At 69.9% G+C, this 54,886-nt stretch carries 57 protein-coding genes and 2 pseudogenes (2 of these 59 running past the window's edge); 21 read left to right on the forward strand and 38 right to left on the reverse strand.

The window, feature by feature from the left end; translation table 11 throughout:
- A protein-coding gene (locus ACFY0D_RS28755) for a hypothetical protein (RefSeq protein WP_390800927.1) crosses the window boundary here: on the forward strand, positions 1-435 show its 3' portion. It extends 69 nt beyond the left edge of the window; the window shows 435 of its 504 coding nt (coding positions 70-504); its start codon lies off the left edge, out of view; its stop codon occupies positions 433-435.
- A 267-nt stretch (positions 436-702) separates the two neighbouring features.
- Positions 703-852, forward strand: a complete 150-nt coding sequence (locus ACFY0D_RS28760) for a hypothetical protein (RefSeq protein WP_390800928.1) — start codon at positions 703-705, stop codon at positions 850-852.
- Between the two features lie 25 nt (positions 853-877).
- Here the strand turns inward: ACFY0D_RS28760 and ACFY0D_RS28765 are convergent, their stop codons facing one another.
- The 4 genes and pseudogenes from ACFY0D_RS28765 to ACFY0D_RS28780 form a co-directional block, all read right to left on the reverse strand.
- Positions 878-1,204, reverse strand: coding sequence for a GYD domain-containing protein (locus tag ACFY0D_RS28765; RefSeq protein ID WP_390800929.1), 327 nt, complete (start codon positions 1,202-1,204; stop codon positions 878-880).
- 617 nt (positions 1,205-1,821) lie between these two features.
- Positions 1,822-2,109, reverse strand: a pseudogene (locus tag ACFY0D_RS28770) (HNH endonuclease); the annotation flags it as partial.
- A 135-nt stretch (positions 2,110-2,244) separates the two neighbouring features.
- A complete protein-coding gene (locus ACFY0D_RS28775) occupies positions 2,245-2,703 on the reverse strand; it encodes a hypothetical protein (protein WP_390800930.1) in 459 nt (152 codons plus the stop codon).
- 815 nt (positions 2,704-3,518) lie between these two features.
- The gene (locus tag ACFY0D_RS28780) at positions 3,519-3,953 is read right to left on the reverse strand and encodes a hypothetical protein (RefSeq protein WP_390800931.1); all 435 of its coding nucleotides are present in this window, start codon (positions 3,951-3,953) and stop codon (positions 3,519-3,521) included.
- Positions 3,954-4,143: 190 nt separating this feature from the next.
- On the opposite strand from ACFY0D_RS28780, the gene ACFY0D_RS28785 reads away from it, so the two are divergent.
- Positions 4,144-4,296, forward strand: a complete 153-nt coding sequence (locus ACFY0D_RS28785) for a hypothetical protein (protein WP_390800932.1) — start codon at positions 4,144-4,146, stop codon at positions 4,294-4,296.
- A 424-nt stretch (positions 4,297-4,720) separates the two neighbouring features.
- On the opposite strand, the gene ACFY0D_RS28790 is transcribed toward ACFY0D_RS28785, so the two are convergent.
- From ACFY0D_RS28790 to ACFY0D_RS28800, 3 genes are all read right to left on the reverse strand, one after another.
- Positions 4,721-5,056 carry a helix-turn-helix domain-containing protein gene (locus ACFY0D_RS28790; RefSeq protein WP_390800933.1) on the reverse strand — a complete coding sequence of 112 codons (336 nt, stop codon included), beginning with the start codon at positions 5,054-5,056 and terminating at the stop codon, positions 4,721-4,723.
- Positions 5,053-5,412, reverse strand: coding sequence for a tyrosine-type recombinase/integrase (locus ACFY0D_RS28795; RefSeq protein WP_390800934.1), 360 nt, complete (start codon positions 5,410-5,412; stop codon positions 5,053-5,055). Before ACFY0D_RS28795 ends, ACFY0D_RS28790 begins: the two co-directional genes overlap by 4 nt.
- A gap of 109 nt (positions 5,413-5,521) precedes the next feature.
- The gene (locus tag ACFY0D_RS28800) at positions 5,522-6,136 is read right to left on the reverse strand and encodes a hypothetical protein (protein ID WP_390800935.1); all 615 of its coding nucleotides are present in this window, start codon (positions 6,134-6,136) and stop codon (positions 5,522-5,524) included.
- A 452-nt stretch (positions 6,137-6,588) separates the two neighbouring features.
- Between ACFY0D_RS28800 and ACFY0D_RS28805 the strand changes: the two genes are divergently transcribed.
- The 4 genes from ACFY0D_RS28805 to ACFY0D_RS28820 all read left to right on the forward strand — a co-directional run bounded on the left by ACFY0D_RS28805 (position 6,589) and on the right by ACFY0D_RS28820 (position 8,476).
- Positions 6,589-7,035, forward strand: coding sequence for a DUF732 domain-containing protein (locus tag ACFY0D_RS28805; RefSeq protein WP_390800936.1), 447 nt, complete (start codon positions 6,589-6,591; stop codon positions 7,033-7,035).
- Positions 7,036-7,125: 90 nt separating this feature from the next.
- The gene (locus ACFY0D_RS28810; RefSeq protein WP_390800937.1) at positions 7,126-7,362 is read left to right on the forward strand and encodes a hypothetical protein; all 237 of its coding nucleotides are present in this window, start codon (positions 7,126-7,128) and stop codon (positions 7,360-7,362) included.
- Positions 7,359-7,808 (forward strand): spore-associated protein, encoded by a 450-nt coding sequence (locus tag ACFY0D_RS28815; RefSeq protein ID WP_189968811.1) that lies wholly within the window; start codon positions 7,359-7,361, stop codon positions 7,806-7,808. Before ACFY0D_RS28810 ends, ACFY0D_RS28815 begins: the two co-directional genes overlap by 4 nt.
- A 203-nt stretch (positions 7,809-8,011) precedes the next feature.
- Complete coding sequence (locus ACFY0D_RS28820) at positions 8,012-8,476, forward strand: GIY-YIG nuclease family protein (RefSeq protein WP_390800938.1); 465 nt, start codon at positions 8,012-8,014, stop codon at positions 8,474-8,476.
- A 192-nt stretch (positions 8,477-8,668) separates the two neighbouring features.
- Here the strand turns inward: ACFY0D_RS28820 and ACFY0D_RS28825 are convergent, their stop codons facing one another.
- Positions 8,669-8,842, reverse strand: coding sequence for a hypothetical protein (locus ACFY0D_RS28825; protein WP_390800939.1), 174 nt, complete (start codon positions 8,840-8,842; stop codon positions 8,669-8,671).
- A gap of 62 nt (positions 8,843-8,904) precedes the next feature.
- On the opposite strand from ACFY0D_RS28825, the gene ACFY0D_RS28830 reads away from it, so the two are divergent.
- On the forward strand, positions 8,905-9,537 hold the full coding sequence (locus tag ACFY0D_RS28830) for a hypothetical protein (protein WP_390800940.1): 633 nt from the start codon (positions 8,905-8,907) through the stop codon (positions 9,535-9,537).
- Between the two features lie 271 nt (positions 9,538-9,808).
- On the opposite strand, the gene ACFY0D_RS28835 is transcribed toward ACFY0D_RS28830, so the two are convergent.
- The 5 genes from ACFY0D_RS28835 to ACFY0D_RS28855 form a co-directional block, all read right to left on the reverse strand.
- Positions 9,809-10,225, reverse strand: a complete 417-nt coding sequence (locus ACFY0D_RS28835) for a VOC family protein (protein ID WP_382510366.1) — start codon at positions 10,223-10,225, stop codon at positions 9,809-9,811.
- A 69-nt stretch (positions 10,226-10,294) separates the two neighbouring features.
- Entirely contained in the window at positions 10,295-10,672 is a 378-nt protein-coding gene (locus ACFY0D_RS28840) for a hypothetical protein (RefSeq protein WP_390800941.1), read from the reverse strand.
- A gap of 237 nt (positions 10,673-10,909) precedes the next feature.
- On the reverse strand, positions 10,910-11,107 hold the full coding sequence (locus tag ACFY0D_RS28845) for a CsbD family protein (protein ID WP_390800942.1): 198 nt from the start codon (positions 11,105-11,107) through the stop codon (positions 10,910-10,912).
- A gap of 36 nt (positions 11,108-11,143) precedes the next feature.
- On the reverse strand, positions 11,144-11,332 hold the full coding sequence (locus ACFY0D_RS28850; RefSeq protein WP_390800943.1) for a hypothetical protein: 189 nt from the start codon (positions 11,330-11,332) through the stop codon (positions 11,144-11,146).
- Between the two features lie 78 nt (positions 11,333-11,410).
- Positions 11,411-12,415 carry a helix-turn-helix transcriptional regulator gene (locus tag ACFY0D_RS28855; RefSeq protein ID WP_390800944.1) on the reverse strand — a complete coding sequence of 335 codons (1,005 nt, stop codon included), beginning with the start codon at positions 12,413-12,415 and terminating at the stop codon, positions 11,411-11,413.
- Between the two features lie 114 nt (positions 12,416-12,529).
- Between ACFY0D_RS28855 and ACFY0D_RS28860 the strand changes: the two genes are divergently transcribed.
- The gene (locus ACFY0D_RS28860) at positions 12,530-13,930 is read left to right on the forward strand and encodes an MFS transporter (RefSeq protein ID WP_390800945.1); all 1,401 of its coding nucleotides are present in this window, start codon (positions 12,530-12,532) and stop codon (positions 13,928-13,930) included.
- A gap of 747 nt (positions 13,931-14,677) precedes the next feature.
- Here ACFY0D_RS28860 and ACFY0D_RS28865 read toward each other — a convergent pair.
- Positions 14,678-15,469 (reverse strand): MBL fold metallo-hydrolase, encoded by a 792-nt coding sequence (locus ACFY0D_RS28865; protein WP_390800946.1) that lies wholly within the window; start codon positions 15,467-15,469, stop codon positions 14,678-14,680.
- A gap of 112 nt (positions 15,470-15,581) precedes the next feature.
- Here ACFY0D_RS28865 and ACFY0D_RS28870 point away from each other — a divergent pair, with 112 nt between their 5' ends.
- Positions 15,582-16,184 (forward strand): CGNR zinc finger domain-containing protein, encoded by a 603-nt coding sequence (locus ACFY0D_RS28870; protein ID WP_390800947.1) that lies wholly within the window; start codon positions 15,582-15,584, stop codon positions 16,182-16,184.
- A gap of 344 nt (positions 16,185-16,528) precedes the next feature.
- Here the strand turns inward: ACFY0D_RS28870 and ACFY0D_RS28875 are convergent, their stop codons facing one another.
- A complete protein-coding gene (locus ACFY0D_RS28875) occupies positions 16,529-16,819 on the reverse strand; it encodes a hypothetical protein (protein ID WP_390800948.1) in 291 nt (96 codons plus the stop codon).
- A 1,274-nt stretch (positions 16,820-18,093) separates the two neighbouring features.
- On the opposite strand from ACFY0D_RS28875, the gene ACFY0D_RS28880 reads away from it, so the two are divergent.
- On the forward strand, positions 18,094-22,644 hold the full coding sequence (locus tag ACFY0D_RS28880) for a ricin-type beta-trefoil lectin domain protein (protein ID WP_390801029.1): 4,551 nt from the start codon (positions 18,094-18,096) through the stop codon (positions 22,642-22,644).
- Positions 22,645-22,715: 71 nt separating this feature from the next.
- Here the strand turns inward: ACFY0D_RS28880 and ACFY0D_RS28885 are convergent, their stop codons facing one another.
- The 3 genes from ACFY0D_RS28885 to ACFY0D_RS28895 are packed head-to-tail and all read right to left on the reverse strand — an operon-like array spanning position 22,716 to position 23,925.
- Positions 22,716-23,321 carry a hypothetical protein gene (locus ACFY0D_RS28885; protein WP_390800949.1) on the reverse strand — a complete coding sequence of 202 codons (606 nt, stop codon included), beginning with the start codon at positions 23,319-23,321 and terminating at the stop codon, positions 22,716-22,718.
- Complete coding sequence (locus ACFY0D_RS28890) at positions 23,249-23,518, reverse strand: hypothetical protein (RefSeq protein WP_390801030.1); 270 nt, start codon at positions 23,516-23,518, stop codon at positions 23,249-23,251. The genes ACFY0D_RS28885 and ACFY0D_RS28890 overlap by 73 nt, the downstream gene beginning before the upstream one ends.
- Positions 23,419-23,925 (reverse strand): hypothetical protein, encoded by a 507-nt coding sequence (locus ACFY0D_RS28895; protein WP_390801033.1) that lies wholly within the window; start codon positions 23,923-23,925, stop codon positions 23,419-23,421. Before ACFY0D_RS28895 ends, ACFY0D_RS28890 begins: the two co-directional genes overlap by 100 nt.
- 144 nt (positions 23,926-24,069) lie before the next feature.
- Between ACFY0D_RS28895 and ACFY0D_RS28900 the strand changes: the two genes are divergently transcribed.
- Positions 24,070-24,795, forward strand: coding sequence for a peptidylprolyl isomerase (locus tag ACFY0D_RS28900; RefSeq protein WP_390800950.1), 726 nt, complete (start codon positions 24,070-24,072; stop codon positions 24,793-24,795).
- Between the two features lie 567 nt (positions 24,796-25,362).
- Here the strand turns inward: ACFY0D_RS28900 and ACFY0D_RS28905 are convergent.
- Complete coding sequence (locus ACFY0D_RS28905; protein WP_390800951.1) at positions 25,363-25,803, reverse strand: hypothetical protein; 441 nt, start codon at positions 25,801-25,803, stop codon at positions 25,363-25,365.
- A 308-nt stretch (positions 25,804-26,111) separates the two neighbouring features.
- On the opposite strand from ACFY0D_RS28905, the gene ACFY0D_RS28910 reads away from it, so the two are divergent.
- Positions 26,112-26,648, forward strand: coding sequence for a hypothetical protein (locus tag ACFY0D_RS28910; RefSeq protein ID WP_390800952.1), 537 nt, complete (start codon positions 26,112-26,114; stop codon positions 26,646-26,648).
- A 25-nt stretch (positions 26,649-26,673) separates the two neighbouring features.
- On the opposite strand, the gene ACFY0D_RS28915 is transcribed toward ACFY0D_RS28910, so the two are convergent.
- The gene (locus ACFY0D_RS28915) at positions 26,674-27,051 is read right to left on the reverse strand and encodes a hypothetical protein (RefSeq protein ID WP_390800953.1); all 378 of its coding nucleotides are present in this window, start codon (positions 27,049-27,051) and stop codon (positions 26,674-26,676) included.
- A gap of 10 nt (positions 27,052-27,061) precedes the next feature.
- On the opposite strand from ACFY0D_RS28915, the gene ACFY0D_RS28920 reads away from it, so the two are divergent.
- Positions 27,062-27,622 carry a hypothetical protein gene (locus ACFY0D_RS28920; protein WP_390800954.1) on the forward strand — a complete coding sequence of 187 codons (561 nt, stop codon included), beginning with the start codon at positions 27,062-27,064 and terminating at the stop codon, positions 27,620-27,622.
- Here the strand turns inward: ACFY0D_RS28920 and ACFY0D_RS28925 are convergent.
- From ACFY0D_RS28925 to ACFY0D_RS28935, 3 genes are all read right to left on the reverse strand, one after another.
- Positions 27,553-28,806 carry a protein-glutamine gamma-glutamyltransferase gene (locus ACFY0D_RS28925; RefSeq protein WP_390800955.1) on the reverse strand — a complete coding sequence of 418 codons (1,254 nt, stop codon included), beginning with the start codon at positions 28,804-28,806 and terminating at the stop codon, positions 27,553-27,555. The two genes, ACFY0D_RS28920 and ACFY0D_RS28925, sit on opposite strands and share 70 nt — an antisense overlap.
- A 1,777-nt stretch (positions 28,807-30,583) precedes the next feature.
- Positions 30,584-31,234, reverse strand: a complete 651-nt coding sequence (locus ACFY0D_RS28930) for a hypothetical protein (protein ID WP_390800956.1) — start codon at positions 31,232-31,234, stop codon at positions 30,584-30,586.
- A gap of 1,220 nt (positions 31,235-32,454) precedes the next feature.
- Positions 32,455-32,862 (reverse strand): hypothetical protein, encoded by a 408-nt coding sequence (locus ACFY0D_RS28935; RefSeq protein ID WP_390800957.1) that lies wholly within the window; start codon positions 32,860-32,862, stop codon positions 32,455-32,457.
- Between the two features lie 345 nt (positions 32,863-33,207).
- Between ACFY0D_RS28935 and ACFY0D_RS28940 the strand changes: the two genes are divergently transcribed.
- Complete coding sequence (locus tag ACFY0D_RS28940) at positions 33,208-34,107, forward strand: hypothetical protein (RefSeq protein ID WP_390800958.1); 900 nt, start codon at positions 33,208-33,210, stop codon at positions 34,105-34,107.
- Between the two features lie 322 nt (positions 34,108-34,429).
- Here ACFY0D_RS28940 and ACFY0D_RS28945 read toward each other — a convergent pair whose 3' ends face one another.
- From ACFY0D_RS28945 to fdxA, 4 genes are all read right to left on the reverse strand, one after another.
- Entirely contained in the window at positions 34,430-34,870 is a 441-nt protein-coding gene (locus ACFY0D_RS28945) for a GNAT family N-acetyltransferase (RefSeq protein ID WP_390800959.1), read from the reverse strand.
- A gap of 149 nt (positions 34,871-35,019) precedes the next feature.
- Positions 35,020-36,645: an ISL3 family transposase gene (locus ACFY0D_RS28950; protein WP_390800960.1), complete on the reverse strand. Its 1,626-nt coding sequence runs from the start codon at positions 36,643-36,645 to the stop codon at positions 35,020-35,022.
- A 558-nt stretch (positions 36,646-37,203) separates the two neighbouring features.
- Entirely contained in the window at positions 37,204-37,662 is a 459-nt protein-coding gene (locus ACFY0D_RS28955) for an RpiB/LacA/LacB family sugar-phosphate isomerase (RefSeq protein WP_390800961.1), read from the reverse strand.
- A gap of 759 nt (positions 37,663-38,421) precedes the next feature.
- The gene (gene fdxA, locus ACFY0D_RS28960; RefSeq protein ID WP_390801031.1) at positions 38,422-38,745 is read right to left on the reverse strand and encodes a ferredoxin; all 324 of its coding nucleotides are present in this window, start codon (positions 38,743-38,745) and stop codon (positions 38,422-38,424) included.
- A gap of 101 nt (positions 38,746-38,846) precedes the next feature.
- On the opposite strand from fdxA, the gene soxR reads away from it, so the two are divergent.
- Positions 38,847-39,311, forward strand: a complete 465-nt coding sequence (gene soxR, locus ACFY0D_RS28965) for a redox-sensitive transcriptional activator SoxR (RefSeq protein WP_390800962.1) — start codon at positions 38,847-38,849, stop codon at positions 39,309-39,311.
- A gap of 394 nt (positions 39,312-39,705) precedes the next feature.
- Here soxR and ACFY0D_RS28970 read toward each other — a convergent pair whose 3' ends face one another.
- The 3 genes and pseudogenes from ACFY0D_RS28970 to ACFY0D_RS28980 all read right to left on the reverse strand — a co-directional run bounded on the left by ACFY0D_RS28970 (position 39,706) and on the right by ACFY0D_RS28980 (position 43,030).
- Positions 39,706-40,173 (reverse strand): hypothetical protein, encoded by a 468-nt coding sequence (locus ACFY0D_RS28970; RefSeq protein ID WP_390801034.1) that lies wholly within the window; start codon positions 40,171-40,173, stop codon positions 39,706-39,708.
- Between the two features lie 641 nt (positions 40,174-40,814).
- Positions 40,815-41,697: pseudogene (locus ACFY0D_RS28975) on the reverse strand (transposase); the annotation flags it as partial.
- Between the two features lie 133 nt (positions 41,698-41,830).
- Complete coding sequence (locus ACFY0D_RS28980; RefSeq protein WP_390800963.1) at positions 41,831-43,030, reverse strand: hypothetical protein; 1,200 nt, start codon at positions 43,028-43,030, stop codon at positions 41,831-41,833.
- A gap of 299 nt (positions 43,031-43,329) precedes the next feature.
- On the opposite strand from ACFY0D_RS28980, the gene ACFY0D_RS28985 reads away from it, so the two are divergent.
- Positions 43,330-43,854, forward strand: a complete 525-nt coding sequence (locus ACFY0D_RS28985) for a hypothetical protein (protein WP_390800964.1) — start codon at positions 43,330-43,332, stop codon at positions 43,852-43,854.
- A gap of 439 nt (positions 43,855-44,293) precedes the next feature.
- Here the strand turns inward: ACFY0D_RS28985 and ACFY0D_RS28990 are convergent, their stop codons facing one another.
- Entirely contained in the window at positions 44,294-44,533 is a 240-nt protein-coding gene (locus ACFY0D_RS28990; RefSeq protein WP_390800965.1) for a hypothetical protein, read from the reverse strand.
- Between the two features lie 328 nt (positions 44,534-44,861).
- Here ACFY0D_RS28990 and ACFY0D_RS28995 point away from each other — a divergent pair, with 328 nt between their 5' ends.
- Positions 44,862-45,551, forward strand: a complete 690-nt coding sequence (locus ACFY0D_RS28995; protein WP_390800966.1) for a hypothetical protein — start codon at positions 44,862-44,864, stop codon at positions 45,549-45,551.
- Between the two features lie 7 nt (positions 45,552-45,558).
- Here ACFY0D_RS28995 and ACFY0D_RS29000 read toward each other — a convergent pair whose 3' ends face one another.
- Together ACFY0D_RS29000 and ACFY0D_RS29005 are read right to left on the reverse strand one after the other, a co-directional pair.
- The gene (locus tag ACFY0D_RS29000; protein WP_390800967.1) at positions 45,559-46,878 is read right to left on the reverse strand and encodes a flavin monoamine oxidase family protein; all 1,320 of its coding nucleotides are present in this window, start codon (positions 46,876-46,878) and stop codon (positions 45,559-45,561) included.
- A gap of 160 nt (positions 46,879-47,038) precedes the next feature.
- Positions 47,039-47,377: a cupin domain-containing protein gene (locus ACFY0D_RS29005; protein WP_390800968.1), complete on the reverse strand. Its 339-nt coding sequence runs from the start codon at positions 47,375-47,377 to the stop codon at positions 47,039-47,041.
- Positions 47,378-47,687: 310 nt separating this feature from the next.
- Here ACFY0D_RS29005 and ACFY0D_RS29010 point away from each other — a divergent pair, with 310 nt between their 5' ends.
- Positions 47,688-48,401, forward strand: coding sequence for an alpha/beta fold hydrolase (locus ACFY0D_RS29010; protein ID WP_390800969.1), 714 nt, complete (start codon positions 47,688-47,690; stop codon positions 48,399-48,401).
- A 51-nt stretch (positions 48,402-48,452) separates the two neighbouring features.
- Here ACFY0D_RS29010 and ACFY0D_RS29015 read toward each other — a convergent pair.
- Positions 48,453-49,329 (reverse strand): IS5 family transposase gene (locus tag ACFY0D_RS29015; protein ID WP_390800970.1). Its coding sequence is split into 2 segments (ribosomal slippage): positions 48,453-48,686 and positions 48,688-49,329, totalling 876 coding nucleotides; the frame shifts between segments, so codons are not numbered across the junction.
- A gap of 621 nt (positions 49,330-49,950) precedes the next feature.
- On the opposite strand from ACFY0D_RS29015, the gene ACFY0D_RS29020 reads away from it, so the two are divergent.
- Positions 49,951-50,073: a hypothetical protein gene (locus ACFY0D_RS29020; protein ID WP_390800971.1), complete on the forward strand. Its 123-nt coding sequence runs from the start codon at positions 49,951-49,953 to the stop codon at positions 50,071-50,073.
- 67 nt (positions 50,074-50,140) lie between these two features.
- Here ACFY0D_RS29020 and ACFY0D_RS29025 read toward each other — a convergent pair whose 3' ends face one another.
- From ACFY0D_RS29025 to ACFY0D_RS29035, 3 genes are all read right to left on the reverse strand, one after another.
- On the reverse strand, positions 50,141-50,953 hold the full coding sequence (locus ACFY0D_RS29025; protein WP_390800972.1) for an alpha/beta fold hydrolase: 813 nt from the start codon (positions 50,951-50,953) through the stop codon (positions 50,141-50,143).
- A 310-nt stretch (positions 50,954-51,263) separates the two neighbouring features.
- Entirely contained in the window at positions 51,264-52,169 is a 906-nt protein-coding gene (locus ACFY0D_RS29030) for an NADP-dependent oxidoreductase (RefSeq protein ID WP_390800973.1), read from the reverse strand.
- Positions 52,170-52,209: 40 nt separating this feature from the next.
- Positions 52,210-53,286, reverse strand: a complete 1,077-nt coding sequence (locus ACFY0D_RS29035) for an alkene reductase (protein WP_390800974.1) — start codon at positions 53,284-53,286, stop codon at positions 52,210-52,212.
- 241 nt (positions 53,287-53,527) lie between these two features.
- Between ACFY0D_RS29035 and ACFY0D_RS29040 the strand changes: the two genes are divergently transcribed.
- A complete protein-coding gene (locus ACFY0D_RS29040; protein WP_390800975.1) occupies positions 53,528-54,070 on the forward strand; it encodes a MarR family winged helix-turn-helix transcriptional regulator in 543 nt (180 codons plus the stop codon).
- Between the two features lie 288 nt (positions 54,071-54,358).
- Here the strand turns inward: ACFY0D_RS29040 and ACFY0D_RS29045 are convergent, their stop codons facing one another.
- Positions 54,359-54,886, reverse strand: partial view of a hypothetical protein gene (locus ACFY0D_RS29045; RefSeq protein WP_390800976.1) — the 3' portion only. Its footprint extends 18 nt past the window's final position; the window shows 528 of its 546 coding nt (coding positions 19-546); its start codon lies off the right edge, out of view; the stop codon is at positions 54,359-54,361.

Here is a 54,886-nt window from a genome sequence, read left to right on the forward strand (position 1 = left end):
GCGACCTCGGCGGCCTTCCTCTCCGGGGCCATCGTGCTGCCGGCCTCCGCGGCGACCATGCCCTCGGTCCGGCCCGCGACCGGGAGCATCCTCGCCGGCGCCGCCACCGTTACGTACGGCGACGACAGCAGCGGCGACGCCACCGGCCCCCCCGTCGGCGACGAGACCGTTACGTACGGCGGTGACAGCTCCACCTACTACGGGCCGGGCACCTTTGCGCACTTCGGTGACGAAAGCGTCACCCCCGTCGGCCTCGTGGGCGCCTCGGGCGGCAAGGGCCCTACCAACTACGACCCCAGCAACCCCCACCGCACTGGTTCTGGCGGTGCTTACGGGTCGGAGACGTGCGAACACGGTTATGTCTGGCGTGGGAGCTATGACGGCGACAGCTTGTGCGTCACGCCGACAGAGCGCGACATGGCCCAGAACCAGTAGGGCCGGCTGATCGACAGCGGAAACGCGAAGGCCCCGGTCCGGGATGATGTCCCGGGCCGGGGCCTTCGCGTGCGTCGAGCCGGGGCGGGCGGGCTCAGCCGCCGCACTAGGAGAGGGCGCCGGACTAGCAGCCGCAGCCCGGGGATGAGAGCAGGACACCCCAGCCCCGCCCCGATGTGCTCGTTCGCCGGTCTCCTTCGTCCCCGCAGGTGGAGGCGGCCACATGCAGGCCCACTCCTTCCCGTCAAGCCGACCGCCGGGGGCGGGGTGGAGCCGGCCGAGTACAGCACGCGGATCACCACCGAGCAGCTGCGCCCGCTGCTCGGCCCCCTCCCCGGCCGGGACGAGGTGTGCGGCGAACCCCCGGCGCCGGCGCTCAGACCGCCGCCCTCGGGCAACCGGGCGCTGTCCCGCTGAGGCAGCAGGTTCTGCTCGCGGGAGGTTACCCGCCAGGAGCCCGGTACTGGATTTGCTGGGTCCTGCGCAGGGCATCCAGCGTTTCGTCGACGCTCAGGAGAACGGTCGTCTCGAACGAGCTGAGCGCGCCACCTCCGCTGATCGCCAGAGCAACCGCGGCCATGGACACGTTGTCCGGAGCTTCCCAGAGGTTGTAGCCGTCGTGCGTGCCGAAGGCGTACCAGAAGCCGTGGAGCTTTCCACCGACGGATTCGATGTACCTCTGAGCGGCCTTCGCGCGATCCTCCGGGTGGACGGTCAGCCTCGCCCAAGTCTCCGGTGTGTAACTGAACCTCGATAGATAGAGCGGCATCGTGTGTCTCCCTTTCGTCCTGCCCATGGATGCCCGCGCCGGGTGGGAGAAGGGACGGGTTGGAACGCGGTTCGCCCGAACAGTCGGGGACGATGACCGTCAAGGCCCAGGGCGAATGGGTGAGCAGGCTGCCTGCCCAACCGCTACGAGGGCTGCAAGCACTGGCACCTGTCGTACTGCGCCGGGTCGCGGGGCAGCGCCGTAACGCCTCGGACGGCAGTCGGCCTGCATGCGGATCCCACACGACGAGCCGTCGAGGACCGGGTCCCCATGCAGTCGCGGCGCCACCAGTTGCCCTCCAGCCGGGGCGAACCGGCACGCGCGGCTTGCCCGCCGGGGTCCGTGACGGTCGGCGGGCCAAGCGTGACCAATGCGTCTCCTGCGATCGGTCCAACAGCCCTGTGTCCTTCCGAGGTCGGACCCACGGTGGCCCGTCCTCACCCCTTCGCCGCTCTCACCGCCGGAAGGACAGCACCAACCCGGCAAGTCGTCGGAATCCCGTGGCCGACGCGGGACGTTCGGCTGCTCACCCGGCCGCGCGGCGGACGGCCCCGAACCGCGACATCGCTAAGGGCCGCCACCCCGACGAGGTGGCGGCCCTCGGCCGCGGGCAGGGCCTACGGTGCAGGGGTGAACTCCACGTCGGTACCGCCGCAGCCGGCCGCGATGTCCAGCAGGCGGTCGCGTTCCAGCTCGTCCGCTGCGAGGCCCCAGCGGAGCTTGGTCGCGGTCCACTCGGCACCGTTCCGGCACAGCGCATCCGGCGCCGGCGGCAGCCACTCGGCCGGGTCCTGGTCGGCCTTGCTCCGGTTCGAGCGGGCTGTCACCGCGACCAGGGAGGCCGGCTGGCCCTGGTCGTTCGCGTACGCCTCCCGACGCGCCGCTGTCCAGGCAGAGGCGCCAGCCGGCGGGGAGCGTCATTCGAATCGCGCGGTATCCCTGTCTGGTCCCGGTGGTTGAGGGGTTCGGGCCGGCCTGCCTGTTGGTGCGGTTGTGGTTGTGGCCCTGCAGGAACGCGAGTGCCCCGGTTTCGATGGGTGTCAGGAGCGAGTGCCGGCCTCGCTCCGCTTCATGTAGCCGTCAGGAGGACACCCCGCGTCCGGGTCCTCTGTAGGGCACATGCTGGGATCCTCTGTATCTCCGAAGTCCCCGTAGAGGTAGACCCAAACCGTGCACGTCGGATCCTCGGTGAAGGACAGCCGAAGATCATTGCCGTGTGTGGCGGTCTCGTCGGGGATGTTGAGGCCGTCGCCTTTGGGGCCGGCGTAGAAGGCCCATCGGCCGTTGGACAGCTTCTCGGGGTCGGCGCAGTCAGCCATCGCTTTGACCTTGTCGAATCCCGTTCCAGTGAAGGTGTGTTCCTTCGAGAAGGTCAGGGACGTCCCTGCTGGGCTGGTCCACGTCCCTACCAGCTGCTCCTGCGGAATGTCCGCCGCGTGGATGGCCGCGCCGTACCCGCAAGACGCTGTGAGAACTACCCCGGTTACCGCAAGAACCATCGCCCGCCATCCACGCATGTCCGCAGACCTCTCCCCAGAGATTGGATGTCCGGCCTGTGGCCGCACCTCAGCATATTTGAACATGCTCAAAAATGCGGCTTCCCCCGGGGTAGCCGCAAGCGACACCTCCCAAACCGGCCGTATGGCGCGGCTTCGACCGGTGGTCAGCGCGGCGGGGCGGTCAGACGGGCTTCGAGGTAGGCGGTCCAGTCGGTGGAGGCGCGTCGTCGCCAGTGGGCGGCGGTGACGGGGTGGAGGCCGAGCATCGGCCCGAGGACCGCTGGGGGCAGGTCCTGGGCCAGGGCGACGAGGGCGGTGGCGCGGGCGGGCCGACTGGGGATGTGGTAGGCGGCCAGACGGCGGCCGATGACGGTGGCGGAGAGATGCTGCCCGGGACGGTCTCCGGGGAACAGCCAGTCCTGGGAGGAGTTCGCCGCCCAGTTGGTGTCGGCGCCGGCATGTCCCTAAGGTCGGCCAACAGGCTGGCCAAGGACGCGGGCAGGGGGATGGGGGGTGAGATCGAGGGTCAGGAAGGCGTCCTCGCCGACGGTGCTTACGGCGTGGGTGGTCAGGGCGGCGATCCGGGTCAGGTGCTGGCCAAATAGCAGGAGCACGGCCCCGGCTCCGCGTACGTCGAGGGGCAGGTCGGTGTCGGTAGGGCACTGGTGGAGAAGTTCCCAGTGGGAGTCCTCGTCCAGGCTGACCGGGTCCCTTTGGGGCCAGTGGGCGACGTCGAGGGTGCGGGCGTGGCCGCGGCGGGTCGCCCAGACGATGAAGTCCCGAACCGTGAAGCGTGTGCCCGGGTTGATCGCGAGTCAGGTGTCGACATCCTGCTGGGTCACCTCCCGCAGGAGCCGCCCGTGCGCGGCCATCGCGGTCAGGAACTCGGCGGCCCGGTTGATCCGGGAGTACGCCGCGCGGACCCGGCCGAGGAACCCGCCGCCGCGCAGCCGCTCGTGGCGTCGGGCGCGCGGCAGCAGTGACCAGCGCACGTAGGAGCGGAGCAGTAGGGCGTGCTCGGGGTACCGGGCGGCCCGGCCGTCTCCCGCCGTGGCGTCAAGGTCGAGGTGGGTGAGCGGCCGGCCCGTGGCTACGAGGTCGGCGAGCAGACGCGCGGAGTGGGAGTTGCGTAGCCAGTTCAGGACGGTGCCGGGTTCAGGGCACTCGATCAGAGCTGCCCGCATGTGCGCGTACGCACCGCATCCGTCGTCCGGGACGGTGGAGAACAGCGTGCCAAGACGGTCGCGCACCGCGCATCGGTCGCAGACCCGTTTTACCTGGTAGGAGCGAGGCTCGGCGCAGCGCGGGCAGGCGTGTGGGTCCGCGTGCCCGTCGCATGGCCCGCAGACTCTGCGGCTGTCGGTGCGAGCGATCAGCACGCGGCGCTGGCCACAGGCCGGGCACAAGCCGGGCCGGCGCCGGGCCTCGCGGTAGCAGGGCTTGCAGACTGGCCCGAGCGGCCACCGGGCACACACCGGTGCGCTGATCCTGCACAGCGCGCACGGCACCGTCGGCCGTGGCCGGCAGTTCGCGCACGGATCCATGAACGAGCGATTCCCGCAGGAGGAGCAGGCCCGGCCCGCCGACAGCTGATCCCGGCGGCATGGTCCGCAGGTCTTGTGACTCGGGCGGGGACGGGCTTCTCCACAGGTGGCGCAGGGGCCGACGTCGGACTGTGCGGCCAGGATGCCCTCGCAGCCGAGGCAGACTCTGCCGCCGGGCACCGCCCGGCGCAACGGCCGGACGCGACCACACCGCAGGCAGGATGGCGCCTGGACCCCAGCGACACCGAGTTCGGTGAGGAGGGTGATGAGTGCCTGGACCGATCGCGGAGCCAGGGACGCCCCGCTGACCAGGGCGTCGGGGTGAACTGCGAGGTGGGCCCGGATCCGGCCCCGAGCCGCCGGGGTCAGCCCGACCACAACCCGAGCCGCCTCGTCGGGCGCGAGGTCGGGCAGGAACCGGGTGACCCGCTCCGCGAGTTCCTCCCACGAGGCCGGAACGGGCACTGGGCCGCTCACCGCTCACCCGGGCGCAGGACGCGAACGCGGCGGGCGGGAGGAGCCTTCGCCACGCTCGTGTTCTCGCCGGTCGCAGTCGGCTTCGCGACCTGCACATGGGTCTCGGCGACCTCGATCAGGTCCGCCGGGGTAACGCCGAGGATGCCGCATAGGGCGGCGAGGGTGTCCATCGACAGCCGCTGTGGGGGCTGGGTGACCAGCCGGAACACCTGCTCCCGTGAGAGATGCACCCCGTACTCGGCCAGCAGGGGCACCAGGTCGGTGGTCTGGTACATGTCCCGCTCCGCCATAAGGCGGCGCAGGTTCCACGTGAACCCCATCCTCTTCATCACCGCGGCAACACCCTTCCTTCAGCGGGTTCCAGGCGTTTGTGGAGCGCGGCCTCGATCAGCCGGTTGCGGTACTCGTCCGACACCCACGTGTACAGAGCGGTCGTCGCCGCGTAGGAGTGGCCGACCTGCTCCTGGACGAATCGCTCCGGATATCCGAACTCGATCAGGTGCGTGATGTAGGTGTGCCGCAGGCAGTGCAGGTCCAGCTCCGCGGGCAGACCGGCATGCTCGCGGATGTTGGAGAAGATCTCGTCGAGGCGCCGGCCTCCCAGCCGGCTCCGGCGCTCGGAGATCCACAGCGCCGGGTGACGGCCCGGGGAGAACCCGCCCCGCACTTCCTCGACCCACTCCTGCACGACCGGAACGATCCAGTCCAGCTAGTTGGCGGGGGGCGTCATTCGAAGCGTGCGGTATTCCCCCGATTGCGGTACCGCTCCCCTGGGCGGCGGAGTCTGGCTTGCCTGCTCAGGCAGTCGCTTCACCTCTGATGCTGACGATACGGTCGGGCCGGCCGAGCCCGCTGGTCTGGATCCAACCCCGACCGTGTACGTGACGAGCATCGATCAGGCCCTTTGCTTGCCCCGACGGGGCCAGCGTCTGGTTGTAGCTCTGGACCAGCCCGTCCTCGGTGTCCGCGAACAAGTAGCGGGTCGCGTAGACCTGTCCGCTGTGTTCCCACTCGTGGCGGACAATCGGCTTCCGCAAGAGGGTCTCGAACCATGTGGCGGTGCGTTCAGCTAGTTCCTGCGGTGACCCGACCGCCTCCATCGCCAGGCTCGTCGGCTGGTCCGGGAGGAAGTAGAGCTGATTGTGGAGGCGGTCGCCGCGGACGTTGGAACCGACCAGGTGCACACCGATATCGATCAGCGACACCCTGCGGTGCTCGTCGCTCAGCCCCACGAAGGCCAGGAGCGATGAATCGTCCTCGGGGCGACCGACCCAGCTGTGGGCATAGGGGACATCCCATGAGCTGGCCTGCTCGCGGAGAGCTGTCGCGAAGGCGAGCTCGGCAGCATCGAAGCCGAACTCATCGTCAGGATCATCTATCTCGAACCACGGATTTCCAAGCACGGTGATCACACTAGGACAGGCGGTCGACGGCATACACCCGGCACTGGGAAACGATCACACGAGAAACGGGAAGCGATCTACGGACGGCCTCTGTCGGCACTGATCAGAGCTACTCGTGAACAGCCCGAGGTTGGCGTCCGGGAGACCAGGCAGCGCACCTCACGAAGCCAGGCATCAAGTTGTGGATCTCTCGGGAAGCCGTTGGGGTCCGAAGTCGACTCGAAGCTCCGGGGACGGTTCAATGCCTGGGTGGTGAACTGGGCACAGATGTACGACTGTCGCTTTGACGTAGATCGCGTCCCTGATCTTCTCGCTCGGGTGGAGCGTGAGTACGACTCCGAAGCGTGGACGGAGCTGGGATACCGGCTGATCTTTGAGCCCCGCCAACGTGCGGGGCATTCGCGCGTCACAGATCAGCCACAGCCCACCCACACCGGTCCCGGCGCCGACACCATGACGCGATGCGCACACACCACACCATCACCCTCCTCGCCGCCGCCGGCCTCCTCGCCCTCACCGGCTGCTCCGGGGCCGTCACCAGCGAGCCCAAGCCCGACGACAAGATCGCCGCCTCGCCGTCCGCATCGCAGTCGAGCATCGCCCCCGAGGCGCTCAGCTCCGCAGCCGCAGCCGCCGGCATCCCGCCCAGCCCCGCCCCCGAGCAGCGCGCCATCTACCTCGCCGCGCTCAACAAGATCGACCCCGAGATCGTCGACGGCAAGGACGACAAGGCCGTCAGCCGCGGGCTGAGTCAGTGTCAGTCCATGAAGGACGAGAAGGACCCGACCAAGCGTGTCGAGTCCACGAACCGGCGCTTCATCAGCCCCAACCATCCGGACGGCTTCGGCCCCACCAAGGCCGCCTTCATCCTCGCCGCCGTACAGACCAACCTCTGCCCCACGTACTGACGGAGCCACAGACCACCACGGTGCGGGTGGGTGCGGGTACGGCCGCCCGGGACGGGGCCCCGGGCGGCACCCCGCAGACGGGGAGGCGGCATGGCCAAGCGGACCGACCTCACCACCTACGCCTACCGCAAGCAGCGCGCCCGCCTCCTCGCCGAGTCCGACCACCCCCACTCCTCGACGCCGCGTGCGGCCGTCCGTCGGCCCGCGGGCGGGGTGGTAAGGCGGCGCGGTCACATCCTTTGCGAACGATGCGCAACCGATCCGCCGTCCTTCATGTCCCACCATGCAGGAGCGACCAACTCCGATGACGACCAGGGGGAAACATGAAATTCACCCGTTCCGTCCTTACCACCACCGCATTCGCCGCCCTGGCCCTGGGGGCCACGACCGCGCTGGCGGCGCCCGCCACCGCCGCGCCCAACACCACGCCGCAGAAGGTCTGCGGAAGCGCCTACAAGACCGTGAACTCGGCCGCCATCGGCTCGCTGGGCACCGTCTACCTGACGTACAACGCCTCGAACGGCAAGAACTGCGTCGCGACCATCCGCAACAACCCGGGTGCGGCCGTGGACATGGCCCTCTGGATCGAAGTCCCCGAAACCTGGGAGCGGGGCGAGGACTACGGCCGGTACACGTCGTACGCGGGCCCGGCCTACGTGTACGGCAAGGGCCACTGCGTCGACTGGGGCGGGGGCATCAGCAACGTGCACGTGCAGGTGTACAACTCCAACTGTGGCGCGCGCAAGGAGCACCGGGTCACCGAGGTCCGCTGACCCGAGCTCCTCCTGACCGTGACGTTCCGTGCCGTCGTGCGGTCGTCGGGGGGCAGGACCTGCGACCCGACGACCGCACGGAAACCGCCGCGGTCCGGCTCGCCCCGGCAGACTCGCCGAGTTCTGCCGGGGCGAGGGTCCCTGGTAGAGCAGCTCCAAGCGGGGCGCAGCTGCTTGTCAGTGCCGGCTGACACGCTCACCCGGTGACCGAGACCCCCACAGCCGTGTACCGGCTCTACGATGCGGCCGGCTACCTGCTCTACGTCGGCTCGTCCGGTGATCCCACCCGCCGCTGGCGCGAGCACCGCAAGGAGATGTTCTGGTGGCGAGAGGTCGCCCGTCACGAGCGCCAGTGGTACGCCTCGGAACGGCTGGCCCGCGCCGCGGAGGGCGAGGCGATCTGCTGGGAGCAGGCCCGCTACAACAAGGGCGAGCCCGGCCCCGTGCTGCCCTCCGGAGTGCCCCGGCAGCCGCACGGTGCCCGGATCGCCTACCAGTGCCGGGAGCTCCGACCCGCCTTCCGCCGAGAGTGGTTCATGTGGAGACTCCACCTGCAGGACGGCATCGAGACGGAACGCGAGATGCTCCACCGGATCGTCCTACTCCTGCTGAGGGCTCGCTTGGCGAACCTGCGCCGCGGGGAGCCGCTTCCCAATCAGCGCCCGTAGCTCCAGGCCCGCGCGCCGCACCCGCTCGTCCGCTCCGTCGAGCCGGCCCGGGAGCAGGACCAGGGCCTCGACCTCGCCGCGGGTGAGGAGCGGCAGCCGTGCGCCGGGCGCGTCCATCCGCTCGTAGAAGACGACACTGGCGCACGGTGCGCTCGACCCCCGCCGGACAGCTACCGGCGAGACGGCCAGGGCTCACTCCTTCTGCGCACGCTGCTCAGCGGCAGTGTCGAGCCTCTGTTGCCGAAGGAGGAGTTCCTGGTCGAGCTTGTGCGCGGCGTCTTTGGCGAGCCCCACGTCGGTCATCTGCCAGAAGTGCGGTTCGTAGCGCTGGCGGACGCGCATTGACTGAGAGAAAACGATCTTCATTACCGGGTCGGTGTTCTCGCGTTCGGCCGCGTCATCGGCGCCCCGGTCTGCGGGTGGTCCGGATGCGGCTGACGTTCCTCTTCGAGAAGGAAGCGGCGAGCGAGCAGGGCAGGATCTTCGCCGGGCCGTTCCTGCCGTGGCGGCTGATCCGGCAGGGCCTGCTGCCCGCGCTGCCCGCCGTATGCGGCCTGCGCTTCCAGGCCCTGCACACCGACGCCGCGGCCGAGGCCTACCGGGCGGCCGTCGTACGGCCCGTCCGCGGACCGTTCAACCTGGTGGCCGACCCTGTACTGGACACGGCCACCGTGGCCGGCCTGCTGCACGCCCGTACGCTGCCGCTCCCGGCGGGCGCGGCCCGTGCAGCGCTCGCGGCGGCCTGGCGCGTACGCCTCGTACCGGCCGATCCCGGCTGCTGGACGCCGTACCGCGGCTCCCCCTGCTCGACGCCGGCCGGGCCTGCGAGGAGCTGGGCTGGACGCCGTCGGCCACCGCCACGGAGGCCGTCGCGGCTTTCCTTGAAGGCCTCCACCGGGGAACAGGACTCGACACCCCGCCCCCGCCCCCGGCGCCCGCGGCCGCCGGGGGCGAACGCGACGATCTCCTGGCCCGAGGCGAGCAAGCAGGAGTACGGCAAGGCAGCAGGACTACGGACCCGGGCAGCCGCCAGGCGGAGGGCCGGGGCCAGATCTCCCTGAGGTCGCCGTAGCGCAGCACAAGCACAACGGGCGCGACCGGGACCGCTGGGGAGACGTCCGTGGGTGCCAGGACGAAGCCCACGTGGTCTCCTCCGTCGACTCGCGTCTTGATGCGGCCGACGAACCAGGCGCGCGTCGGCCAGCTCGGTCCCTCGATCTGCGCCAGTCGCGCCGATCAGGCGCCCACTTCCGGTCATCGGCGTCGAAGCCCGAAGCCATGAGCGACGTGTGCGGTCCGGTCCTCGGCGGGAGCCGTCGCCCGGCGGCGCTACTAGCTCGCGGCGGTGAGGTCCTCGTCGACGACGGCCAGGGTGAACGCATGGCCGGCCGGGTCGGCGTAGCGCCGCAGGGTGGTCCGGCTGCCCGGCAGGCTGCCGTCGTCCTCCGCGGCCACCGGGCGCGCCCCCAGGGCCACGGCCTCGCGCTCGGCCTCGTCGAGGCTCCGCTGCTCCACGAGGATGCACACGTGGGCCTGTTGGGAGCCCTCCGGGAGCGGCCAGCTCGGCGGTATGTGGTCGGGGTCCCGGCGGACTCCGAGGACTACTCCGGTGCCGCCGGTGATGAGGAGGAGCTCCCCGTCGCCCGGTGCCGGTCCTGCCGAGGCACCGAGCAGTTCGGCGTAGAACTGCGCCAGCAGCTCGGGCTCGGCGCTGTCGAGGACGAGAACGGCTGTCTTGGGTACGGTCATACACCCCGCGTGCCCGGTGTCGGCGCCCGTACACGGGGCGTGCGTGGCCGGACGGCCGCGCTCGATCCCTCAGGAGCGGATGCGGAGTGCGACCTCTCGCTCCTGGTCGCCCGACACGGCTCCCATGTCCTCGACCGTGAAGTTGCCGACGAGCGCGGCCTGTACCCGTTGCACCGCACGGGGGCCTCCCTGGAGGGTGACGCTGACCGCGTCCTTCACCCGTACGGGTGCCGCCTGGCCCTCGGCCGGTTCGGCCGGCTTCGCCGCGTCGAGGATCGCGCTCCACACGGTCGCGGCCCGGCCGCCTTGCGCCGCTCCGCCCGCCCCAGGCTCCGCGGGAAAGGAACGTTCGAGCAGGTCGAGAACGGCGCGCGCGTCCTCCTCGGAGCAGTCGCCGACCGCCACGACCACTTCGGCCACCGGGATGTCCTTGTCGTGTCCGTCCATCAGGGGGGGACCTCTCTCGTGCGTGCGGCATCGGTGCGGAGAACGTGAAAGGGGAATCCGGAACCTCCCCGCTCCGAACGTGCCACAGGGGGTGGGGGCCCGCATCATTTGCCTCTGCCTGTGGGAGGGGGCGATGGCGCGGGGCCGCGCCGGGGACATGACGCGGCCCCGCGACGCCGGAGCGCCGGGGGCCGCATCGTGGTCACCCGCGAGCCGCGAGGGACTCGCCGGGCGGCTTCAGGTCCTGTCGCGCTTGTCGCGCAGGGAGTCCTGGATGCCGCGGGCGCGCTCCTCGGTCTCGCTCAGGGCTTCCTTCGCCTTGCCCTTGGCCTGGTCCGTCTTTCCCTCAGCCTTCATCCGGTCGCTGCCGGTGATCTTGCCTGCGGCTTCCTTGGCCTTGCCCTTGGCCTGGTCCATCTTTCCCTTGTCAGCCATGTGAACTCCTTGGTGGGGTGTCTAACTCGGCCCAAACTAGACGAAACCGGACTCTTGCGCGCGGCGGCGTCGCTGGTTGCCGCGGCGTCGACGACGTGGCGGCTCGGTGACACCGTCGAGGAGCACCTCCAGCATCTCGTCCATGCCCGGAACAACGCGGTGCAGGCAGGGAGGCAGGAGCGTCACGAGCCAGCAACGCTCGGCTCCTGGTTCCACAGGGCTCATGCAGTTCGGCGCGGCTCCTTCTTCGAGGCGGCATTCTTGGCAGTCGCGGTGAGGAAGCCTCGACACATCCCAATGAACTCACTCAGCACACCTGAGTCCTTCGTCGATGCGGGTGCGCAGGGAACGCAGCGCCCGCCTGAGCTCTGCCGGTTCGATGTCTGTGACGTCAGCGTCGAAAGTCAGGAGCAGTCCTGCCAGCCCTGCCCATGACCAGGCACCGAGCGTGAGTCGGCAGCTGGAGTCGGTGTCGTGTTCGACCGTCGACCCGCCGGGGGCGAACCGGGCGACAATGGGCGCGGGTAGTGCGACGAGCGCCGACCCGCAGCATGGCCATTCCGCCAGGGTGTCGCCGCGGTCGGGCGTGCTCATGACGAATGCGACCGGATCGCCGTGCGGGACGTCGCGGCGGTCGAAGGTCCTCCCCGTGGGCATGCGTGGTTCGAGGCGGTCGACGCGCATCGCGCGCCATCGGTCCGCGTCCGGTTCGAACGCGACGAGGTACCAACGTGCCGCCCACACGACGAGGCCGTGCGGTTCCAGCGTGAGCGTCGCGGTCCCCGGTTCGTCCTCGCCGGTGTAGTCCACGCAAACGACGTGTTGTCGGTTGATCGCGCCGCCGATGACGCGGATGATCTCGGCATCGATGGGTGCAGCGGGGAATTCCCAGTAGTTGCGCGCTGCGGAGACGCTGAACGACTCGGTGCGGATGCGGCTGCGGGCGGGCATCGCCTGCTGCAGCGTGGCGAGGGCGCGTGCCGAGTTCTCACGGATGCCGGAGAGGATAGTGGGGACGGTCTGGAGCGCGACGGCCGCGGCAACTGCTTGGTCCTCGTCGAAGACGATCGGCGGCAAGCGGGTGGCGCGGCCGAGCCGGTAGCCTCCGCCCACCCCGCGCACGGCCTCGATCTCGTACCCGAGATCTCTGAGCGTGTCGATGTCGCGTCGCACGGTCCGGAGGGAGACTCCGAGCCTTTCGGCGAGCTCCTCGGCGGTCAGGGTGGCGCCGATACCGAGGATCGACAGCAGCCTGAGCGTCCGCGCGGAGGTCACAGCCATGATCCCGCCCCCCGGGAAAGCGGTCATTCGATGGCAACTATAGCTGTGACCCTGGCCTGCATGACCGCTCCGCAGACATCCCGAGAGGGCACACGCGCCCCCGACGCTCCCCCAGCACCCATCTCCGGCGCAGGCGCGAAAGTGGCGCTCCTGGTCGTGCTGTTCAGCTCCTTCATGGACCTCGTCGACGCGACGATCGTCGTCGTCGCGGCCCCTGCGATTGCCCTTGACATGGGAGCCGGCAACGCTCAGATCCAATGGACGATCGCCGCCTACACCCTCGCCCTGGGCGCGGGGCTGATCACTGGCGGACGGCTCGGTGACCAGTTCGGCCGCAAGCGCCTGTTCATGATCGGGCTGGCCGGGTTCATGGTCACCTCCGCGCTCTGCGCGCTCGCCGTCACTCCGGAAATGCTCATCGGCATGCGCGCCGCGCAAGGACTGACCGCGGGGATCATGGTCCCGCAGGTGTTCGGCGTAATCCGAGCATCGTTCGCCCCGGCAGAGCGCGCCAAGGCATTCGGCGCCTACGGTGCCGTCCAGGGGCTCGCCTCGGTCGCAGGCCCACTGCTGGGCGGACTCCTCGTCGAGGCCGACCTGTTCGATCTGGGGTGGCGCACCATCTTCTGGATCAACGTCCCGATCTCGATCCTCGCCCTCGTCGTAGGGGCGAGCGTCTTGCCGGAGTCCCGTTCCGCCTCTACTGCGCGACTGGACCTCGTGGGTGCCCTACTGGCGGCCTCGGGCATCCTGCTCCTTCTGCTGCCGGTCATCCAGACCGGGACATGGGGATGGACCGCGGCCAGCTACGCCCTCCTGGCGGCCGGAATCGTCCTGCTCACGATCTTCCTCGCATACGAGCGCAGCCTCGCCGGCCGTGGGGGCGAACCCGTCTTCAACCCGGCCCTGCTCAGAATCCGCGCTTTCGCCATCGGCCTGAGCGCATCCGTGCTCTTCTTCGGCGGTATCGGATCGTTCTTCCTCACCCTGTCGGTCTACCTTCAGCTCGGCACCGGCCGGACCGCGTGGGAGACCGGCTTGGTGATCCTGCCCTATGCGCTCGGCTCGATCATCACCTCAGGACTCGGCGTCGCTCTCGCCGCCAAGGCCGGCAGAGCCCTGCTGATCACCGGCTCGCTCACCATCGCGGCATCTCAGCTCGTGCTCTTGGCCGTCATCAGGGACGGCAGCGACCCCGGATTCTGGCTCCTCGCGCTCGGCCTGTTCATCGGCGGCCTCGGACTCGGCCTCGCCGCACCCATTCTCGTCAACGTCGTGCTCGCCGGTATCCCCGGACGCAATGCGGGCGCGGCGGGCGGCGTCCTCTCCACCGTCAACCAGATCGGCGGATCCATCGGCATCGCCGTTCTCGGAACGATCTTCTTCGCCGCCGTCACCGGATCGACGGCCGATGCGCCAGGACCGGCCGACTACAGTCACGCGCTCAGCGTCGTCCTCGTCGTCACCGCGGTGCTCTACCTCGTGGCGGGACTCGTGATGCTCGCGCTCCCGAAGGCCGCGGTCGAGCACGTCGACCAGTGAACCCATGCGGGAGGAAGGCACACCGCTTGTCCGGTGACCTCCGCCGGCCCCGACGCCGACCGGTGGACGTGGACGCCGAGGATCCCAGGCGACCCGCCCCTCAAGGGCACCCCGGATCTCCTCGCACAACCCGTCGATGCCCGCATGCGGGCCCTCGGGCGCGATACCGGCGCTCTCATCTCCCCATGGTCACCGCCGCCACCGACAACACCCCTCGGCAGGGGCTCGGCGGACACAGGAACGGAACACGCGAAAGGGCCGTCACCCCTTGGCGAGGTGACGGCCCTCGGCCCGTCTGACGCATCTCCCTCGATCGAGGATGCGGTTCGGTCCCCTGCAGCAAAAGGGCCCCGGCCTCCGTGAGGAGGCCGGGGCCTTGACCGAGCGCTGGGCAGGCCTTGCACCTGCATTCCCCCACGGGAAGTGGGATGTCTTTCCTTGGACCACCAACGCCAGGCTCCACAACCGTCATCCACGGCCGCGAGCTCAAGATCCAATATACCGCAGGAACCGTCCGGCCCTCCCCCGGTCAGCCGGCCGGACGCCCCCGCCCGGTCGGCTGCCGCGAAGAGGGGCCGTCTGGGGACAGCGGGAGGACCGCCGCCCCGGGATCAGGCGTGCGTACGGGCTGTTTCCGCAGCCTGGATACAGGCGATCGCCACCCCATTGGTGTCGGTGCAGCACCTCGTCCTCGCCCCCGCGTCGCCTCTGGCGCATGGAAGGCGCAGCCTCCGGCCGGGGGGTTGGTCAGTCGGTGTCGCCCAGGTCCAGGCGGTCGCCGAGGCCGGCTGCGGTGAAGGCCGCGATCAGCCGGTCACGGCCTTCGGTGAAGTGGGCCCAGCTGTCGTAGTGGACGGGGACGACCCGGCGGGCACCGAGGATCTCGGCGGCTTCGGCGGCCTGGGCGCTGTCCAGGACGAGCGGTTCGCCGTTGAAGAGGACGGGGAAGCGGGGAGCGCCGGCGAACAGGATGGCGGTGTCTATGGGGGCGTAGCGTGCGGCGATCTCCTTGACCAGGTCGAGGGAGGCGTTGTCGCCGCTGACGTAGACGGTGGGCAGTCCTTCGCCGGTCAGGACGAAGCCGACGACCTGCCCGGCGATCGGCTCGATCTCCTCGCGCGGTCCGGGGCCGTGGATGGCGGGCACGCCGGTGACGGTGACGGTGCCGCCTTCGGGGCGGTCGAGCTCGATGGACTCCCAGTCGGCCAGGCCCCTCGCGTTGGCTCCCAGGCGCTGTCCGCCGCCGGGGGTGGTGAGGGTGAGGGGGACGTCGGCGAGCAGGGCCCGGCCGGAGGTGTCGAGGTTGTCGGCGTGCTCGTCGTGGGAGAGCAGGACCGCGTCGATGCGGCCCAGGTCATCGGGGGTGGCGGTGGAGGGTGCGGTCTTGACCAGGAGCGGGGCGCCCGGCCTCGGGTAGTCGCCGGGAGCGTCGAAGGTCGGGTCGGTCAGGAACCGCAGACCGCCGTACTCGAGAAGGGCGGTAGGGCCGCCGAAGACTCGGACGGAGAACTGCTCGGGGGTGGTGCTGGTGGCAGTCACGAAACATATGCCTCACGGATAGGAAGTAGTTCATCCGTGAGTCACGGTAGGCGATTCTCACGGATAAACGCAAGTTCTAACGTGAGCATCATGGAAAAGGTGGGGTTGTACCATGAGCGTTATGGACGAGATCGCGACCGCCGAGCCGCCCCCCGCGCCGGGCGCCGAGCAGCACCCCGCCCTCGACCTCGCCAACAGCGCCGTCACCCTGCCCGGCGGACACTCCGTCGACCTCCTCGCCACCCCCGCCGCCGCCGAACGGTGGCTCGTCGACCGGGGTCTCGCCCCTGCCGACACCGGGCTGATCGAGACATGCGCCGGCCGGCTGCGCTCCCTGCGCGAACAGATCCGCGCCCTGCTCGGCGCCCATGCCGCCGGGCTGCCCGCCCCGGCCGCCGCGCTGACCACCGTCAACGACGCCCTCACCCGAGCCCCCGCCGCCTCCCTCCTCCACTGGGACCCGGACCGCGGCCTGCACCGCGAGGCGGCCCACCCCGTCACCCAGATCGTCGAGCATGCCCTCGCCGTCCTCGCGGCCGACGCCGCCGACCTGCTCACCGGACCCGACGCCGAGCGCCTCACCGCCTGCCGCTCCACCCCCTGCAACCGCTTCCTCCTGCGCCACGGCCGCCGTCACTGGTGTTCCACCCGCTGCGGCGACCGAGCCCGCGCGTCCCGCGCCTACGCCCGCCGCACCCAGACCAAAACAGGCTGACCCGCGCCGGCGACCACACCCGCGGCATCCGTGGCACGTCACGCCCTGCCACGGATCGTCATCCGCCAACCACACACCCGACGCCAGCTACCCCTGGTGTGGCCTGCGTTCCACCGCGCCCCGGCGACACCGCATGCCGGCCGCCGAGATCCCAGAAGCGTGCCAGCGAGGGCGGCCGCACGAACCGGGCCCCGGCTGGTGCCGGGTGCACGCACGAGCAAGCGGACTCCGACGGCAGGTGCGGTGACCAGTGCAGGACGAGCCGAGGTCGAGGCGGTGACGCGGCCTTTGATGGGGTGGGCCCGCCTCTCGCCCGGGGCCCATCCCGTCAAAGGGCGCCGATGTCAGCTGATCTTCACGACGAAGCCGTCCTCAACGCCGTTGACTCGGTTGGCATTCAAGAAGCCGCGCAGCAGGTTCCCGGCGGCGCCGTTCTCCGGTCCGGGAACCGGCGTGACCGAAGAGTTGTTCTTCTCGACGTGCGGGTCGTACTCCTCGACCGCGGAACCCTGGCAGCTGGAAGCGAAGCGGAACCCTTCGCATTCCTTGCCGCCATCGGTGCAGTTCGCACCCCGGTAGCGCCTTGCACACATGACCTTGAGCAGAGCTTCCGTGGCGCCAAGTTCGCGCGTCACCCAACGCGGCACTATGGGCAAGGGAGAGGTGAGCGCCATCAGCAGGGCGAATGCGTGACCCATCAGGTCGGTCGCGCCAGGAGGCGCCGTTCAAATGACGTGCGATCTCTGCACGGAGTTGCGGCAGCGCTGCGGGCACTCGCTGACGGCCGGAGAGCACCGGCGCGTTCACAGGCGACTTCGCAGGTCGTCGCCGAGGGCGTGCGCGAGCAGGTCCGCGGAAGGGTGGCTGATTCGATCGGGCCAGACGCCCGGGTGGTGGTGGCGCACTCGTGGGGTCGGTGGTGGCGTACGAGGCATTGTGCGCGCTGCCCGGGCACGGGGTGCGGGCGCTGGTGACGGTCGGCTCGCCGCTGGGGATCCGCCACCTGGTCTTCGACCGGCTCCGGCCCGCCCCTGCCGGAACGGGTAAGCAGCTGCTCGGGTCGTGGCCGGGTGGCAGCGATCCGACATGGACGAACTTGGCTGCTCAAGGGAATGGAGTGGCTCTCGTGAAGGACCTGCGTCCCCTGTTCGGTGACCACCTGCGCTCGGGGGTGCTTGAGGCCGAGGCGGTGGAGCGGACCATCCCTGCGGGCGCGGGGTCGACTCGTCGTGGCCGAACCCGAACACCACGTATGCGCCGAACTTCAGGTCTCGCTCCCCGGCCGTGGTCACGGCGTATTTCACGCTGTCGGGTTCGGTTCCGCCGAGGCGTGTGCAGTGCTGCATGCCGTCGACCTCCCCACGCGCCGGTACCGCTCCAGCGCGGGACGGCCACCGCATCATCCATCCGAGGACAGCCATGCGCCGCCGGGTACCTGCCTCCACCCCCCTCCGCACCGTCACCGCGCTGTGCCACCAGACCTACGGAAGACAGCGCGGTTCGATGCGGCCGCCCTCCGCCGGATGCCCCGCCTTGAGCCTGTACGTTCCAATGAGCCGGACCAGCCGGTTGAACCGTTCGTCTTCCATCTCTCGCCACCACGCGGCCGCATTCGCGTCCGAATAGGTATGGCTGATTTAAGTTAACCGCGGGTAAGGTGATCACCGCGTCGATGGCAGCCCTGACCCGGCTGTACATGGCGCGCGTCATAGGCGGCCGGGGGAACGGTGCCGCTTCGGGGGATGAAAACTCGCTTCGCCGCGACACCGGCCGCACCAGATTGTCCGGTGCTGTCTGGTGTGCCTTCGGGTCCGCAAACTGACCGGGGTGCTGCGTCCTCAGGCTCGATCCGCTCCTCGGTTGCCTTCATCTGCCGTGAAGGACAGCATTCGTGCGCTCAAGACCAGGCATGCTCTCCCGGAGATCGCTCAGATCCCGGCTTCTCTCTCCCGCCGTCGCATCCATAGGCACGCTGGCCGTTCTGGCCGGTCTGGCCGTCCACCCCGCAGTGCTCGACCGCTCCAACGCACTACGCGCTGCCGCGGCCGGCAGCTCCGAAGACTGGCTCAACGACACCGCCGCCGAGCAGTGGCGGCAGGACCAGTGCCTGATGGCCGACGTCCTGCGCCTGGGCGGGCCGGCCATGGCGCAGGTCGCCCAGGACGGCCTCAGCCAGCCGCAGGACAAGCTCCATGTCCTGGCCGACCGCAAGCGCTGGGAGCAGACCCCGCTCGCGGCCGCGTACCAGAAGGACAAGGACGCGGCGAGCAGCGCCATGACGGCGATCAGTTCCCTCCGGGACACGTGGAAGAAGCCCCTGGAGGGGCTGACCACTCCGGGCGGCATCAACAACGCCGACTTCCACTGGCCCCCGGGCTCGCCCGGTGACGGCAAGCAGGACTTCTACGCCCAGACCGGGCTGGGCAAGTGGACCGCCGACCGGTTCTGGACCTCCGAGAGCGACTTCTACAAGGACCCCACGCCCCAGGCCTCGTCAGCCGCCGTCACGGCCGTCAAGAACCTCGGCGCGCCCCTCTACGGCAAGGACCCCGACCCCCAGCAGGTCACGGGCGACGCCTGGATCCGCGCGATCGCGGAGCGCGACGCGTACAAGGCCCTCACCGACTGGTCGCCGGAGCCGACGGGTGCCGACAACGCCCGTATGTTCCTCGCTTCCGGAGGGTTCGCCCGTACGGCACCCACGGCGGGGACGGCGGAGTACCGCATCGCGGTAGAGGACCTGAAGACCCGCTTCGCCTCCTGTGCCTGGCGTGACCCGATGGACCCGGCCAAGGTGTTGGGCGGGATCACCGAGACGGCCGCCGCCGAGTGGCAGCAGGAGGTCGCCTCCCAGCAGGCGCAGCGGAACCAGATCCTGGCAGCGAACAAGAACGCGACCCAGTCCCTGACCGCGGGTGCCAAGGCCCTGGGCGAGCTGCTGGGCCACTCGTGGGTGGCCGACCACGCCGCCCGCTTCCAGGACTACTGGTCTCCCGGCGGCGTCGGAGCCGTCGGCGAGAGCCCGGCGACGATCCAGGTGCACGCCGCGAGCGGCAAGTGCCTCGACGTGCAGGGCGGCGGTACGGCCGACGGCACGCCCGTGCAGGTGTACACGTGCACGGGCTCCGGGGCCCAGTCGTGGCAGCTCTTCGGCGACGATCACGGACTGCACCTGCGGAACACCAAGTCCTTCAAGTGCCTCGAAGTGGCGTCGAACAAGAACGCCAACGGCACCAAGATCCAGATCGCGACGTGCAACAGCTCGCCGGCACAGACCTGGGACTTCAACCTGCGCGCCACCACCGGCCTGAAGAGCGTCGGCACCGGCAAGTGCATGGACTTGCCGGCGTACGACAACAGCGTCGACGCGCGGCTGTGGGACTGCAACACGTCGGGCTCGCAGCAGTTCGACGTGAAGCCGTCCGCCAACACCGGCTCCGTTCCGCCCAAGGCGGAGTTCGACAAGGCGAAGAAGGCCGTCACGGACGCCCAGACGGGCGCCAAGAAGCAGCTCGAAGTCCTGAAGGCCCAGGCCGCGGCCGCGAAGAAGGCCGCAGCCACCAGCGACACCGCCGAGCAGGCCGCCTACGCGGTCGCGGACTCCGCTGGTGCGCCGCGAGGGCGTGGTCTGCTGGTCGGTCAGCAGAAGGCCCAGGTCACCAAGGGCGCGGTGGCTGCGCTCGACGCGATGGTGAAGGCGGGGGAGACCGCCGAGGCCGCCACCCGTGCCTCCGGCGCGGACAGCGACACCATCGCGCAGCGCGCTCTGGCCCAGGCCGCACAGTCGAAGGCGGAGTTCCGCAGGGGGGCCGCGCAGACGGCCGAGCTGCAGGCGAAGGCCGCCGCGGATTCGGCCAAGTCGCACCGGGACAACGCCAAGAAGGAAGCGGAGACCGCGAAGGCGAAGCTCGGCGAGGCGCTGAAGGCGGAGGCCGACGCGAAGGCGGCGGCCGCCAACGCCCACGCCAAGCGGCTCGCCGCCGAGGCGGAAGAGGCCACGGCGAAGAAGGAGAAGGTGGCCGCGGCCGCCAAGCAGGCCGAGGCCGCGCAGCACAAGAAGAACGCCGAAGCGGAGGCGACCAAGGCCAAGAACGCAAAGGAGCAGGCCGAAGCCTCCGAGGCCACCGCGGTCGAGCGTAAGAACGGCGCCGTCAAGGCCCGCGACAATGCCAAGGCCAAGCGCGACGACGCCTGGCAAGCGGAACAGAAGGCCGACGCCGCGCGCGCCAAGGCCGACGCCCAGGCCGCCTACGCCGCTTCGCTCCACGCGGGCCCGGAGGCCACCGCCGCACGCGCGGCCTCCGACCAGGCGGACAAGCACGCGACCGAGGCGGAGACGGCAGCTGGCAGGGCCCGCGGCGAGGCCGACGCGGCGACGAAGGCGGCCTCCGAGGCCGACGCAGCCGCGACCCGCGCCGAGGCTGCGGCCAAGCGCTCGCGCGCGGACGCCGACGCCGCCCAGGCCGCGAAGCTGAAGGCGGACGCCGCGGTGCGGACGGCGACCAGCGCGGCCGCCGACGCGATCGGCGCTTCCGAGCGCGCCGCGTTCGACGCGCGAGCGGCCGTCTCCCAGGCCAACGAGGCGGACGCGCAGGCCAAGACCGCCAAGACCAACGCGGGCAAGGCGAACGTGGAGGCCGGCAAGGCTCGGGCCGCGGCCGCCAAGGCGGCGGGATTCGCCTACGTGACCGCCCAGGCTGCGGTCGACGCGGGCAAGGCGGCCTCACAGGTCGCCCAGCCCGCGAATGACGCCGTCCAGCTCGGCTCGCCGTACGTCACCACCGACTCGGCGGCCGGCCTGGTCGTGCTGACCGGGCAGGCGTCGAAGAGCATCGCGGAACAGCAGAAGGCCGTCGCCGACGCGCACGCCAAGAACGCGCAGGAGGAGGCCGCCTCGGCCAAGGCCATCGCCGATCAGGCGCAGGGCGACGCGAAGGCCGCGTACGAGCACGCGTCGAACGCGACCAAGTACGCCTCGGACGCCCGTACCTACGCCAAGGAGGCCCTCGGCTACTCGGCCGACGCCGCGAAGTCGGCGTCCCTGGCCTCCGCTTCACTGGTCCGCAGTACCGAATTCGCCGGGCAGGCTGCGGCGGACGCCGTGGCCGCGGACCAGGCCGCAGGACGCTCCGAGGGCCACGCCAAGGCGGCCCGCGACTCCGCCGACCAGGCGGCCCTCGACGCGGCCGCGGCCCGCGCGGCGGCGACCCGGGCCGAACAGGACGCGAAGATCGCCCGGGAGGCCGCCGACCGCGCCGCGATCGCCGCGACCGAGGCCGAACAGGCCGCGAAGGACGCCGACAGGTACGCCAAGGAAGCCCAGGAAGCCGCTGACAGGGCCGAGAAGGCGGCCAAGGCGAAGCAGATCAACACCGGAACCGTGCCCGACGGGTCCGGCGGGTCGATCGGCAGCATGTTCTACGTCATCGACCACACCGAAAACATCGGCAAGCCCGAAACCCTGAAGAAGACGGCCGGCTGCGACGGCATCCTCGACTCGCTCTTCTACAAGGGCGACTGCACGATGACGGTGAAGATCCGGTACAAGGCGTTCCTTGACGTGTACCTGTGCAACACGCTGGTCATGGACCCGTCGAAGTCCACGTGTCCTTCGGGCGAGACAAAGTACATGGGGCAGTACCCGACGGAAGAGCTCTCGCAGGAAGTCACGCACACCATCACGATCGCCGAGTACCAGGCGGGGGTCGATCCGGTGGACATCCTCTTCGGGCACTGGATCAAGTGCGGCGAGAAGTTCTCCTCCGGCTTTGAGCGCGGGAGCTGGGGCGGCTGCGCATGGGCGGCCCTGGACGTCGGGCTCCTCTTCGCGGGGAAGATCCTCAAGCCCATCGCGGACGCCGTCCGGGCTGCCGACGCCGCCGTCATGACCGGTATCGGATTCGCCGATGCCTACAAGGCCCTGCGAACTCTCGGCGTATCCGAAACGGCCATCTCAGGTATCACCAGCAAGGCCTTCCAGAAGCTGCGCGAAGCCTGCACGAAGAGCAAGATCCCTGCTGGAAAGAGCGCGTTCCGGGCCACTGCGGCGTCCAGCCAGACCAACGCATCCCCTTGCCTTGAATGGGGGGATGACTACGGCAGCGGAAGCCATGGGATAGCGGGCTCCATCGACAAGGAAGGAGTCCTGCATCTCGTCGTTCTCGCCGAGGAGGGAAAGACTCCAGTCGGCAGTGTAATGATCGACGACGTGATGGGACACATAGGCGGAAACGCGAAGGGAATGGCGGGAACCTGGCTCAGCGGCGGTGAGATGAGGGACAACCTGGACAGCTTCAACGCCGGTATACAGAGCCTCATGTTGAGCGAGGAGGAGGCGGCGCGGCTGACATTCACCGGTAAGATGGCCACGAAGTACGGCTTTACCGGTCGGGTTGAATTCTTGAAGCGGGAAGGAAATCCGGGTAACTACACCAAGGTTGAGGTCATATTTTGGAGATGAAGAATCCAAAGCTGATCGGCTCCGGCATTCGCGAGCGCGCGATCCGCGGTGACGACGCGGTGGACATTGCGCTATGGGTGAAAGGAGAGCTGGGAAGCGAAGCGACCTTCTTCGCTTTCATTTACTGCTTCTACCATGGATTGGGAGTTCCGGTCCACGCGATCAGGCACTTGGAGGGGTGGAATGGCGTAGGAGGCAATCGAGAAGTTTCGGATTCGGATCTGAGGGCGAGCCTGGATCCCTATATCGCGCCGCTGAGGCACCAGACGTAACTTCAAGCAGCGGCAACTGACCATCTGACAGGCGGACGGCCGACCGGGGAACTCGCCCCGGCCGGACGTCCGCCTTTGGCGGTCTCGGGGGGAGGCACTGTCCGACGGCATGCGAAGAGGAGTGCCCCCGCGAGAAGTACGAGCACCTCGTCGGCGCGCTCGGCACCTCGATGTCGTTGTCGAGGGCGCTGGTAAAGCGGATGTCAGGCTTGGCCAGGGTGGCGAAGATGAGTTGCGCGGTCGGCGTGCGGTGCCGCAGCCGTGCTCGACGAGCTGGAAGCGGGGGTAGCCGTCTTCCTCTCCGTGCTGGCTCAGCTGGGCGCCCGCAGAGGTCAGGGGCCGGTTGGCAAGCTCGACGAAGCGGCGCTGCGCCGGCTCGTCGGGCAGGACAGCGGGGGATGCCAAGCCCCCGAGGAGGTGGCCGAAGCAGGGGTTCGGTACTTCGACGGCGCACCGAGCTGCTCGAATAACTGCTCGGTCGTCCAGTCGTCCGGGAACCGGATCACGTGGCGCTCGATCTGGCTGCGCAGGCTGTTTGTCGGGGTGGTCCATCCACCGAGTGGATCATTGTCCAGGTGCCACATTCGCCCCAGCAGAGCCATGAAGCGGTCCGCGTAGCCGAGGTGGTCGGACAGATCGAAGTCTCTGCAAGCCCGCGCCTGGTCCGGCTCGGGATCTGCACGTGGTGACTGCCGAGCCACGGAACGTCCTGCAGCGCCGTACATTCTGCCTGGTCCAGCTTCTCCTGGTTGGGAACGGCGTCGGCGACGCCCGGCAGGCGGTCGTCGGGGCAGGCGTTCAGGCTGGACACCAGGCGCTCGTGCTTGCTGCTGCCCGCACTGGGCGGGGGATGGCCGAGGCGCTCGCACAGCGCCGGCAGTTCCTTCTCGGTACAGCGCCTGTACAACGCGAGGAGCACGCCGTCGATCAGCCTCCGCATCAGCGCCATGTACGTCTGTCCCCCATCGACGAGGACGGTGCGATGAATCTGCTCTACCTCGTGCAGCACCGGCTCCCCCTGCCCAGCCGTCGAGTCCGCAGGACTTCGGGGTCGGCCGCGCCGGCCTCCCGTCGTTGGCCATTCCCGCCGACCGCACCACGCCCTAGACTGCGACCGCTCCAAAACCTGGCGATCATCAGGAGGGCGCGCAAGATGAACCGAGCACTGATCAGCGCATTTGCGGCCGTGACGTTAGTCGTGTCCGGGGGAAGTGCCGCCACCGCTTCCGACGGCGCTCCGCCGCGCACCACGCACGGCCCTTGCCAGTACACGCAGACCCCGGACGAGCCGCCCGCGCGTCATGTTCCGCTGCCGCCCGACCCGCGGCGCACCCCTAGCCGTGGCACGGTTGGCATGGCGGTTCCGACCAGCCAGGGTCCGCTCCCGCTGCGTCTGGACCAGGCCAAGGCGCCGTGCACGGTCCAGAGTTTCCTGCACCTGGCACGGCATGGGTTCTACGACCGAACGGTGTGCCACCGTCTGACGGCGTATCCGACGCTGAAGGTCCTGCAGTGCGGCGACCCGACCGGTACCGGTGAGGGAGGGCCCGGGTACAAGTACAAGGACGAGCTACCGGTGGATTTGCCACCCGCACCGAGCGATCCGACCGGCGCGCGCCGCCTGTACGGGCGCGGCCTGCTGGCGATGGCCAACGCCGGTCCGGACACGAACGGCTCACAGTTCTTCGTCGTCTACGGCGACTCCGCACTGCGCCCGAACTACACGGTGTTCGGCACGGTCGGCCCCGACGGCCTGGCAACACTCGACAAGACCGCCGCCGGAGGAATCGAGCCGACCGCGGAGGACCCGGCACCGGTCGACGGCACACCCGTGCTGCGGACCGAGCTGCTCCGCGTCCGGCCGTCCTGCCGGCATTGACTCCCCGCGGCCCGCGGCCCGCGCCGAAGCCGCGGCCGCTGCGGTGGCGTCTGTCCAAGGGGTGGAGCGGGGGCGGGCCGCCATCGGGGAGACCCACAGCCGGGAAACGGACGCGGGCGACGCCAGAGCCGTGCCGGTGGCCTGCTGCCAGGAGGTGTCGGCCGTCGGGCGGTTCACGTGCCGGGCCACGACGTGTGTGCCGTCGCTCTCGCCGATCTGCTGCATGCGGGCGGCCAGCAGCGGCCGCCGGCGCGAGCCGACCAGGAGGCTCGCTGCCCGCTCCGGCAGGACGTCCCTGACCAGCGACACCATCTGCGAGTGCGCGGCCGGGTACACCTTCAGCTGCTCCAGGGCCCGGGCCCGGTCACCGAGGTCGGGATCGCGGGGGACGTTCAAGCCTTCGGTCACAGGTCCCCGGAGCGCTTCGCGTCCGTACTCGCGGGCACAGCCCACGGACCGGCGGCCGGCCTCCCGCACTGGCGGCGCGGCAGGCGCGGCGGGCACGGCGGGCACGGCGGCGGTCAGATGACCGCCATCTCGACGCGAGTGTGTGTGGGTGATCCCCGGTCAGCGGCGGCCGGCGGCCAGGATGACGAGGAACTGGCCGCCGCCCGCCTGGATGTCGGCGGTCACCGGCATCCCCGGTACCAGTCGGGAGAACCGGTCCACCAGCCAGTCCGCCGCCTCTTGGGCGTCCTTCCTGGTCGGACAACGGCCCACCATCTCGCGGCCACCCTTGCGCTCCAGCCTGTCGGCGACGGCGATCAGCGGTGCGGGTTCGACTACGTACAGGCGCTCCGGCCAGGCGATGACCACCTTGACCGCACCCTTGCGGGTGTTGCACCCGCGGTGCGCGAGCCGCTCGGCCACCTTGGCCTTCCGGTCGGCGGTCCGGCTGTCGACACTGGGCCCCCGCGGGTCGTTCACCGACTCGTCGGGGTCGACCGGTTCGTCACACACCCAGCACTGCCAGCCGTCGCGCTCGGCCACATCATCAAGGAGACTCATCCGAGCAAACTAGCCTGCCCGGCCGCCACCCGCTCACCAGGGCCCTGGCAAGGTCCCCACACCGGCCGGCCCCCGCCGACCGCTCACCCGGCAGCCGCAGCCGGCCCGGCCCCTCCTTGTACGGAAACGGGGGGCGGGCGGCTACCAGCTCTCTGCCACGTCGGGGCGGGGCAGCGGGGTGCAGACCTGCCCGGAGTGCGGCCGGATCACGTTCGCGCCGCCCGCAGCAACCTCCGCTTCCAGGACCGCCGCGTCGCCGACCTCGAAGCCCGGATCGCGGCTCCGGCGGGCTGATTCGACCGTGACCGGTGGCCGCCGCACCCCTGGTGGAGCGGCCACCGGCGGTCGTGCACACTTGGCCGATGCTGTTGACGTTCATCGCAGAGGTCGCGGACGAGCCCCTGGTCCTGGACCCGGGCAACCAGGCGGCCGAGTCGCAGACCAACACCTGGCATCTCGGCGCCGACGCCGAGGAGCGGGCGACGCTGGTCGTGGAGGAGGTGGCTGCCGCCTTCGAGAGCACCGCGAGGGCGCTGCGTGACCGCATCCGGCCCCTCGGTCCGCACGGGACCGCCACGTTCTACGTCTGGCACGACGAGCAAGCCGGACAACTACGCTGTTCAACATCCTCCCAGCCCCCGGAATCGCTCCCGTTCGGTGGTGACTACGTACTGACCGAAACGCTCGAACCGATCATCACCGGCTTCGTCGACGACAGTGTTCCCGGCCTGGTGCCGTGGACCGAACTCACGTCATTCGAGTCCCTCGGTCAGGACCGGGCGGAGGTCGATCCCGTGCCGACGCCGTTCCCGGTCTGGACCTGCCGAATCGGGCGCGCTATCTGAACAGCCCGCTCGGTCCGGGCCCGGATCACGTCCCCTGCAGCGTCGACGGCAGCCACGGGGCATAGGCGCTGGCGAGTTCATCGCGCACCGCGACGCTCCCGACGAAGACGTCCACGCCGCCGTCACAGGGGTGGACAGCCCATGCGCAGGCGGGTTCGGTCAGGATGACGCTGTCGGTCATGTCGTCGGCCACGCAGAGCAGGAGCCGGTCCAGCGCGGGATCGCGCAGGTCGGTCGCGGAGACGAAGTGGTGCTGCCACGCGTGGAAGCCCGGCTCGGTGGCCAGGTCGTCGCTTCGCCAGTGCGCGGCCCTGGGAGTGGTGGCAGCGACCGTAGTGTCTGGTTCAAAGCCGATATCCGAGCTCCTGCGGTCGGCAAGGCGAAGTGGCAGCACAGGCCCCATGACGCCTTGCGTGACCCGCTCACTACCGCGGCGAACCTTCTCCCCGAACGAGAAGTACGCCGCGCTGGTCGAGAGGGCCGGCTACCTCCCGCTGCCGCTGACGGCCGAGGACTACCTGGAACTGCTGGCTGCCCGTGGGCAGGCCGTCAACTCCTACGGCATCAAGATCAAAAACAGGATCTGCGACTGCGAGGGCCTGGACGGGCTGCGGCGGGGGAAGTCCGGGATCACCGAACGCAAGGGCCTGTGGGAGGTCCGCCATGACCCCTACGACATCCGGCTCGTCTGGCTCCGCAACAATCGCGACGGCGGGCCCTTCCGGTTTCCGATGAGATACGGAGCCGTGATCCTGTCGACTCGTCAGGGCCGCACCGCCGGATCCCGGCCGACCGGCAGGCCCCGAGGCCGACGTCGAGGACTCCTACCGGACGTGGCCGAGGAGCGGCCCCCGCACCGTTCAGCGGTGGTTGCGCAACATCGCGCTCGTGAGGGGGCGAGTTGTTACGGCCAGCCCTGCTTCACTTTGGCGGGCGCGGTGTTCCAGCTCTTGGGTATGAAGGTGATGACGTAGGTTCCGCGGTCGAAGTCCGTGTATCCGGAGGACCAGTTGCGGAACTTGCTCTCGTATACCTGCATGGGACCCATACCGCCTTCCGGCGAGTGGTAGTGGTTGGCGTGGGTCCATATGGAGTTGTCAGGGTTTGTTTCTTTTTGGTCCCCGAACCAGCCGTAGTCGAAGTTGACATAGCTTTCGCCGGGCTTGGCGGGGCTGCGTGAGGTGTTCCTGTCCTTCGACATGTCGACGAGGCCTGTGTTCCGGTTGGGGCGGAAGGCGTCGGGGTCCCCGTACTTCCGCTTGTCGGAGGGGCTCCGGGGGTCCTGCCCGCTCCAGAAGTGCTTCGAGTAGATGACCGCCTTCATCTTGGACGGGTCGAGGTTGCCCCCGTTCCTGTCCTTGAAGGACGGGGTGTTCCTCAGGGCCGAGTAGAAGTTCGAACGGCTGTCTTCGGCGGCGAGAGCGTCGTCGTTCTTTGTGAGCTCTGCCTTGAGGCTGCTCAGATAGGCACTCTCGTCATGGGCGCTTTCCAGGGCCTTGTTCATGACGGATGCCACATCCCGGGCCCGGTTGAATCCCTTTGTCTCGTCAAAGCTTTGCTTGGCGATGCGCCCCTCGAACTCCGCCCGCGTCTCGCCCGGCCGGGGGCTGGTGTTCTCCAGAGCGTTCCGGTGCTTCTCCTCGTCGAAGGACGCAAAGGCCAGTTTGTTCGTCGGATAGGGACCTGAATTGACCCAGGTGACGCCGACGCACCCGTAGGACAGCTGCTCCCGCTGCTGTTCGGTCATCTGCTGCACTCGTCCGTCGCGGTGGCTGTAGACCTGCTGCCACTTGCGTATGTAGTTGCCGATGCCGGTAGTGGCCCTGTCTCCATGGGCCCGGTATGCGTCGGGCATGCGCTCCAGCGGCTCGGCAGGCGGCGTCACCCTGTCGTCGGCCGCGGCGGAGGCCCTGCGGGACTCGGTGGCGCTCGGCAGGTCCCCGCCGGGGGTCTTGCCCGGCCGCCCCAGGTCCAGTGCCTCTTCGTTCAGCGCGTTGATGAGCCTGATGTCATCCGCTGTCAGGCCGTTGCTGTCGGCATAGGAACCCTTCCCGTCGCCGGTACCGCCGACTGCCTGACTGACGGAAGGCGTGAGACCAGCGGTGCACAGCACGATGCCCACTGTGGTGAGGGCGAGTAACCCTGAACGTTTGTACATGAAAGCCTGGAATTCCTTTCATTGAAAAGTGACATGGCAGAGCGCGAAGCGTCTGCGCGGCGGCAGGAAAGAGCTGCCGAAGCCGGCATGCTCCTGGCTCCCGCTTTTGCCGCGATCAAGTCTGGGAGCGGCAAGAAACCGGTTCCGGCCGGGATTTCGCTGCTCCTGCTCCGGTTCCCAAATGGATAGTCAGGTCGTGCGAGTAGCGATCATGTCCCGGCGCCGATTCCTCGACAACACTGCGGCTCCACATTCGGCCAGCAGTCCAATGGGGTGGTATTCGGTCATGCGGACCGGGCCTGCCCTGCGCCGGTACATGCAGCGGCAGCGTTCTCCTGACCCCTGCTGCACGATCCGTGGCGCGACCGGAGCCGGCCGCCCCGAAAGCCCCGCGGAATGGCCTGTGGCGGCACTGTCAGCCGCGCCGGGGAATGTCAGGCGCCGGCGGCGATACGGGCGCGGGAGCTCCGGCCGACGCGTGCGGAACTCCGGAATGACGCGGCTCTGCCCGCCGGGAGGACCGCAAGGTCTTCGCCACTCTCCCTTGCGAACCTCGGCCAGCTCACTGCCGACCCACCTCTGTCATGAGCCGTCGTCTTCCGTAGAACGGCTGGTAAAGCCCTCTCCGTGCGGAGTTCTCGGCGAGGCCGCCGGCGGCGGCAGCGTGCGCGGTTTCCCGGGAAGACGGTGTGAGCTTCTGCGTGAGGAGTCAGCCGATGCGGACGGTGATCTCGGGCAGCCCTGGCGCTCCAGGTCCGCGCAGACCGCGTCCATCTCCGACTGCGCGGCACTCTTCTCGCGGACGGCCATCCAGCCCGTCCTCTTCGAGTCGGCGCCGGCCGCGACGGTCGGGCGGCCCTGCGCCGGGTCAAGGCCCGCCGCGCCGACCGCGGTCCGGATCACCTCGTCCACGGCGTCCCGTGTGAGGGGCGGTGACGTGGACTCCGGTGCGGGCGCCGCCGTGGACGGGGACGGGGACGGGGACGGCGTCGGCGCGGGCGCGCCCCGGTGGATGCGCCCGTCGTCGTCTATCTGAACGTGGTCCGGCGCGACCACGGCGGCCAGACTCACGATCAAGGTCGCGGCCAGCCCGATCCACATCGTCTTCAACAGCGCGTTCAACGCGAAACTCCCCCGACACCCCCTCGCGGCTCGCGGCTCGCGAAGGAGGGCGAGTCCCTGGCGGTGGTGCACGACCCGCAGGGCAAGGGCTCGCCGAGGGCTGCCGGGGACGTCCACGGCTGGGGTCCGCGCACCGCGGCCGTTCCGCCACACCCGCCCACGGCTCCTTTGACCTCGCCGTACGTGGTGGGAACGAGCGGGGCCGGCTCACGGTCGGGGGGTGGTGACGGAAGCGAACCCTGAGCCCTGGGGGGACGTGTGACGAGACGTGAGCGGGATCGACCCGTGACTCCCGCACCCGGGTGCACCCTACGGTCAGGCCTCGGTCCGGCGGCGCAGCCGCTCGGTGGCGGCGTTGTCGATGCTCCGCTCCGGGCGGCGGTCGCGAGTGGGTACAGCACCTCGTACCCCGACCAGGCGCCGGACGGCGACGGGTCGGCGCCGGGACGGTAACCGGGACAGGGCCACGGCCGGAAAGCGCGCTGCTGCGTCGTCTGCAGGCGGGGCCGAGCCCGCCGTCCGCGCGCGGACGTTCCCGCGGCGGGCTGAGCGCAAAGGGTCCGCTTCCGAAGGACGCCTCCTCACCCGTCATGAGAACGCGCAGGAAGGCGGACTCGTGTTCGCGCCCGTCCCTGGATTCCTGCCCCGAGCGTGCTCACTGGGAGGGGACGGCATCCTTCGGGGAGGTGTGCCAGTTGGTGACGATCGGCTTGTCGACGGTGATGGTGCCGACGGACAGGGAGACCGGGTCGGGGTCGTCGTTTCCGATGGCGACGATGATGCTGTCCAGTTCCTTGCCGCCGTTCGCGCTGGTGGTCTTCGGGTTCACTCCTGCGTAGGCGGTGGTGTTCCCGGACAGCGTGATCTGCTTGCCGGTGGACTGCTCGGCGGGGCCGGCTTCCGTGCCGTCGGATCCGAACGCAACGGTCGGATGAACGGCGGGCAGGGTACAGGTGATGCCCGGCTTCGCCTTCGCGACGACCAGAATGTATCCGCCGGCCTGGGTCTCGGACTTGGTGCTCCAGGAGATGTCGTTGGCGCCGCAGACCTGCCCGACCTGCTTCTGCCCGCCGCCGGCGCCGCCGTTCTTGTTGTCCTTGCCCGTGCCTCCGGAGGCCTCGGCGGTGGCCGCGGGTGAGGCGGACGGCGTGGCCGCGCCCGCGGCCGCAGTGGCGGAGGCCGAGGCAGAGGCCTGGGGGGCGCCGGCGTCCGCGCCCGCGTCCGTGTCCTGGCATGCCGTCAGCAGCATTGCTCCGCCCACGAGAACCGTGGTGACGAGGGAGGCCTTACGGCGGTTGCCAGACATGAGATGAATCCCCTTTTGCGGTCGTTGGTCGCGGCCGGGGCGGTCCGGCCCGGCGCTGCATGATGACTATGCGGGGACCGCGGGCCGGCTCAACGCGATGTACTCGTTCCCGGACAACGCTGTCGCAGACCGGTGACATGATCGCGACGAACGCTGCCAGAGCGAGAAGCTGTTCGCCGTCTCGGCCCGGGTAGCAGCGCTGGCGCATGGACGGGGGCCGGCGCCGTCCCGGACAGTCGTCGGCATCGCCGCAAGGGTTGAGGCTGTCTCTCGGGCGCGCTCTGCCGACGACTCGCCGAGACGAATACTTCGGCCTGCTGGGCCCGTACGAGGTGGACGGAGGTTGGTGGTCGTCCGCCGCGCCGGTTGTCGAGCGGGTGTCGCCGGAGCTGGGGGCCCGTGGTGGTGCTCCGGGTCGCCTACGCGCCGAGCAACGGCAGCAGCGGGCACGGCGGCCACGGCGGCCACGGCACGCGCGGCGGGCACGTGGTCTACCACGTCGAGGCGGAGGCGGGCGTTGGCGTTGCGCCGCCGCAGGTAGGCAGGCAGGCAGGCAGGCAGGCAGGGCCCGGGTCTGGACCATGTGGTTCGGGTGATGCGAAGCGGCGATGGTGAACTGCCTCAGCGGTCCGAAGTGGGCTTCGATCGGGTTGGCCCGGGAGGCGTAGGTCGAAGCACAACTCGACCTTGCACTTCCCGCCCAGCCGCGGATCTCGCTGCCCTTGTGGGCGGACCGGTTGTCCATGAACACGTAGATCGGTGCTCCGTCGGGCCGGGAGGCGCGGATCGGCTTCAGTCCGGCCGGCGCGTTCACGGGCCGACACCCCCAGGAGCAGCACGTGAGCGACACCGTTACCACCGCCGACTTCCCGCCGCTGGTGTGGACGCCGTCCACCGGCGAAGCCCTGACCGGTGAGGCGGACAGCCTGAGCCGCACCGCCACCGAGCAGCGGGCCGCCGTACAGCGGCGGGCGGAGCACCTCGGCGCCGACGTGGACACCCACACCGACGCGGACGTCGTCCTTCACCAGTACGCCGGGTGGAAGGCCGGCCCGGACGAGTTTCCACAGGATGCCGTTCGGGACCTGGCGCCGGTCCGACCCCGGACGGCCCATCCGGGGCGGGGCCGACAGCGGCTCGATCACTTCCCAGGCCTGATCGGTCAGTTCATGACGTCGCGCCACGAACGGAGTAACGGCCGACCGGCCGGCGGACACCCCCTAGCCGTTGTACGTCTTGAAGCTGATGACGGCGTCCGCTTCACCCCGCCATGTGACCGAGACCTCCACGGTGTCGATCCGTCCGGCCGAGGGCGGCACGAAGGAGAAGGTCTGGGGGGCGGATTCCCCGCTCAGGACGGGGGGTCCATCCCGGCGGGACGGCAGGCCGGTGAGCCAGTCGCGGACATCGGCGCGAGGCATGTGGAACGTTCCGCTCCAGGCGGTTGCGAAGATGCTGCTCTCGATTTCCGTGCAGGCCTCCTCGTCCAGGCGTGCCGGAGGCTTCCAGCCGATGCTCTTCAGGGCCTTCGCACATGCGGCCGGACGTCTTTCGATCTCCTCGGGCTGTCCGAGCACATAAAGCACCCACAGCGGCAATCCGATCGCCGCGACAGCGGTCAGGGCCATCAGGAACTTCCGCCATCGCGGCCACGGCGGGGCCGGTGGCGGCGGCCGCCAGGGTTGCAGCTTCGGCGCCCCGACGTAATTGCTGAAGTCCACCACGTCCGTCTACCCCATGATCGATTTGAATGCGTTCAAGTTGAATGTGTTCAAGATTCTTGCACAGGTGACGGCCAAACAGATGATCAAGGAGGTGACCAACTCGTCCTGGCGGGACCTGCCCGACGAGCCCCGGCCCCTTCCGGACCGCCCACGAACGGCTGATCAGGTACGCGGTAGAACGATCGAGGCGATCGCCTGGCTGCTCGGGGCGGGGGCCGAGTGCATTCCGCCCAGGCGCGACGGACAACCGTGTCGCCGCCGTCCACGAACACCCCGGAGACCGTCGTCTCCGACCCGCCTGACCTGCCACCACCACGACCAGGACTCGCAGATGACCGACACCGCACCACCGCGGCCGCCGAGCGCGCGGGCAGGTGGAAGGCCGACCACGGCCGCCTGGACGGCTGCGACTCGCACCACGACGACCCGCACGACACCCCGGCCGCCCGGCCGCCCGACCGCCCGGCCGAAGTCGAGGCCATGGTGCGCGACCACGTCGCCGGGCACGACCTGGTCGACGTCCTCGCCTCCTTCACCGCCGCACGGGACGCCGATCCGACTCCGCCGCCAGCAGGCCGCCCAGCGCGGCGAGGCCCCCCGCACCGTCGACGGCAAGCTCCAGACCCCGCGTCCATCGAGCTCCGCGACTTCGCCGCGTCTCCGAAGTCACCGCCGCCGCAGAAGAAGCCGGTGGAGCCGCGGCGGCCGCAGCCGGCGACCGAGCCGAAATCGCTCACCGGGATGCCGCCCCGGCTGGTCGTCACCAGCCGGCGGACGAGGGTGCCGGCCTTCCGCGCGGACCAGTGGGCGGCCAAGAAGGCCGCCGGACAAGCCGCGCTCGCCATCGCCGAATGGAACTACCCGCAGCCGGACGAGCACGACTTCCTCAAGACAGTCCACGGCCTGGTCGACACGGCCGTGGCAGGCGGCGGGAAACGCGTCAGCGTCCACCTCGCCGACCAGGACGCCAAGATCCTCATCATGGTCCTCAGCCACCAGACCAACGACCAGGAAAGTGCAGGGCAAGTGCCGACGGATGTGGCGCTGCTGCGCGCCGTCGATGCCTGCGGCACGCACACCGACCACGACGGCCACACCTGGTGGGCACTCCTCGACGCCCGACCCCGACCGAAGAAGCACCTGGCGTAGGAGAGAGCGGCGGTCAGGGCAGGCATGCCGAAGCAACCGTCCCGCCCGGCATCGCCGGTGGCCAAGCCCCGGCACAGCTCCGCCACCGTCCTCTCCGCCCAGGCCCAGCGACCGCGAACGGCGGGAGCCGCCCGGCCGGTGCCTGGCAAGCCTTCGAGCGGTCCGAACGGGCCGGGACAGCCACCAGGGTGTCGGCGTACGCCTGAGCGTGGCTCTGGCAAGATTTTCGTAGTCGGAGATCATCCCGGTGCAGCGGTCGGTCGGTGGGTGCGGCTCATTCGAGGAGCTGTTGCGCAGGCGGTGAGGGCGCGGTCTGTCCCGGTCAGGAGAGCCGCAAGTCGATCCAGGGGATGGTGTCTCCAGGCAGCAGGTATCGCTCCGTCTCGACGAAGCCTTGCTTGAGCGCGAACCGCAGTCCGTCCTCGTTGGAGGACAGGACGACGGTCTCGATCACCTCGGCCCCCAGTTGACGGGCCCGGTTGAGCCCGCGCGCATAGAGTTCCTCTCCGAACCCCCGCCTGCGGTGAGCGGCGAGCACGCGGGCGATGACTGTGGCCGCCGGTGTTTCGTCCGTCGGCGGGCGCACCGTGCTGCAGCCCACGAGATCGTCATCGACATACGCGATCTCCAGGTGGTGGCGCCCGGCACGTTCCCGTACCTCGTCCAGAGAGAGGGAGTGGGTAGGAATGATCACGTTGTGGGCGTACTGCCAGTCTTTGAGCGTGGCGTCGCCGTCCGGCTGCTGGATGCGAAGATCAGACATTGCAGCAGGACACCCGAGGACACCTCGGACGTCAACTCTGTTGGGCGTGTCTATGTCTTCAGGTAAGTCCCTGATCAAGCCGTGAGGTCGTAGCCATGCTGCTCGGGGTTTCGGCGTACTGGTGGGTGTGGCTCTGCCGTAGCCGGAGATCATTCCGGGGTGAGGGTTGGCTGGTCCGCGTAGTGGCGGCGTAGGTGGGCGACCAGTACGACTCGCTGGCGGAGGAGTGGAACGCCGGCGCGGCCTGCCATGATGCGTTTCTGGAGCTTCACGTCGGTGATGCGGCCCTCGTTGACTCCGGAGTTGTAGGGGCTGGTGATCCCCTGGGCGACCGCGTGCCGGTCTTCGCGCAGGGCGGTGGCGATGCCGGCGAGGGGCGGAAGTCCGCTGTTGGCGAGGTGATCGAGCCAGGTCGGCAGCGATGTGGCGTCGCCGGTATCGAGCATGGTGGCGAACTGACGGACCAGTTCGTGGGTGCGGTGAAGTTCCGGGCAGTGGTTGAGCAGCCGCCGCAGACGCTCCGTCGTCTGCAGGCCGTGCCGGAGTGGATTGGTGATGATCCAGCGTGCGGCTTCGCGTGGAGAGGGCGGTCGTTCGCGGGGCTCGTCCAGGGGCAGGCCGCGTCGCAGCGGCGCAAGGGCCGTTTTCACGCGCTGGTAGTGGCCCAGGTAGCCCTTGCCAACGAGTTCTTGGTGGAGGATTTTGGCGCTGTGCTCGCCCTCGTCCCAGCGTTGCTGCAGGTAGTCGAGATAGGGATCCAAGGTTGACGGGCGGCGCGGAGGGCGGCGCATCATCTCGTGCCAGCTGCGGGCTCTGGCGTATTTACGGACGGTGCGGCGGTCCAGCCCGAGTTCGCGGGCCGTGGCACTGTAGGGGCGGCCGGCATCGGTCGGCACGTGCACGGCCTCGAAAAGCCGTTGGGAGGGCCGGCTGGCGGGCGTGTCCTGTCCAGGTTCTGTTGTCGTCGAAGGAGGCTCGGGTCCGGCCGTTTCGGGGGCAGGGAGAGCGGCGGGCAGGCAGCCGCCGGTGGGCGGCGGCGACTTCCTGAACGCGGACAGGCCCTGCCACAGGTGAAAGCGGTCGCTGACCTGAACGGCGTCGGGGGCGCCGTCGGCTATGCCCTGCCGGCAGGTGAGGGAGCCGTCACGGCAGGCGATCTCGACTCCGGGATGCGCGCGGAGCCATCGGCTGAGCTGTTCGGCGTCCCGGCCCTCCCAGAGCGTGAGCGGGAGGCGGGTGGTGGCATCAACCAGGAGGGTGCCGTAGGTGTCGCCGTAGAGCGCGAAGTCGTCCGCTCCCAGCACCTGGGGTGTGACCAGCGGCGGCAGCGGCACCCGCATCAGCTGGGCGAGCACGGTGCACCGCGAGAGGCTGACGTTCAGGACCCGCAGCATCCGGGCCCCGCCCCGGCCCGCCAGCAGAACACCGACCGACTCGACCAGGTGGTGCAGCAGCGGCGTTCGTCGTTGGTAGCGGACGGTCAGCCCAGGCACCTGTTCGGCGAAGGTCACCTTCGGGCAGAACGGGTTCTCGCAGTACAAACGGCGCACGGACAAGTCAATCCGGACCGGCCGGCCGCCGAGCGCCGCATCGGCGAGGTGCCGGACATAGCGGCTGTGGGTCCAGGCGCTCAGGACACCGCACCCGCTGCATCCCGCTGGGACACGGGAGTGGGTACGAGCCTCAATCACCACGCCAGGACCGGAAGTAACAGCCGAGAACACCAGTAACCCAGCCAAGTGCGGTAACAGCTTTGACAGTTCAACAGAACACACTCAAAGGCTGCCCACCCCGCAAACCGGCCGACTGCCCGCATCAGGATGATGCTACGAAAATCTTGCCAGAGCCGCTTTTCTCAGTACGCCGACACCAGGGAGGAGGGCTGGCGCCTCATCGCCGTCACCGTCTTCGGGCATGACGACGCCGCGGGTGGCCCCCTTCAGACCGCCTGCCGGACGCCGCAGTGCGGGCCGTCGCCCGGCCGGGGCGACGGCCCGTGCTCGCCTACCGGTCAGCGGCTGGCTGCCGCATGGTCCAGCTACAGGTGGCTCAGATCAAGCAGGCTCCGGAGTGTGATGCCTGGCCTGCACCGTCAGCCTCAAAGACAGGTAGTTGACGGCCCACCGCCTGGCTTTGTTCACGAGAACGCCGGCAGCAGAGGTTCAGGACTTTGGGTTCTGACTCACTTTCCGTGGTGCGGTCACGCCGAGTATCCGGTGGGGGCTAGGAGCCCTGGACGGCTGCGGCTGGCCGACTGCACTCCCCCGAGGGGGCATGAGCGGCCTCGACCGCGGTGCCGGGAGCAACCGTCCCACCCGCCGGCGTCACTGCCTTCATTCAGGTGTGGTTCTCGTGTTGTTGAGCCGATTGACGCGCGCTACGTTCTCTCGGTCCTCGGCGTCCGCGCTCGCCTCGGCGGCGAACCAGGCGTCGAGGATCTCCTTGAGGAGCGGTTCCGAGGTCAGGCGCAGGCTGAGCGCGAGCACATTGGCGTCATTCCAGCGACGCGCACCGTCCGCCGTGTAGGCGTCCGTGCACAGGGCTGCGCGTACGCCGGGAACTTTGTTCGCTGCGATCGACGCGCCCGTACCGGTCCAGCAGCACACGACCGCCTGGTCGGCGTTCCCGGCGGCGACCTCGCGGGCCGCCTCCTCCGAGCAGGCTGCCCACTGCGGATCATCGCCGGGGCTGAGCGCCCCGTACGTCACCACGTCGTGTCCGCGGTCGCGCAATTGCCCGAGGAGTGCGCGAGCCACGGGTTCGTCCATGTCCGAGGAAACGGCGATCCGCATGCCCCGAGACTAACCAGCCGTGGGAGGGAAGGTCGCCGCAAGTCGAGGAATGAGCACCTCGGCGTTGCGGCGGTTGACAGGCCGGCGCGGAGCCCGGGCCGTGGCCGCTGAGACGCGCGCCACCCGTCTGGAGCGAGCGTGCGTTCTAACAGCAGTTCGGGAGCCACCCTGGCCGTCGGCGCCGAGCCGTTGTTCATGACGTCCGACGGCACCGCCCAGCGCCGGGACGTAGCACCGACAGTCTGGGCGTCCTTGGGAGCCGGGTCGCCGGGGACAAACGCGCTGGCTACGGAGCCAGATGACCGGTGGCGTGGCTCCGACGCCATGTCGCGGCCCGCTGAGGCGTACTGCCTCCGGTTCTCGTGAACATCTGCCTCCCGCCTCGGCCGGCGCCTCCCGAAGCCGTGACGGAACGGGCCTCACAACCCGTGAACAAAGCCACCCCAACCACAGGACTCAGCCCAGCGCATCTCCGTCGAGAACACGGCCCCTCAAGGAACGCCTACGCCAGCTGGCCCAGGACAGCGGACCCTCGGAGACCGCCTCCAAGCCGCCCGCTCCAACACACGCTTCCTAGATCGGCGAATCTCTCAGCTCGAAGCCCAGGTTCTGGAACGTGACCAGCCTGAAGCGGCAGCCACGTCACCCGATGGACTGCCGGGGCAGTTCTGGCCAGCGCCACTTCGGCCGAGCTGTTCAAGGAAGCCTCGCCATCTTCGAACGTGACGGTCGGAGGGGCTGAGGTGACGGCTCTCGGGCTCAATCGGCTTCCTGAGGCGGCAGCGCCGCCACTATCGGATGGTCCCTGCCGATCGGACCGAGCTTGGCGCTGCTGCGGGGGGAGCCGAGGTCGGAGAAGAACTCGGCGTTCACGGTATTGAAGTGCTGCCATTCCTGCGGGGTGTCGTCCTCGAAGAGGATCGCTTCAACCGGGCACACCGGCTCACATGCGCCGCAGTCGATGCACTCGTCCGGGTGGATGTAGAACATCCGCTCACCCTCATAGATGCAGTCGACAGGGCACTCATCGATGCATGCCTTGTCCTTGACATCCACACAGGGCAAAGCGATCACAAACGTCATCGAACTGCCATCCTCTCCCGATCGTTCCTGCTTGCCGTTCTGGCGCAACGCAGCCGACCGTAGGGCCTCAAGTAGACTTGAGGTCAAGAGGAGGCCCCTGTATGACGAGCGACCGTTCCGGCGCCGAACGGGCTACGCCGGACGACTGGCTGAGCATCGGTGAGGTGAGCGCGCGGACCGGAGCGGCGGTCTCTGCACTGCGGTTCTACGAAGAGCTCGGCCTGATCGCATCCGAACGCGACGATCGCAACCAGCGCCGCTACCCGCGGCACATGCTGCGCCGGATCGCGTTGATCTCGGTGGCGAAACGGATCGGCATCCCGCTGCAGGACCTCCGGGAGGCGTTCGCCGATGTGCCGCTCGACCGTCCGCCGAGTCACCAGGAGTGGCAGCTCGCCTCGCGTGGCTGGAAGCGTCGACTGGAGGAGCGCCGGCAGACCATCGAGCGGCTGGAGGCCGAGCTCACCGGATGCATCGGCTGTGGATGCCTCTCGATGAAGGCCTGCGCTCTGCTGAACCCGGGCGACGCGCTCGCCGAGGACGGAGTCGGGCCCCGAAGGCTGTGAGGGACGGCGCACGGTTTCGGCGCTTGAGAGTGAAGCCTCGCCATCTTCAAAGCGCGAGACCTGCGCGGCGCGCCCCCTGATACTGCCCGGCCGGCTCTCCTGCATCGCTGTGGCCGTGCCCGCCACCGAACGGCGGCGACTCAACCAGGCCACTGCGGCCATCAGAAACCGCTCGACTGCCATGGCACTGTCCCTCAGGTTCGCTCTCGACCCCAGCATCCGATTCCCGCACCACGCTCACCAGCCCGACACCGGCCCCGCATACTCGGCATGACCCCAGGCCGGCCGGCCCCCCAGTACACAGGCCCCGCAGCAAGGACCCGCCGTGCCCGCGGACCGGAATCCGCTCCGGCGAAACCGAAAGCCGACAGGGCCGATGTCGTGACGCGCGGTGTCACCTGTCCTGCGCGGCCAGGAGCATGAACAGGGCCTTGGAGTAGGTCGTCCCGAGCCCGGTGGCCACCGCTTCGGCAGACAAGCCGTCGTCACACAGCACTCCGGCGGCCTCCCGCCCGACCCGGGCCGCTACCCGCTCCAGCACACCCGCGGCGCGCAGCGCGGCCAACGGCGCGCCCGCGGCTGCGGCGTTCAGCTGCTCGGCCATCTCCACCAGGAGCGCGGCCAAGGGCTCGGGCAGCGGCACGGCCGCCTCCCGGACCACGGACAGGTGCGCCGTCCAGTCGGCGAGCGGTGCCGAAAGGTCGATGTCCGCTTCGTACAGGGGCCGGTCGCCGACCGTCGCCCAGTCCAGGGGGTACTCGGCGGCGCCGCGCCATCCGCACGCGCACACCGCCCGCAAGACCTCCGCACGCGGGCGGCGGTACCGGCCGTCGTACGCCGACCAGTGCCTGGTCGACGGCACCTCCGGACCACTCCCCACATCGAAATACACCGGACCCGGCTCAACACCACCGACCAGCACACCGACCGCACCCGCGTGCGCGTCCCCGAAATCCACCGTCCACCAGTCCCACTCCACCAGCCACACCGCCCTCTCCCACATCCCCGCCGACAGACCAGCCGGATCACGCCACCGACTCTGCCCCGCCCACGAACCCGCCCACACCCCCACGACTCCAACAACCGGTGCAGTTGGGCTGGTACGCGACGGCGCCAGACAAGGAGTGGACTGCCGCCCCGCCCGCACCTCCCGCTCACCAGGAGTACGAGGACACCGCAGCTCGCCCGGCCGCCCGGTCGCATCGCACGGCTTCCGCACGGCCCAGGGCGGGAGCGCTGCCGACTGTCGCGCTCATCGCCGATCTCCTCGGCTCCCGCCTCGTCGTGAACTGAGACGCCGGCCCGCGAGCTCGCCGACGCGGCACGGAAACGGTGGCGGCCCGGAGGACGGGACATGTGGGCCAACGGCCCGTCCGGCACCGTTCGGCGCCGGGGGACGGCCACTGCCCAAGGAGCGGAAAGGGCCCCGACCGGCCCGGGGGGGTGGGCCTGGTCGGGGCCGCGCCCCGACCGACGGGGGGGTGCCGGGCGAGCGGTCAAGTCGTGGGGGCGGGAAGGGTGGTCGCCTCGCCGGTCCCAGGACTGCGCGGTCGCCGTCCCGTACCGGTCGGTGTTGGTGACGGTCACCGCGGTGACCTCGCCCCAGGTATCAGGCCGGCCGAAGACGAACTCGCCGCCGTGCTCGGGCGGGCGCCCGCCCTGAGTCGGGCAGATCCACGGCGCCGGAACGGGCTTGCGTATGACCCGGTCCGAACGGAGGCGACCCAGCACCTCGACAGGCAGGTCGGCGAGGAGGTGGGCAATGCGGGGTGCGTCGTAACCTGCGTCGAGCACGACCCGGACATCCTGGTCACGCTCGCGCCACTGGCCGGCTGGCATGAGGCGTTCGACGGCGTCGCGGACCTGATCGGCGGTGACTGCGGCCACGTCAGCGCCGGGCTCCAGCCGGATCGCATCCAGCAGGGCCGTCCATGAGGTCCGGCCCGTCTCCAGAGCGGCGACGATTGAGTAGGGCCAGCCGGGGACCATCTGGTTGCTTGCCCAGGCCGCGGCCGAAGGTGCGGCAGAAGGGCCGGTCTGAGCTGGTGTCTGCGTCCGGCCGAAGCCACGGGGAGACGTCCACGGCCAACACCAGGCGACCGTCGCTCGCCCGGGGTAGCGGCATGCCCGCCAGAGCGCGACGGAGGCGGGCGGCGTCGATCCGGCCCTGGTCGATCCCGGCGTACAAGGCGCCGTGCCCACGTCGGTGTTCCGGCGCGAGCGTCAGCTCCACGAGCGTGCGGACCGGTCCGTCGGTGCACAGCAGCGCGTCACACAAGTCGAACAGTGCATCCGCCCGCGACGTCAGGCACGCGTACAGCCCAGACCGGAACTCCGACAACTTCGTCAACGCGTCTCGTTGGACGCTGTGCTCGACCAGTCCCACGATCCCGGCCTCCGTGCTGATCACCTGAGCGCAGGATCGAGGCCCGGCCTCTCGCACCTCCGGTGAACTGGGGAAACGGCGGACACCCGGCGCGCCGGCCGGACGGGCAAGCGGGCGATCGCCGGCCGAGGGCTCACCAGTAGGCGCGGTGGTCCCAGGGCCGGAAGTCCGCGAACTCGACAGGGTCGTCGTCCTCGTCCAGGGCGGCGAACCCATGCGTCACCAGCGTGCCGCGTTGCCAGGCGAGGAGAGTGTCGGTCAGGCCGCCTCCGAGTGGCGGTCCCTGGTGCGCGTGGCGGGGCCAGACGATCAGCGGCCAGGTGTCGGGATCCCCGCCCTCGGTGAGCCAGCCGAGGTAGTCGCCGTCGATGGAGTTGGCGAAGGGGAGGAAGCCGCCGGGATCGGGCCAGATGGCCAGCGGGTACCAGGTGTCGTCGCCCTCCTTGAGCTGACGGTAGGCGTCCGCTGTGTCCTCGACGTGCGTGAGGAAACGCCGCTCGCCGGTCCGGAGCGGGGTGTGGAAACGCAGCCACCCGCTCCAGATGCCGGCGCCGTACCCGTCCATCAGCCGCACGTACTCCCCGGGCAGCCGTGTGCCCAGCTCGGCGAACAGCCCCTCCCAGGAGCCGTTGCCGAGGTACGGCCGCTCGGGTGGCGGCGACAGCAGCCGCAGTGCGTCCAGCCCGGTGCCGGTCTCCAGCGCGATTCGGCACTCGGCCTCGTTGAGCCGAGGCGGGACCGGCGCGGGCGGGGTCCACGCCTCGGCGTCGGGAAGGAAGGCGGTCCGCGCGACGGTACCCGGCAGCGGGCCCAGCAGCGGGCCGGGAGGAGAAGGGAGCTCCCAGGTGTCGCGGACGGTGTGCCGCAGATAGTCGGTGAGCGTCAGGTCGTACCGGTGCCACCGGAGCAGGCCACTGCCCGGCACCGCCCCCGAGTGCCGTACCACCACGGTCCACTTGTCGGGATCGACGGAGGCCGAGGTGTCCCAGAACAGTACGTCGCTGCCCCGCGTGCAGCCCCAGGCCAACAGGCCGCCGGGCTCGGGGTGGAACACGGGCCGCTCGGCCTCGGGCAGCTCCCGCGCCTCGATCCGCGCCTGCCGGTGCGTCGCACGCAGCCACTCGCCGTAGTCGAAGCGGTCCCGCTGGACGCACGGCACGTGGATCCACACGTACGCACCGAAGTCCAGCGGCCCGTACCGGTCGGCGAGCCGCTTGTAGTCAGCCGGCAGCCGCAGTCCGAGCCAGCCCTCGACGGCCGCCCAGTCGATGGGTACAGGGGAGAGCGAGCGCTCGACGGAAGGGGTGGCAAACGTGCTTATGTCCGATGTCAATTGACGTCCTTCCAGCGTGCGCCATGTGCTCGGCCGATTCTCCCGTCTCCGCGTGCCAGGCGGAAATCGGGCGGCGGCGGGTATGCCCGCGCGGGTCGGACTGGCGCGCCTGGAGGACGAGATCGCCCGCAGGGTGGCGAACTGGACGCGGAGTCGACCGAGGTGGCCGAGGTGGCCGAGGAAGCACAGCACGTGCTGAACGCCCTGCCCTGCTCGTGTTGTCGTACTCGCATGCGAGGGTTGCTCACGCCCATGCCCCATGCCCATGTAGTCACTCGGGAGAACAGGTGGAAGCCGCCTTGGAGAGGCTGAAGGAACTGCTCGGCGAGCCGACCTGCTGGGGCTGGGCGCGGCCGCGCCTGTGGGAGGCCGCTGAGGAGCATCTTGGTGTGCGCCTGCCTGTCGACTACAAGGCGTTCCTCGACCTGTACGGTCCTGGCGCCTTCGACGGATTCCTCTGGATGGACCGCCCCGTGGACGGCGCGGCGGACGAGCTGGAACGGCTGTGGCCCCGTTCAGGGAGCAAGTGCGACCTGCACCTGGCCGATCCCCGCCGCTACCCGTTCCCCTTCCACCCTCAACCGGGCGGCCTGATCGAGTGGGGCGGACAAGAAGATGGCACCGTCTACTACTTCCTGCCCGAGGAACCCGACCCGGCCGACTGGCGTGTAGTGATCGAGACGGAAGACGGCGACTGGCACGAGGCTCCCGGCCCCGTCACCGAGTTCCTGCTCGGCCTCGCCGAAGGACCCCACCGTCGCGCCTTTCTGAGCCGCTACCGCCCCGGCCCCGACATCCGCTACCGCCAAACCCCCGCCGTGTGAGCGATGAGAGTCCAGGGCGTCATCGATGTCCCCCACCAGCTGCGTTCCTCCCTCTGAGCCCCGCGTCCCGGGCGCAGCACCGGGACGGGGTTGCCCTGGCCCGGTCTGGGACCCGGCCGCTGGGCTGGCCGCCGCCGTGTGCAGGACGGCCTTCCCGTCGTCCGTCGTGCTGGCAGTCCGCCCGACCACGGAGAGCCGTGCGGCCGCGCGATGGGACAAGTCGGTACAGCGGATCCCGCCGCCGGGATGCCACTCCAACACCGGCCCTACCCCGTCACCATGCTCCGCGCTCTCACTGGCCGCCGAGGAAGCCAGGACTGTTCGACTTCCGTCATGAGGAGGCGGAGGGTCAGGGAGTGCTTCTCCGGCGGGAGTACGTCCAGCGCGGCGCGGGCGTGGGCGGCGGTGCCGGCAGCGGTGTCGCGGGTGCGGGCCAGCATCAGCCCTCGGTGCATCTCCCGGTGGGTCGCGAACCGGGCAGGGTCGCGGGGAGCTCCGCTGCCGCTGCGCCCTGTGCCGCGACGGCCGTGGTCTCGTCGCCGGTTGTGGTGGTCAGCTGCTCGGCCGTCCCGGCCAGGAGCGCGGCCAGCCGTTCGGGAAGCGGCACGGCCGCATCCCGGACGGCGGACAGGTGCGCGGTCCGGTCCGCGTACTCGACGTACTCCACACCGCTGCCCACGAACCGGCCAAACCGACCGCGGGCGGGCCGGTGGTCACCCGGGCATCGCTGCAGACCGACCTGGCCACCGCTGCGGCACGTAGTGCACGCCTGGCCACTCGCGTCCAGCAACTCGAAGAACGCCTATCGAGAGCACTCGGCGAAGAAGTCTGGAGGACCTCCGGCCTCGGTGCACCCGCTGACGTTGCCGAGCTGAACAGCCGCCTCACCCAGATCGAGCAACGAAACGTCGAGCTGACCCGCGCTCTCAACCAACGAGGCTGACGGTTGGCGGGGCTTACCAGTGGGTCTGCCCTGCGGGCGGGGCTTGGCACGGTAGGAGTGGGTGATGACCGCTTCGGGTTCAGCTCGTGAGGTGCCGTCGTCGACTGGGTGGGAGCCCCGCCTGTACTGGCGCTGGATCGCGTACAACTCGATCGCGTTCGTCATCGTCCTGAGTGTGGGTGTCGCGCTGGCACTGCTGGGCAGTGACGTGCTGCACCTGAGACTTGCCAGCCGCCACGTGCTGGTGGCTCTGGTGATCGCGACTCTGGGAGCCGTGCTGTTCGGGGGTGTCCTCGGCACGCTGCAGTGGCTGGTCGTGCGGGAGCGGGTGGCCATTCCCCGCAAGGCGTGGGTGACCGCCAACATCGGCCCGGCGTTGCTGGCCTGGCTGCTGGTGATCATGCCGGCAGTCATCGGCGCCCAGAACTCGGACCAGGACGTGTCGATGGCCTATCTCCTGGCGGCCAGCCAGAGCCTGGCGCTGGGTCCCCTGCTCGGCCTGTCGCAGTCGCTGGTACTGCGCAGGGTCACCAGACGCTGGAGGTGGTGGATCGGCGCCAACCTGGCCTCATGGCTCATCGTCGACGTCGCCCTGCTCCTTTTGTCGCGGCTCTCCGGCGACCTCGACGTCCTTCGGGGCGACGGATCAGTGGCCGAGGTTTACCTCTCCCTCATCGCCACCACGCCGCTCACCGGCCGGGCCCTGCTGTGGGTGCTCGCTCCCTCCGCCCTGACCGTCGCCAAGGACGCGTAGCCGGTGATCAGCCGGTCAGGGAGTCGTCGATGTCGCGGGCCGCGCGGTATCCGCTCTCGATGGCCCCGTCGATGAAGGACCGCCAGGCGGCCGCCGAGTCGGCGCCCGCGAAGAACAGCCGCCCCTCGGTCGTGCGCAGGTCCGGGAGGACGCGTGCCAGCTGTCCGGGGCGGTAGATGCACCAGGTGCCCAGCGCCAGTGGGTCGTTGGCCCAGTCCCATCCGACGATGGATTCGACCTCGGCGCCCGGCAGCAGCGGCTGCAGCGCCTCCTGCATGCCGGCGGTGTCGTCGAAGGCGGTCATGGGAAGGCGGCTCGGGTTGGCGGAGAACACGATCAGCCAGGAGCCTTGCGGGCTGCGGGCGTAGGTCACCGCCCAGTTGACCGCCTGCTCCTCGGGGGCCAGCACGCTGACGTTGCCGATGTCGCCCTTCACCTTCACGAACGTCTTCCTGCCGGCGCCCGCGTGCCGTTCCTGCGAGGCGGTCCGCTTGACCTGGGACAGGGGCGGCTCGAACTCCAAGCTGTTCAGCACGTTCATGGGCAGAGCGATCAAGGCGGTCGAAGCGTCGACGCTCTCGCCGCCTTCGACCTCGACGCGCACCCCGTCGCCGGTCTGCGAGACCCGCCGCACGGTCGCACCGAGGCGGATCTCGGCGAGCCCCGCCTGCCCCGCGATGGCCTCGATCAGCGCGCGGGTGCCCCTCACGAGCTTCGTCGCCGACAACGCGGCCATGGCCTGGCCCGCGTTCCAGCCCGACAGGGCGTGGGTCCGGAAGAACTCGGTCGCGGCGGCCTGATCGAGCGGGCCGAAGGCGAGCAGGCAGCACATGGCCTCCACCCAGTCCCGCTGCTCTGGCTTGACGTGCAGGGTTTCGAGGTGTTGGCGCAGCGACCGGTCACCGAGGCCTTCGGGGTCCGGGCCCCACGTGGGTGCGTACGGCTCGGGGAACAGGGCCATGGACGGCGTGCAGAACTCGTCCAGCGTCTCCACCGCCCGGGCGACGTCGTCGTCGGACAGGTCCACGAGGTGGCCGCTCGACACGATCGCCTGCCGCAGCCCCTCCACCACCGGGAACGTCTCGGTCTCGATGCCGTAGCGGTTGATCTCGGCCCAGACGTTCGGCTGCAACGGGTGGACCCAGGTCCCGCCGAACTCCATCGGATGCCCGTCGTGCTCCTTGGTGTAGGTCCGCCCGCCCAGCCGGTCCCGGGCCTCCAGCAACACGGCACGGCGTCCGCGCATCGACAGCTCACGCGCGGCCGTCACCCCGGCGAAACCGCCACCGACGATCACCGCATCCACTTGAGAATCTGACGTCGCCACGATCTGCTCCCTTGCGGTCGACCGGCCTGGCTCGCGAGCCACGGTCCGGGAACGGGCGGCAGCCGATCGCGCGCCACGCTCTGCCTGGAATTCGTGTCTTCTCGATTGATCTCCTGTGGGTACGCCGACACCTGTGTCACGCTGCGTAAAGTGCCGGTTCTCAGGCCACGACGAAGAACTTCATGAACGGCGACCGGGTTCTCCAGGTGGCCGTGAATCCGGCCGGGAAGGAGTAGATACCCCCGGCAACGATCTCGATCTTCTTACCGTCAGGGGTCTCCAGCTCGGCCTCACCCTCGATCACATGGAACGTGTCGGTGGCCGCGGGCTTGTAGGGGAACTCCGCACCCTCCACGGGGCCGATCCTCCACAGCCCTGAGACCTGGCCCTCCTCCGCCTGGACGAGCCAATGAATCTCCCCCGTCTCCCGGCCGTCCTCGAAGTAGGGTTCCCACGACTGGGCCGTTACCGATGAGCTCGAATAGCCCGCAGCGTTCATGGCGTTTCCCTCCGCAGGGAGGTCCGGCCGGAAAATCCGGCCCGCTGGCGGCGACGGCGTGGGGCGGCCATCGTCCGATACCACCGCCGGCATCGGACCGTGCTCCCCCACACTCACGAGGCATCGGCCGCATCATCCGTGGCGAATGAATCGCAGATGCTGAATGAGCCCTCTGGCCGTTGTTCACGACCTCACATACCCACGGTAGCCGGATTGCGAGGTTTCCGACCTGCCACACCCGACTAGAGCTAGGGCCTGTATCGAAAATGTTTTCTAGGAGATCGTCAGGCTGCCCGGCTACGGTGCGGGCATGGTGAATTTCGTGCTGGTTGCAGGTGCACGGCTCGGGGCGTGGGCGTGGGGCGAAGTGGTGCCGTATCTGCGTGCGGCTGGCCACGGCGTCTATCCGTTGACGCTGTCCGGTCTTGCTGACAAGCGGGGTGTACCGGCGGGGCAAGCGACTCACGTCCAGGACATCGTTGCCGAGGTAGAACGCCAGGGTCTGCGTGACATAGTCCTGGTGGGTCACAGCTACTCGGGCATCCCGGTCGGTCAGGCTGCGGAGCGGATCGGTGACCGACTGGCCCGCGTGGTATTCGTCGACTCAAGTGTTCCAACTGACGGCGAGTCGTTTGTCGCTGCCTGGCCGGACGGCGGGGCGGCAGTGGAGTCATCGATCGCCGAGAACGGAGGGTTTTGGCCGCTCGCGCCAGCTGCTCACTACGATGGCGAAGGTCTCACCGATGAGCAGATCGCACGCCTCGTGCGTGGCTCGACGCCTCACCCAGGTGCCACGCTGACCGAGCCCGCTGTGCTGGCGGGGCCGCTCGGTGAACTTCCGGCGACATACATCCTGTGCGTGATGCCGGGGGCCGAGCCCGATGACGCCGAGCCCGACGATGATGTGGCCGAGCTGCTGAACAGCAAGCGCTGGCGGCTGGCCAAGATGGACACCGGTCATTGGCCGATGTTCTCCCAGCCGCGCGAGCTGGCGCAGATTCTCCTCAATGCTGCCGTGGAGTGAGAGCACCTCCACGCCTGCGGGCTCGTTTTGAACGCGCTTGATGTGTGCTGGTCACAGCCATTCGCCGATGGCCGCTATGAGGACGGTCGCCTCATAGCGGACCGCTAGCTTGTCGTATCGCGTGGCGACGGCGCGGTACCTCTTGAGGCGGTTGATCCCACACTCGACCGCGTGGCGCTCACGGTAGTCGACTGGGTCGAACTTCGGCGGCCGGCCGCCGCGAGAGCCGCGCTGCTTGCGGTGGCGCGCCTGGTCGACCTTGTCCGGGATGGTGCAGCGGATCCCCCCGGCGACGCAGGTAAGCGCGGTTCTTGCGGGAGGCGTACGCCTTATCAGCACGCACCCGATCGGGACGGACGCGCGGCCGGCCCGGCCCGATGCGGGGCACGCGGACCTTCCTCAGCACGGGTTCGAACTGCGGCGAGTCGCCGCGCTGCCCGGCTGTTACCACGATCGACATGGGCTTCTGGCCCTGCTCGACGGCCAGGTGCACCTTGGTGGTGAACCCGCCGCGCGAGCGTCCCAGTCCATGATCTCGGGGCTCGGTGAAGACACCACCCGGCGGTTCCCTCTGAAGGTCACCCTGCTTCCGGGCTCCAGCCGCGTGCTGATGGGCGCGGCACACCGTGGAATCGACGCTCAGATCCCACGCGATCGCACCCTTCGCATCGGCCAGGGACTGGAGCCGGCTGAAGATCCGGTGCCAGGTGCCGTTTCGCTGCCATCGGCGGAACAAGTCGTAGATCCGGCCCCACGGCCCGTACTCGACGGGCACGTCCCGCCACGGAACGCCCGTTCGGACCCGGAACCGCATGCCGTCGATCAACTGCCGCCGGGACCAGACAGGCGGCCGCCTCGCCTTCGTCCCCTTCGGCAACAACGGCTCCAACACTGCCCACTGTTCATCAGTGAGATCACCCCGCTCCATGAACGGAGATCATTCATGGAGAAAGATCCACTTTCGATACAGGCCCTAGGGCCGGCTGTCGGTCGCGTCCAGTACGTCCCAGGTCAGCCCCGGGCACAGCGCTAGGGTCGGACGCTCGCCGACAGGGACCCGCTGTCAACCCGCCCGTAATCCCACATGCGCTGCTGTCGCCCGATCCAGCGATGGCCCACACCTGTTGCACCCGGTACCGTGATCCGCACCTGCGCTGAGCTGCGCAAACTCGCTTCATGGTGCCAGCGCCACACATTCAGCCCCAGAGAACCCGCTCTGCACGCCGTGCCCGCAGGCCCGGCAGGAGCAGTTCACCCGCCCCTGACCGTGGCCGAACCCCCGCCACCACCTGCACCGATCACTCTGCTCCTGCCCGATGGGCAGGAGATCGGGCGCGTACGGCTCTACGAGCGCCGGCAGCTCGACATCGGCCTGTGGATGTATCGCATAGGCGTTCCCCCCTTGGCGGACGGCGGTTGGAGGCGGCGCCGGGCCGGCCGAGTACAGCACGTGGGTCACCGCCGCCCGGCTGCGCCCGATCCCCGGCGTGAACCTGGACGCCGTGCCCCAGCGCCCCCGGAGCGGCACCGCGCGCAGCCGCTGGGCACCATGCAGGTACTCGACGCACTCGCGCGCCCCGTCACGACGGCGTGCACCGTGTGCGACGCGGCCGAGGCACTGCTGCCGATCCCCGCCCACGGCCAGGACGACGTGCCCGCCCCCGGCGACTGATCACCACGGGGCAGTACCTGCTTCTGATCCTCAAAGAGCCAGGTCAGACGTCGGCATCGAAGCCTGCTCAGGCGCTGTGCCGGGCGAGGAAGGTGGTGATGAGCTTCTGCCATTCCTCGGGGCGTTCCACCATGGGCAGGTGGCCGGTGTGGATCTCCACGAGCCGGGCGCCGGGGATGGTGTCGGCGAGTTGGTGGTGCAGGCGGGTGGAGGTGAACCGGTCCTGGGTGGTGGAGATGACCAGGGTGGGTGCCTTGATGTGCGGCAGGTCGTCGCGGACGTCGGCCCGGGGGGCCAGCTCGGCGTGCTCGGGGGTGCCGTCTGCGACGCTGGCGGCGGTGAACCCGATCGCCTGCCGGAGCTGCTCGGCCGGCATTGCCTCCAGCGCGTCGGCGCCCAGGGCCATCATCGTCAGGTACTCGGCCAGCACTTCGCGGTCGCCCGACTCGGCCAGCTTGCGCCAGATCGGCAGGGCGAGAGCGAGGTGGTTGTCCCGGTAGGGGAAGGTCGCGGTCAGCACGAGGGCGGTGACGCGCTCGGGGTGGCGGGCTGCCGCGCGGATGGCGACGGGGCCGCCGAGGGAGTAGCCGGACAGTGCGAAGGTGTCCAGGCCTTCGGTGACGGCTGCGGCGACGAGCTGGTCTGCCAGGTCGTCCAGCAGCAGCGGAGTGGTGGAGCGGGGGGTGTCCCCGCTGCCGGGGTAGTCGACGCCGACGACGGTGTGGTGGGCGGCCAGGCCCTCCAGGATCGGTCCGTAGGTGCCGGCCACGCTGCTGCCGGCGCCGTGGGCGAGCGCGAGACCGGGGCCGGAGCCGGAGCCGGAGCCGGAGCCGAGAACGGTGCGGGCGAAGGTGGCCTCGGGCAGGGTGCGTGCGGACATGGGTATTCCAATCTGCGGGTGTGGGGACCAGGTCGTTCGGTGCTCGGGCCGCCGGCGGATCGTCTCCGGTGTCAGGGGCAGGGCCCGGCCGTCGGGGTTGAGCGTGTGGGTGGCGGGTCCGGGCGGGAGCTGGTCGTGGGTCAGGTCCGGCATCGGGCGGTCTGCGCTGCCGGTCGCGGTCGGCGTGCGGAGTGATGCTGATGCGGCCTGCGGCAGTGCGTCATTCGGCGAGGCGAAGCCCGGCGATGACCGACCGCGGCCCCGGGGCCGCCTCGCCCGCGCAAGCAGCACGAGGCAGCGGCATGGGAGGTCAGGGCAGCAGGACGGCCTTGCCCCGGTTGCGGCGGGCTTCCAGGTCGGTGTGCGCGGTGGCGGCTTCCTCAAGCGGATAGGTACGCCAGATGGGCAGGGTGAGCATGCCGTCGGCAGCCAGTTCGACCAGCTGCGGAAGACCTTCCTCGGCCTGGTCGGTGCTGCCGGCGCTGAAGCGCACGCCGTGCTGCGCGGCGGACATGTCGGCGATGGTGATGACGTGTGCGCTGTCGCCGGTCAGGGCGACGGAGTCGGCGAGGACACCCGCGCCGGAGGCGTCGAGGACGAAGTCGACCCCCTGGGGCGCCGCGGTCCTCACCCGCCGCACCCAGCCGTCGCCGTAGCGGACGGCGGTGGCTCCGAGCGCGGTGACCCGCTCGATGTCGTGCTCGCCGACCGTTGTGATGACGGTGATGCCGCGGGCGACGGCCAGCTGCGCCGCGATGACGCCCACGCTGCCGCCGGCACCGTGGACGAGCAGGGTCTGCCCCTTGCGCACGCCCAGCTGGGCGAGGACACGGAACGCGGTCCGGCCTACGGTCACCAGCGATGCGGCGACCTCCCAGGACAGCGCTGCGGGCTTGGCGACCGGCCGCTCCAGCAGCGCGTACTCGCTGTAGCTGCCGCCCGCGGTGGCGCCGAGGACCTCGTCGCCCACGGCCGCGCCGGCTCCCTCGCCGACCGCGTCGACGACACCGGCCGCGTCCAGTCCGGGGACCACGGGGAAGCGCGCCGGGATGGCCCCGGCCATCAGGCCGGAGCGGATCTTCATGTCGAGTGGGTTCACGGAGGCGGCCCGCACCCGGATCCGGACCTGGCCGGGGCCGGGCTCCGGCGCGGTGACCTCCGACAGCCGCAGCACCTCGGGCGTGCCGTACTCGGAGAAGGCTATTGCTTTGGACATCAGGAACTCCCGGTTAGGGGCCCCGTCGGGGGGCCGCCGGTCAAGCGGTGAGGGTGGGGTAGTCGGTGTAGCCGCGGTGGTCGCCTCCGTAGAAGGTGGCCTGGTCCGGGGTGTTGAACGGGCCGCCTGCGGCGAGACGCCGGGGCAGGTCGGGGTTGGCGAGGAACAGCGCCCCGTAGGCCACCATGTCCGCGCTCCCGTCCTCGATCCGCTTGAGCGCGTCGGAGCCGGTGACGTCGGGGTGGGTGAACGGGTTGAGGACGAACGTGCCGGGCCATTCCTTGCGCAGCTGCGGGGTCAGCTCGGGGTCGGGGCCCTCCATCAGGTGCAGGTAGGCAAGATCAGGATCCAGACCTGTGAGCCGGTCCAGCAGGGCCCCGTAGATCTCGCCCGGGTTGTCCTCGACGACGTCGTTGTAGCGGTTTCCGGGCGAGATCCGCAGACCGACCCGCCGGCTGCCGATCGCCTCGGCCACCGCCGTGACGACCTCGACGGCGAAGCGGATCCGGCCCTCGGCGGAGCCGCCCCAGGCGTCGGTGCGGCGGTTGGTGTTGTCCGCGAGGAACTGGTGGATCAGGTAGCCGTTGGCGCCGTGGATCTCCACACCGTCGAATCCGGCCTCGACGGCGTGGTGCGCCGCGGACGCGAAGTCGGCGATGGTCTGCCGGATCTCCGCCTCGCTCAGCTCCTTCGGCGTGACGAAGTCCTGCGGCCCCTGGCGGGTGTAGACCCGTCCCTGGGCGGCGACCGCCGAGGGCGCCACCGGCGTCAGGCCGCCGGGCAGCAGGCTGGGGTGGCCGATCCGCCCGGTGTGCATCAGCTGCGCGAAGATCACCCCTCCCTCACGGTGCACGGCGTCGGTCACTGTCCGCCAGGCCCGCACCTGGCCCGGTGTGTGCAGGCCGGGGGTGTCGGGGTAGCCCTGGCCGACGGGCGAGGGCTGGATGCCCTCGGTGACGATCAGCCCGGCGCCGGCCCGCTGCGCGTAGTAGGTCGCCATCAGCTCCGTCGGCTCCGCGTCCGGGCCGTGGGCGCGGCTGCGTGTCATCGGCGCCATCACGACTCGGTTCGCGAGGCGTGTGCCGCCCAGGACGATCGGATCGAAAGCAGTGGTCATGGTCGCTCCCTCGGGATGGGTGGCGCTCTGCGGGCCGGGCGCACCGTGGCCCGCGCCAGCCGTTTACTGTCCGGACAAGTAAATTACCTGTCTGAACAGTAAACCTGCTTCACGCGGCCTGGCAAGTGAGGCGTGCAGCACCCTCGACCTGTCCATATGTGTCACTCGACGGGGAGAACCGCCTACTGATGGACCTGGAGAAGGTAGAGTTCTCCTGTCTAAACAGGAGAGTGGGGAAGAGATGGCCGAGTCCACATCCGAGGCCGGGCAGGATTCCGGAGCGGCGGAGCGGAAAGCCACCGTGCCGGTCCCCGGTGCGGCCGCCGGCGGACCGATCAGTCATGCGATCTTCCGGCTGGCCCGGCTGCACCGCATGTTCGCGGGACAGCTACTGCGCCGCATCGGCCTGCACCCGGGCCAGGAGCTGGTCATGATGCACCTGTGGGAACTCGGTCCCCAGCGTCAGATCGACCTGGTGCGCCTGATGGACTCCGACGCCGCCACGATGACCCGCACGGTCCGCCGCCTCGAACAGGCCGGTTTCGTCCGCCGCCGCCCCTCGCCCACCGACAAGCGCGCCTCGCTCATCGAACCCACAGCGGCCAGCCACGCCCTGCGCCGGGAGGTGGAGCGGGTCTGGAGCCAACTCGAGGACATCTCGGCAACCGGCCTCTCGGACGACGAGCGCGCCGACGCCCTCGCCACCCTGGAACGCCTGGAGCAGAACCTCGTGCGCGCCGACGCCCAGCCCACGGAGCCGGGCACGGAACACCAGAAGCCGTGAGGCACAGCCTGATCGGTACGCGGGCCCCGGACGGGCACGCGGTGCAGAACGCCGGCAGCCGCCCTGCCGGCAGCCGGATCACCCGGCAGGAGCCGACTGGCGCTCGCCGACAGCGGTTCGAGCTGACCGACGCGGTCCTTTCCGACGGCACATACGCGACGCAACCCCTCGACTGGTACCGCTGAAGTCACGGCCTCGAACCGGCTGGTCGGGGCTGTCGCGGAATCCGGCCCGCCTGCACGGGCTCAGCCGGCCCTGCACCACCCCGGCGTTCGACGGGCTCCGGGGTCAGCGGGCGGCCACCGTGATCGCGGGAGAGTCCACCCACACCGCGGTGCCACCGGATGTCACGGTCAGGCCGTACCTGTCGGCGCTCGGCCGGCCGAGCTCCTCCCGCCGCCGGCATGCGGCGGTGATCTCGTCGCCCAGCTGCCGGGGCCCAGCCCGCGTGACGGCGAAGTCGGCCGCGGTGCGGCCGTCGTGGTCGACGGCCGCACAGGATCCGGTGGCGGGATCCCGGATCTGGAGTCGGGTGTGGGCGTGTTCGCCGCTGGTGTCCCAGCCGAACGAGGCGCCGGGGACGGTGAGGCCGACATGGAACCCGGCATCGAGGTCGCCGCCCGCGACCGCCCACGGAGACAGTCCCGTCGACGAGTACGCGGCCGCGCTCGCGGCGGCCTCAGGAGCCGTCGGCGGCGGGTCGTGCTCGGCCTCGGGGCGTGCCATCTGCATGAAGGAGGCGAAGGAGTGGAAGCGGCCCTGGGCCCGGCCTGCTTCGGCAGCGGTGAGGGTGAGGGTGCCGTAGCTGCACCAGGC

The sequence above is a fragment of the Streptomyces sp. NPDC001502 genome (genome assembly GCF_042894785.1).
Taxonomy (GTDB): Bacteria; Actinomycetota; Actinomycetes; order Streptomycetales; family Streptomycetaceae; genus Streptomyces; species Streptomyces kutzneri.

What these genes read in the sequence shown, in the direction of transcription:
- ACFY0D_RS28765 (WP_390800929.1), bottom strand. Translation starts at nt 1,204, where the DNA reads ATGCCGCTCTATCTATCGAGGTTCAGTTACACACCGGAGACTTGGGCG.
- ACFY0D_RS28775 (WP_390800930.1), bottom strand. Translation starts at nt 2,703, where the DNA reads ATGGTTCTTGCGGTAACCGGGGTAGTTCTCACAGCGTCTTGCGGGTAC.
- ACFY0D_RS28805 (WP_390800936.1), top strand. Translation starts at nt 6,589, where the DNA reads ATGCGCACACACCACACCATCACCCTCCTCGCCGCCGCCGGCCTCCTC.
- ACFY0D_RS28810 (WP_390800937.1), top strand. Translation starts at nt 7,126, where the DNA reads ATGGCCAAGCGGACCGACCTCACCACCTACGCCTACCGCAAGCAGCGC.
- ACFY0D_RS28815 (WP_189968811.1), top strand. Translation starts at nt 7,359, where the DNA reads ATGAAATTCACCCGTTCCGTCCTTACCACCACCGCATTCGCCGCCCTG.
- ACFY0D_RS28825 (WP_390800939.1), bottom strand. Translation starts at nt 8,842, where the DNA reads ATGAAGATCGTTTTCTCTCAGTCAATGCGCGTCCGCCAGCGCTACGAA.
- ACFY0D_RS28830 (WP_390800940.1), top strand. Translation starts at nt 8,905, where the DNA reads ATGCGGCTGACGTTCCTCTTCGAGAAGGAAGCGGCGAGCGAGCAGGGC.
- ACFY0D_RS28835 (WP_382510366.1), bottom strand. Translation starts at nt 10,225, where the DNA reads ATGACCGTACCCAAGACAGCCGTTCTCGTCCTCGACAGCGCCGAGCCC.
- ACFY0D_RS28840 (WP_390800941.1), bottom strand. Translation starts at nt 10,672, where the DNA reads ATGGACGGACACGACAAGGACATCCCGGTGGCCGAAGTGGTCGTGGCG.
- ACFY0D_RS28845 (WP_390800942.1), bottom strand. Translation starts at nt 11,107, where the DNA reads ATGGCTGACAAGGGAAAGATGGACCAGGCCAAGGGCAAGGCCAAGGAA.
- ACFY0D_RS28850 (WP_390800943.1), bottom strand. Translation starts at nt 11,332, where the DNA reads ATGAGCCCTGTGGAACCAGGAGCCGAGCGTTGCTGGCTCGTGACGCTC.
- ACFY0D_RS28855 (WP_390800944.1), bottom strand. Translation starts at nt 12,415, where the DNA reads ATGACCGCTTTCCCGGGGGGCGGGATCATGGCTGTGACCTCCGCGCGG.
- ACFY0D_RS28870 (WP_390800947.1), top strand. Translation starts at nt 15,582, where the DNA reads ATGAGCGTTATGGACGAGATCGCGACCGCCGAGCCGCCCCCCGCGCCG.
- ACFY0D_RS28880 (WP_390801029.1), top strand. Translation starts at nt 18,094, where the DNA reads ATGCTCTCCCGGAGATCGCTCAGATCCCGGCTTCTCTCTCCCGCCGTC.
- ACFY0D_RS28890 (WP_390801030.1), bottom strand. Translation starts at nt 23,518, where the DNA reads ATGGCTCTGCTGGGGCGAATGTGGCACCTGGACAATGATCCACTCGGT.
- ACFY0D_RS28900 (WP_390800950.1), top strand. Translation starts at nt 24,070, where the DNA reads ATGAACCGAGCACTGATCAGCGCATTTGCGGCCGTGACGTTAGTCGTG.
- ACFY0D_RS28905 (WP_390800951.1), bottom strand. Translation starts at nt 25,803, where the DNA reads ATGAGTCTCCTTGATGATGTGGCCGAGCGCGACGGCTGGCAGTGCTGG.
- ACFY0D_RS28915 (WP_390800953.1), bottom strand. Translation starts at nt 27,051, where the DNA reads ATGGGGCCTGTGCTGCCACTTCGCCTTGCCGACCGCAGGAGCTCGGAT.
- ACFY0D_RS28925 (WP_390800955.1), bottom strand. Translation starts at nt 28,806, where the DNA reads ATGTACAAACGTTCAGGGTTACTCGCCCTCACCACAGTGGGCATCGTG.
- ACFY0D_RS28930 (WP_390800956.1), bottom strand. Translation starts at nt 31,234, where the DNA reads ATGTCTGGCAACCGCCGTAAGGCCTCCCTCGTCACCACGGTTCTCGTG.
- ACFY0D_RS28935 (WP_390800957.1), bottom strand. Translation starts at nt 32,862, where the DNA reads ATGGCCCTGACCGCTGTCGCGGCGATCGGATTGCCGCTGTGGGTGCTT.
- ACFY0D_RS28945 (WP_390800959.1), bottom strand. Translation starts at nt 34,870, where the DNA reads ATGTCTGATCTTCGCATCCAGCAGCCGGACGGCGACGCCACGCTCAAA.
- ACFY0D_RS28955 (WP_390800961.1), bottom strand. Translation starts at nt 37,662, where the DNA reads ATGCGGATCGCCGTTTCCTCGGACATGGACGAACCCGTGGCTCGCGCA.
- fdxA (WP_390801031.1), bottom strand. Translation starts at nt 38,745, where the DNA reads ATGACGTTTGTGATCGCTTTGCCCTGTGTGGATGTCAAGGACAAGGCA.
- soxR (WP_390800962.1), top strand. Translation starts at nt 38,847, where the DNA reads ATGACGAGCGACCGTTCCGGCGCCGAACGGGCTACGCCGGACGACTGG.
- ACFY0D_RS28995 (WP_390800966.1), top strand. Translation starts at nt 44,862, where the DNA reads ATGACCGCTTCGGGTTCAGCTCGTGAGGTGCCGTCGTCGACTGGGTGG.
- ACFY0D_RS29005 (WP_390800968.1), bottom strand. Translation starts at nt 47,377, where the DNA reads ATGAACGCTGCGGGCTATTCGAGCTCATCGGTAACGGCCCAGTCGTGG.
- ACFY0D_RS29010 (WP_390800969.1), top strand. Translation starts at nt 47,688, where the DNA reads ATGGTGAATTTCGTGCTGGTTGCAGGTGCACGGCTCGGGGCGTGGGCG.
- ACFY0D_RS29020 (WP_390800971.1), top strand. Translation starts at nt 49,951, where the DNA reads ATGCAGGTACTCGACGCACTCGCGCGCCCCGTCACGACGGCGTGCACC.
- ACFY0D_RS29025 (WP_390800972.1), bottom strand. Translation starts at nt 50,953, where the DNA reads ATGTCCGCACGCACCCTGCCCGAGGCCACCTTCGCCCGCACCGTTCTC.
- ACFY0D_RS29030 (WP_390800973.1), bottom strand. Translation starts at nt 52,169, where the DNA reads ATGTCCAAAGCAATAGCCTTCTCCGAGTACGGCACGCCCGAGGTGCTG.
- ACFY0D_RS29035 (WP_390800974.1), bottom strand. Translation starts at nt 53,286, where the DNA reads ATGACCACTGCTTTCGATCCGATCGTCCTGGGCGGCACACGCCTCGCG.
- ACFY0D_RS29040 (WP_390800975.1), top strand. Translation starts at nt 53,528, where the DNA reads ATGGCCGAGTCCACATCCGAGGCCGGGCAGGATTCCGGAGCGGCGGAG.